The 54,438-nt window shown below is 65.1% G+C and carries 62 protein-coding genes (1 of these 62 only partly in view); 49 read left to right on the plus strand and 13 right to left on the minus strand.

Annotated features, from left to right (window positions below):
- The 29 genes from MRBLST15_RS18850 to MRBLST15_RS18990 form a co-directional block, all read left to right on the plus strand.
- The coding region (locus MRBLST15_RS18850) for an EF-Tu/IF-2/RF-3 family GTPase (RefSeq protein WP_367787355.1) at positions 1–497 on the plus strand (497 nt) is incomplete at its 5' end.
- Between the two features lie 333 nt (positions 498–830).
- Positions 831–1,142, plus strand: coding sequence for a 30S ribosomal protein S10 (gene rpsJ / locus MRBLST15_RS18855; RefSeq protein WP_010341589.1), 312 nt, complete (start codon positions 831–833; stop codon positions 1,140–1,142).
- A gap of 11 nt (positions 1,143–1,153) precedes the next feature.
- A complete protein-coding gene (rplC, locus tag MRBLST15_RS18860) occupies positions 1,154–1,804 on the plus strand; it encodes a 50S ribosomal protein L3 (RefSeq protein ID WP_049470484.1) in 651 nt (216 codons plus the stop codon).
- Between the two features lie 12 nt (positions 1,805–1,816).
- Positions 1,817–2,422 carry a 50S ribosomal protein L4 gene (rplD, locus tag MRBLST15_RS18865; RefSeq protein ID WP_099819138.1) on the plus strand — a complete coding sequence of 202 codons (606 nt, stop codon included), beginning with the start codon at positions 1,817–1,819 and terminating at the stop codon, positions 2,420–2,422.
- Entirely contained in the window at positions 2,419–2,718 is a 300-nt protein-coding gene (rplW, locus tag MRBLST15_RS18870; RefSeq protein WP_025879303.1) for a 50S ribosomal protein L23, read from the plus strand. Before rplD ends, rplW begins: the two co-directional genes overlap by 4 nt.
- A gap of 10 nt (positions 2,719–2,728) precedes the next feature.
- The gene (rplB, locus tag MRBLST15_RS18875; protein ID WP_025879304.1) at positions 2,729–3,556 is read left to right on the plus strand and encodes a 50S ribosomal protein L2; all 828 of its coding nucleotides are present in this window, start codon (positions 2,729–2,731) and stop codon (positions 3,554–3,556) included.
- Between the two features lie 6 nt (positions 3,557–3,562).
- Complete coding sequence (gene rpsS / locus MRBLST15_RS18880) at positions 3,563–3,832, plus strand: 30S ribosomal protein S19 (RefSeq protein WP_004145340.1); 270 nt, start codon at positions 3,563–3,565, stop codon at positions 3,830–3,832.
- Positions 3,833–3,844: 12 nt separating this feature from the next.
- Positions 3,845–4,180, plus strand: a complete 336-nt coding sequence (rplV, locus tag MRBLST15_RS18885) for a 50S ribosomal protein L22 (RefSeq protein ID WP_004145348.1) — start codon at positions 3,845–3,847, stop codon at positions 4,178–4,180.
- A gap of 18 nt (positions 4,181–4,198) precedes the next feature.
- On the plus strand, positions 4,199–4,933 hold the full coding sequence (gene rpsC / locus MRBLST15_RS18890; protein ID WP_005415414.1) for a 30S ribosomal protein S3: 735 nt from the start codon (positions 4,199–4,201) through the stop codon (positions 4,931–4,933).
- Between the two features lie 5 nt (positions 4,934–4,938).
- Positions 4,939–5,352, plus strand: a complete 414-nt coding sequence (gene rplP, locus MRBLST15_RS18895) for a 50S ribosomal protein L16 (protein WP_025879305.1) — start codon at positions 4,939–4,941, stop codon at positions 5,350–5,352.
- A complete protein-coding gene (gene rpmC, locus MRBLST15_RS18900) occupies positions 5,352–5,537 on the plus strand; it encodes a 50S ribosomal protein L29 (RefSeq protein ID WP_025879306.1) in 186 nt (61 codons plus the stop codon). Before rplP ends, rpmC begins: the two co-directional genes overlap by 1 nt.
- Positions 5,538–5,548: 11 nt before the next feature.
- Positions 5,549–5,818, plus strand: coding sequence for a 30S ribosomal protein S17 (gene rpsQ / locus MRBLST15_RS18905; protein ID WP_004145355.1), 270 nt, complete (start codon positions 5,549–5,551; stop codon positions 5,816–5,818).
- A 12-nt stretch (positions 5,819–5,830) separates the two neighbouring features.
- Complete coding sequence (gene rplN / locus MRBLST15_RS18910) at positions 5,831–6,199, plus strand: 50S ribosomal protein L14 (protein ID WP_025879307.1); 369 nt, start codon at positions 5,831–5,833, stop codon at positions 6,197–6,199.
- Positions 6,200–6,215: 16 nt separating this feature from the next.
- Positions 6,216–6,533 (plus strand): 50S ribosomal protein L24, encoded by a 318-nt coding sequence (gene rplX, locus MRBLST15_RS18915; RefSeq protein WP_025879308.1) that lies wholly within the window; start codon positions 6,216–6,218, stop codon positions 6,531–6,533.
- Between the two features lie 11 nt (positions 6,534–6,544).
- The gene (gene rplE, locus MRBLST15_RS18920) at positions 6,545–7,087 is read left to right on the plus strand and encodes a 50S ribosomal protein L5 (RefSeq protein ID WP_025879309.1); all 543 of its coding nucleotides are present in this window, start codon (positions 6,545–6,547) and stop codon (positions 7,085–7,087) included.
- 18 nt (positions 7,088–7,105) lie between these two features.
- Positions 7,106–7,411 carry a 30S ribosomal protein S14 gene (gene rpsN, locus MRBLST15_RS18925; protein WP_265951233.1) on the plus strand — a complete coding sequence of 102 codons (306 nt, stop codon included), beginning with the start codon at positions 7,106–7,108 and terminating at the stop codon, positions 7,409–7,411.
- A gap of 232 nt (positions 7,412–7,643) precedes the next feature.
- Complete coding sequence (gene rpsH / locus MRBLST15_RS18930) at positions 7,644–8,042, plus strand: 30S ribosomal protein S8 (protein WP_025879311.1); 399 nt, start codon at positions 7,644–7,646, stop codon at positions 8,040–8,042.
- A 17-nt stretch (positions 8,043–8,059) separates the two neighbouring features.
- Entirely contained in the window at positions 8,060–8,584 is a 525-nt protein-coding gene (gene rplF / locus MRBLST15_RS18935) for a 50S ribosomal protein L6 (protein ID WP_265951232.1), read from the plus strand.
- Positions 8,585–8,616: 32 nt separating this feature from the next.
- Positions 8,617–8,970 (plus strand): 50S ribosomal protein L18, encoded by a 354-nt coding sequence (gene rplR, locus MRBLST15_RS18940; protein ID WP_025879313.1) that lies wholly within the window; start codon positions 8,617–8,619, stop codon positions 8,968–8,970.
- Positions 8,971–9,131: 161 nt separating this feature from the next.
- A complete protein-coding gene (gene rpsE / locus MRBLST15_RS18945; RefSeq protein WP_025879314.1) occupies positions 9,132–9,674 on the plus strand; it encodes a 30S ribosomal protein S5 in 543 nt (180 codons plus the stop codon).
- Positions 9,667–9,858 carry a 50S ribosomal protein L30 gene (gene rpmD / locus MRBLST15_RS18950; protein WP_038690275.1) on the plus strand — a complete coding sequence of 64 codons (192 nt, stop codon included), beginning with the start codon at positions 9,667–9,669 and terminating at the stop codon, positions 9,856–9,858. Before rpsE ends, rpmD begins: the two co-directional genes overlap by 8 nt.
- Before the next feature lie 4 nt (positions 9,859–9,862).
- Complete coding sequence (rplO, locus tag MRBLST15_RS18955; protein WP_089239007.1) at positions 9,863–10,306, plus strand: 50S ribosomal protein L15; 444 nt, start codon at positions 9,863–9,865, stop codon at positions 10,304–10,306.
- A gap of 7 nt (positions 10,307–10,313) precedes the next feature.
- Positions 10,314–11,681: a preprotein translocase subunit SecY gene (gene secY / locus MRBLST15_RS18960; protein ID WP_025879317.1), complete on the plus strand. Its 1,368-nt coding sequence runs from the start codon at positions 10,314–10,316 to the stop codon at positions 11,679–11,681.
- 346 nt (positions 11,682–12,027) lie between these two features.
- Complete coding sequence (gene rpsM / locus MRBLST15_RS18965) at positions 12,028–12,384, plus strand: 30S ribosomal protein S13 (protein ID WP_025879318.1); 357 nt, start codon at positions 12,028–12,030, stop codon at positions 12,382–12,384.
- Between the two features lie 11 nt (positions 12,385–12,395).
- Positions 12,396–12,785: a 30S ribosomal protein S11 gene (gene rpsK, locus MRBLST15_RS18970; protein WP_004145443.1), complete on the plus strand. Its 390-nt coding sequence runs from the start codon at positions 12,396–12,398 to the stop codon at positions 12,783–12,785.
- A gap of 15 nt (positions 12,786–12,800) precedes the next feature.
- Positions 12,801–13,430 carry a 30S ribosomal protein S4 gene (gene rpsD, locus MRBLST15_RS18975; protein ID WP_025879319.1) on the plus strand — a complete coding sequence of 210 codons (630 nt, stop codon included), beginning with the start codon at positions 12,801–12,803 and terminating at the stop codon, positions 13,428–13,430.
- Positions 13,431–13,485: 55 nt separating this feature from the next.
- Positions 13,486–14,484 carry a DNA-directed RNA polymerase subunit alpha gene (locus MRBLST15_RS18980; protein WP_025879320.1) on the plus strand — a complete coding sequence of 333 codons (999 nt, stop codon included), beginning with the start codon at positions 13,486–13,488 and terminating at the stop codon, positions 14,482–14,484.
- Between the two features lie 197 nt (positions 14,485–14,681).
- Positions 14,682–15,065, plus strand: coding sequence for a 50S ribosomal protein L17 (gene rplQ / locus MRBLST15_RS18985; protein WP_025879321.1), 384 nt, complete (start codon positions 14,682–14,684; stop codon positions 15,063–15,065).
- Between the two features lie 192 nt (positions 15,066–15,257).
- On the plus strand, positions 15,258–15,764 hold the full coding sequence (locus MRBLST15_RS18990) for a disulfide bond formation protein B (RefSeq protein ID WP_089239011.1): 507 nt from the start codon (positions 15,258–15,260) through the stop codon (positions 15,762–15,764).
- A gap of 121 nt (positions 15,765–15,885) precedes the next feature.
- On the opposite strand, the gene MRBLST15_RS18995 is transcribed toward MRBLST15_RS18990, so the two are convergent.
- Entirely contained in the window at positions 15,886–18,012 is a 2,127-nt protein-coding gene (locus MRBLST15_RS18995) for a TonB-dependent receptor (protein ID WP_367787369.1), read from the minus strand.
- Positions 18,013–18,235: 223 nt separating this feature from the next.
- Here MRBLST15_RS18995 and MRBLST15_RS19000 point away from each other — a divergent pair, with 223 nt between their 5' ends.
- Entirely contained in the window at positions 18,236–19,627 is a 1,392-nt protein-coding gene (locus MRBLST15_RS19000; RefSeq protein ID WP_367787371.1) for a class II 3-deoxy-7-phosphoheptulonate synthase, read from the plus strand.
- A 569-nt stretch (positions 19,628–20,196) separates the two neighbouring features.
- Entirely contained in the window at positions 20,197–21,339 is a 1,143-nt protein-coding gene (locus MRBLST15_RS19005; protein ID WP_367787373.1) for a mechanosensitive ion channel family protein, read from the plus strand.
- A gap of 72 nt (positions 21,340–21,411) precedes the next feature.
- On the opposite strand, the gene MRBLST15_RS19010 is transcribed toward MRBLST15_RS19005, so the two are convergent.
- Genes MRBLST15_RS19010 through typA form a run of 3 tightly spaced genes read right to left on the minus strand, consistent with a single transcriptional unit; the run spans position 21,412 to position 25,402 of the window.
- Positions 21,412–23,034 (minus strand): amidase, encoded by a 1,623-nt coding sequence (locus MRBLST15_RS19010; protein ID WP_367787375.1) that lies wholly within the window; start codon positions 23,032–23,034, stop codon positions 21,412–21,414.
- Between the two features lie 41 nt (positions 23,035–23,075).
- The gene (locus tag MRBLST15_RS19015) at positions 23,076–23,543 is read right to left on the minus strand and encodes a DUF2127 domain-containing protein (protein ID WP_025879438.1); all 468 of its coding nucleotides are present in this window, start codon (positions 23,541–23,543) and stop codon (positions 23,076–23,078) included.
- A gap of 11 nt (positions 23,544–23,554) precedes the next feature.
- The gene (typA, locus tag MRBLST15_RS19020) at positions 23,555–25,402 is read right to left on the minus strand and encodes a translational GTPase TypA (protein ID WP_025879437.1); all 1,848 of its coding nucleotides are present in this window, start codon (positions 25,400–25,402) and stop codon (positions 23,555–23,557) included.
- Positions 25,403–25,641: 239 nt separating this feature from the next.
- Between typA and MRBLST15_RS19025 the strand changes: the two genes are divergently transcribed.
- The 6 genes from MRBLST15_RS19025 (at position 25,642) to MRBLST15_RS19050 (ending at position 32,266) form a co-directional block, all read left to right on the plus strand.
- Positions 25,642–26,133: a peptidylprolyl isomerase gene (locus MRBLST15_RS19025; RefSeq protein WP_025879436.1), complete on the plus strand. Its 492-nt coding sequence runs from the start codon at positions 25,642–25,644 to the stop codon at positions 26,131–26,133.
- 123 nt (positions 26,134–26,256) lie between these two features.
- Complete coding sequence (locus tag MRBLST15_RS19030) at positions 26,257–27,243, plus strand: malate dehydrogenase (protein WP_025879435.1); 987 nt, start codon at positions 26,257–26,259, stop codon at positions 27,241–27,243.
- A 120-nt stretch (positions 27,244–27,363) separates the two neighbouring features.
- Positions 27,364–27,978: an RluA family pseudouridine synthase gene (locus MRBLST15_RS19035; protein ID WP_367787378.1), complete on the plus strand. Its 615-nt coding sequence runs from the start codon at positions 27,364–27,366 to the stop codon at positions 27,976–27,978.
- A gap of 621 nt (positions 27,979–28,599) precedes the next feature.
- Positions 28,600–30,480: a propionate--CoA ligase gene (prpE, locus tag MRBLST15_RS19040; RefSeq protein WP_265954638.1), complete on the plus strand. Its 1,881-nt coding sequence runs from the start codon at positions 28,600–28,602 to the stop codon at positions 30,478–30,480.
- Positions 30,481–30,672: 192 nt separating this feature from the next.
- A complete protein-coding gene (locus tag MRBLST15_RS19045; RefSeq protein ID WP_367787380.1) occupies positions 30,673–31,176 on the plus strand; it encodes a hypothetical protein in 504 nt (167 codons plus the stop codon).
- Between the two features lie 46 nt (positions 31,177–31,222).
- Entirely contained in the window at positions 31,223–32,266 is a 1,044-nt protein-coding gene (locus MRBLST15_RS19050; protein ID WP_367787382.1) for a suppressor of fused domain protein, read from the plus strand.
- 65 nt (positions 32,267–32,331) lie between these two features.
- Here the strand turns inward: MRBLST15_RS19050 and MRBLST15_RS19055 are convergent, their stop codons facing one another.
- The 5 genes from MRBLST15_RS19055 to MRBLST15_RS19075 form a co-directional block, all read right to left on the minus strand.
- The gene (locus MRBLST15_RS19055) at positions 32,332–32,943 is read right to left on the minus strand and encodes a glutathione S-transferase N-terminal domain-containing protein (RefSeq protein ID WP_265954643.1); all 612 of its coding nucleotides are present in this window, start codon (positions 32,941–32,943) and stop codon (positions 32,332–32,334) included.
- Positions 32,944–33,029: 86 nt separating this feature from the next.
- On the minus strand, positions 33,030–33,488 hold the full coding sequence (locus tag MRBLST15_RS19060) for a cell wall hydrolase (protein WP_025878087.1): 459 nt from the start codon (positions 33,486–33,488) through the stop codon (positions 33,030–33,032).
- Between the two features lie 299 nt (positions 33,489–33,787).
- Positions 33,788–35,818 carry an FAD-dependent oxidoreductase gene (locus MRBLST15_RS19065; protein WP_265955228.1) on the minus strand — a complete coding sequence of 677 codons (2,031 nt, stop codon included), beginning with the start codon at positions 35,816–35,818 and terminating at the stop codon, positions 33,788–33,790.
- Between the two features lie 100 nt (positions 35,819–35,918).
- Complete coding sequence (locus tag MRBLST15_RS19070; protein WP_367787385.1) at positions 35,919–36,560, minus strand: YczE/YyaS/YitT family protein; 642 nt, start codon at positions 36,558–36,560, stop codon at positions 35,919–35,921.
- 139 nt (positions 36,561–36,699) lie between these two features.
- Positions 36,700–37,719 carry a zinc-binding alcohol dehydrogenase family protein gene (locus MRBLST15_RS19075; protein WP_367787387.1) on the minus strand — a complete coding sequence of 340 codons (1,020 nt, stop codon included), beginning with the start codon at positions 37,717–37,719 and terminating at the stop codon, positions 36,700–36,702.
- Positions 37,720–38,078: 359 nt separating this feature from the next.
- Between MRBLST15_RS19075 and MRBLST15_RS19080 the strand changes: the two genes are divergently transcribed.
- The 4 genes from MRBLST15_RS19080 (at position 38,079) to MRBLST15_RS19095 (ending at position 41,145) form a co-directional block, all read left to right on the plus strand.
- Positions 38,079–39,170 carry an OmpA family protein gene (locus MRBLST15_RS19080; protein ID WP_265955223.1) on the plus strand — a complete coding sequence of 364 codons (1,092 nt, stop codon included), beginning with the start codon at positions 38,079–38,081 and terminating at the stop codon, positions 39,168–39,170.
- Positions 39,171–39,387: 217 nt separating this feature from the next.
- On the plus strand, positions 39,388–39,894 hold the full coding sequence (locus MRBLST15_RS19085; protein WP_049467667.1) for a hypothetical protein: 507 nt from the start codon (positions 39,388–39,390) through the stop codon (positions 39,892–39,894).
- A 20-nt stretch (positions 39,895–39,914) separates the two neighbouring features.
- Positions 39,915–40,724, plus strand: a complete 810-nt coding sequence (locus MRBLST15_RS19090; protein ID WP_367787390.1) for a pseudouridine synthase — start codon at positions 39,915–39,917, stop codon at positions 40,722–40,724.
- 85 nt (positions 40,725–40,809) lie between these two features.
- Positions 40,810–41,145: a hypothetical protein gene (locus MRBLST15_RS19095; RefSeq protein ID WP_367787392.1), complete on the plus strand. Its 336-nt coding sequence runs from the start codon at positions 40,810–40,812 to the stop codon at positions 41,143–41,145.
- A 119-nt stretch (positions 41,146–41,264) separates the two neighbouring features.
- On the opposite strand, the gene kbl is transcribed toward MRBLST15_RS19095, so the two are convergent.
- A complete protein-coding gene (kbl, locus tag MRBLST15_RS19100; protein ID WP_367787394.1) occupies positions 41,265–42,470 on the minus strand; it encodes a glycine C-acetyltransferase in 1,206 nt (401 codons plus the stop codon).
- Between the two features lie 210 nt (positions 42,471–42,680).
- On the opposite strand from kbl, the gene MRBLST15_RS19105 reads away from it, so the two are divergent.
- Positions 42,681–43,373, plus strand: a complete 693-nt coding sequence (locus MRBLST15_RS19105) for a TorF family putative porin (protein WP_265955215.1) — start codon at positions 42,681–42,683, stop codon at positions 43,371–43,373.
- A 197-nt stretch (positions 43,374–43,570) separates the two neighbouring features.
- Here the strand turns inward: MRBLST15_RS19105 and tdh are convergent, their stop codons facing one another.
- The gene (tdh, locus tag MRBLST15_RS19110; RefSeq protein WP_032952044.1) at positions 43,571–44,593 is read right to left on the minus strand and encodes an L-threonine 3-dehydrogenase; all 1,023 of its coding nucleotides are present in this window, start codon (positions 44,591–44,593) and stop codon (positions 43,571–43,573) included.
- 292 nt (positions 44,594–44,885) lie between these two features.
- Between tdh and MRBLST15_RS19115 the strand changes: the two genes are divergently transcribed.
- Positions 44,886–47,048, plus strand: a complete 2,163-nt coding sequence (locus tag MRBLST15_RS19115) for a S46 family peptidase (protein WP_367787397.1) — start codon at positions 44,886–44,888, stop codon at positions 47,046–47,048.
- Positions 47,049–47,182: 134 nt separating this feature from the next.
- Here MRBLST15_RS19115 and MRBLST15_RS19120 read toward each other — a convergent pair whose 3' ends face one another.
- Positions 47,183–47,806: a hypothetical protein gene (locus MRBLST15_RS19120; RefSeq protein WP_367787399.1), complete on the minus strand. Its 624-nt coding sequence runs from the start codon at positions 47,804–47,806 to the stop codon at positions 47,183–47,185.
- 226 nt (positions 47,807–48,032) lie between these two features.
- Between MRBLST15_RS19120 and MRBLST15_RS19125 the strand changes: the two genes are divergently transcribed.
- From MRBLST15_RS19125 to MRBLST15_RS19150, 6 genes are all read left to right on the plus strand, one after another.
- Positions 48,033–48,677 carry a histidine phosphatase family protein gene (locus tag MRBLST15_RS19125; RefSeq protein WP_265953454.1) on the plus strand — a complete coding sequence of 215 codons (645 nt, stop codon included), beginning with the start codon at positions 48,033–48,035 and terminating at the stop codon, positions 48,675–48,677.
- Between the two features lie 42 nt (positions 48,678–48,719).
- Positions 48,720–49,991 carry a bifunctional tetrahydrofolate synthase/dihydrofolate synthase gene (gene folC / locus MRBLST15_RS19130; protein WP_367787401.1) on the plus strand — a complete coding sequence of 424 codons (1,272 nt, stop codon included), beginning with the start codon at positions 48,720–48,722 and terminating at the stop codon, positions 49,989–49,991.
- An 81-nt stretch (positions 49,992–50,072) separates the two neighbouring features.
- A complete protein-coding gene (locus tag MRBLST15_RS19135) occupies positions 50,073–51,110 on the plus strand; it encodes an SPOR domain-containing protein (protein WP_265953456.1) in 1,038 nt (345 codons plus the stop codon).
- Positions 51,111–51,156: 46 nt separating this feature from the next.
- Positions 51,157–51,936 carry a CvpA family protein gene (locus MRBLST15_RS19140; protein WP_265953457.1) on the plus strand — a complete coding sequence of 260 codons (780 nt, stop codon included), beginning with the start codon at positions 51,157–51,159 and terminating at the stop codon, positions 51,934–51,936.
- Positions 51,937–51,966: 30 nt separating this feature from the next.
- Positions 51,967–53,433, plus strand: coding sequence for an amidophosphoribosyltransferase (gene purF / locus MRBLST15_RS19145; RefSeq protein ID WP_025878104.1), 1,467 nt, complete (start codon positions 51,967–51,969; stop codon positions 53,431–53,433).
- A gap of 10 nt (positions 53,434–53,443) precedes the next feature.
- Positions 53,444–54,268, plus strand: coding sequence for a ferritin-like domain-containing protein (locus MRBLST15_RS19150; protein WP_312705682.1), 825 nt, complete (start codon positions 53,444–53,446; stop codon positions 54,266–54,268).
- A gap of 69 nt (positions 54,269–54,337) precedes the next feature.
- Here the strand turns inward: MRBLST15_RS19150 and MRBLST15_RS19155 are convergent, their stop codons facing one another.
- Positions 54,338–54,438 carry the 3' end of a DUF2235 domain-containing protein gene (locus MRBLST15_RS19155; RefSeq protein WP_414716164.1) on the minus strand. The gene runs 1,372 nt beyond the window's last position, so the window shows 101 of its 1,473 coding nt (coding positions 1,373–1,473); the start codon falls outside the window, past its right edge — the gene reads right to left on this strand; its stop codon occupies positions 54,338–54,340.

Raw genomic sequence — 54,438 nt, forward strand, 5'->3', positions numbered from 1 at the left:
GTCGTATCGAGCGCGGCGTGATCAAGGTCGGCGAAGAAATCGAAATCGTCGGCATCCGCCCGGTGCAGAAGACCACCGTGACCGGCGTGGAAATGTTCCGCAAGCTGCTGGACCAGGGTCAGGCAGGCGACAACGCCGGTCTGCTGCTGCGCGGCACCAAGCGTGACGACGTCGAGCGTGGCCAGGTTCTGGCCAAGCCGGGTTCGATCAAGCCGCACACCAAGTTCGACGCCGAAGTCTACGTGCTGTCGAAGGACGAGGGCGGCCGTCACACCCCGTTCTTCAAGGGCTACCGTCCGCAGTTCTACTTCCGTACCACCGACATCACCGGTGCGGTCGAGCTGCCGGAAGGCGTCGAGATGGTGATGCCGGGCGACAACATCAAGATGGTTGTCACCCTGATCAACCCGGTCGCCATGGACGCCGGCCTGCGCTTCGCAATCCGCGAAGGTGGCCGTACCGTCGGTGCTGGCGTGGTTGCCACCATCCTCGAGTAATCTGTTAGACTCTGCGCCCCGATGTTGCCTGGGTAGGGCATCGGGGCGTATCAAACGGGAAAGTAGGCACAGGATGTGCCTTGTGTTCCCCGGACCAGGAAGGGTCAATGCCATTCAGGCGGCGTCAACAGGAGACTGTTGACAGCTGCCTTGCGTGCCATTATGCTTCTCCGTCTGGGCAGGCCGGTTTCACGGGTCTGCCTATGCATTTGGGGTCTACGGATTGACCTTGTCGGCCTGCGGGAATGCGGGCCGTCTGTATTCAGGGATTTCATGGGGCAAAGCAACCCAGAGGCTTTGTCTGTCGCTCTTTTATCGAAGGAACCTACCGCCATGGCGGACCAAAAGATCCGGATCCGGCTGAAAGCGTTCGATCATCGTCTGATCGACCGTTCGGCCAGCGAGATCGTTGAGACGGCGAAGCGGACCGGCGCGCAAGTGCGTGGCCCGATCCCGCTGCCGACCAAGATCGAGCGTTACACCATCCTCGTCTCCCCGCACGTCGACAAGGACGCGCGTGACCAGTACGAGACCCGCACGCACAAGCGCGTGCTCGATATCGTTGACCCGAATGACAAGACCGTGGACGCGCTGATGAAGCTCGAACTGGCTGCCGGCGTCGACGTTCAGATCAAGCTGACCTGAGGACTACGACCATGACGAAGAAATATTCGTTGGGCTTCGTGGGCCGCAAGGCTGGCATGAGCCGCGTGTTCACCGAAGATGGCCGTTCCATCCCGGTGACCCTGATCGAAGCAACCCCCAACCGCATCGCGCAGATCAAGACCGTCGAAGCTGACGGCTACAGCGCCGTGCAGGTGACCGTCGGTGCGCGTCGCGCTGCCCTGGTCAACAAGCCGGAAGCCGGCCACTTCGCCAAGGCGAAGGTGGAAGCGGGCCGTGGCCTGTGGGAATTCCGCGTTGAAGACGCCCAGCTCGGCGATTTCGCCGTCGGTGGCGAAGTCAAGGCGGACATCTTTGAAGTCGGCCAGATCGTCGACGTCCAGGGTGTCACCAAGGGTAAGGGCTTCCAGGGCACCATCAAGCGCTACAACTTCCGCATGGGTGACGCTACCCACGGCAACTCGCTGTCGCATCGCGCGCCGGGTTCGCTGGGTCAGCGCCAGACGCCCGGCCGCGTGTTCCCGGGCAAGAAGATGTCCGGTCACATGGGCTCGGTGCAGCAGAGCACCCAGAACCTGGAAGTTGTCAAGGTCGACGTCGAACGCGGTCTGATCGCGGTTCGCGGCGCCGTTCCGGGCGCGGCGGGTGGCGACGTGATCGTCCGTCCGGCGAGCAAGGCATAAGGAGAGATGACGATGGAACTCGTTATCACGGGTAGCAATAACAAGGTCTCGGTCTCCGACGCCGTGTTCGGTCGCGATTTCAGCGAAGATCTGGTTCACCAGGTTGTCGTTGCTTACCGCAACGCCGGTCGCGCCGGCACCAAGGCGCAGAAGACTCGCTCCGAAGTGGCTGGTACCACCAAGAAGTCGAAGAAGCAGAAGGGCGGCGGCGCGCGTCATGGCGCACTGACGGCTCCGATCTTCGTCGGCGGCGGTGTCACCTTCGCGGCAAAGCCGCGCAGCTTCGAGCAGAAGGTCAATCGTAAGCAGTACCGTGCCGCCATGTGCGCGATCCTGTCCGAGCTGAACCGTCAGGGCCGTCTGACCATCGTGGAGTCCTTCGATGTCGAAGCGACCAACACGAAGGGTCTGATCGCCAAGCTGGCCGGCCTGGAAGTGGGCAAGCGCCCGCTGATCGTCACTGAAGAAGCCTCCGAGCACCTGTACCTGTCGGCTCGCAACATTCCCTACGTGGAAGTGCGTGACGTCCAGGGCCTGGATCCGGTGTCGCTGGTCGGTGCCGACACGGTCGTCATCACCGCTGACGCGGTCAAGAAGGTCGAGGAGTGGCTGGCATGAACAGCAACGAAAAAATCTTCAGCGTGCTGCTCGCCCCGCGTGTCTCCGAAAAGACCGCGCGCCTGCAGGAACTCTCCAATCAGTACGTCTTCGAAATTTCGAACGAAGCCACCAAGGCCGATGTAAAGGCCGCGGTTGAGCAGCTGTTCGACGTCAAGGTCGAAGCAGTCAACGTGGTCAACGTCAAGGGCAAGAACAAGTCCTTCCGTAACCGTGCTGGCCGCCGCGGCGATTGGCGCAAGGCGTACGTTCGCCTGGCCGACGGCCAGTCGATCGATGTAACGGCCAAGGCCTGAGGTACATCCCATGCCATTGATGAAATTCAAGCCCACTTCTCCCGGCCGCCGTTCGGCCGTGCGCGTGGTTACTCCCGACCTGCACAAGGGCGCTCCGCATGCCCCGCTGGTCGAGTCGCAGAGCCGTTCGGGTGGTCGCAACCACCACGGCCGCATCACCGTGCGTCACGTCGGTGGTGGCCACAAGCAGCACTACCGCCTGATTGACTTCAAGCGCAACAAGCTGGGCATCCCGGCGCGCGTGGAACGCATCGAATACGATCCGAACCGCACCGCGCACATCGCCCTGCTGTGCTATGTCGACGGCGAGCGCCGCTACATCATCGCCCCGAAGGGTCTGAAGGCTGGTGATCAGGTGATCGCTGGTTCGGATGCTCCGATCAAGGCGGGCAACACCCTGCCGCTGCGCAACATCCCGGTCGGTACCACCATCCACTGCATCGAGCTGAAGCCGGGCAAGGGCGCTCAGATCGCTCGTGCTGCAGGTGCTGCCGTGCAGCTGGTTGCTCGTGAAGGCATCTACGCCACCCTGCGCCTGCGCTCGGGTGAAATGCGCAAGGTTCCGGTCGAGTGCTGCGCGACCATCGGCGAAGTCGGCAACGACGAGCACAGCCTGGAAAAGCTGGGCAAGGCCGGTGCCAAGCGCTGGCGCGGCGTCCGCCCGACCGTTCGTGGTGCTGCCATGAACCCGGTTGACCACCCGCACGGTGGTGGTGAGGCGAAGGCCGGCCAGGGTAACCCGCATCCGGTCACCCCGTGGGGTGTTCCGACCAAGGGTTACAAGACGCGCCATAACAAGCGCACTCAGCAGTTCATCGTCCGCGATCGTAGGGGCTAATCGACCATGGCACGTTCACTCAAGAAGGGCCCGTTTGTCGATCACCACCTGGTTGCTAAGGTGGCTGCCGCTGCGGGTAGCAAGCGTCCGATCAAGACCTGGTCGCGTCGTTCGATGATCCTGCCTGACATGGTAGGCGTCACCATTGCCGTGCATAACGGCAAGAACCACATCCCGGTTCTCGTCAACGAGAACATGGTCGGCCACAAGCTCGGCGAATTTGCCATCACCCGGACCTTCAAGGGTCACGGTGGTGACAAGAAGTCGGGCAAGTAAGGAGAGATGACAATGGAAGCGAAAGCCATCCTGCGCACCGCGCGCATCTCCCCGCAGAAGGCACGTCTGGTCGCTGACCAGGTGCGCGGTCTGCCGGCCGAGCGTGCCGTCAACCTGCTGAAGTTCTCGGACAAGAAGGCTGCCCACCTGATCAAGAAGGTGGTGGAGTCGGCTATTGCAAATGCCGAGAACAACCAGGGCGCCGACGTCGACGAGCTGAAGGTTCAGACCATCATGGTAGATGAAGGTCCGACCCTGAAGCGTTTCATGGCGCGGGCGAAAGGCCGCGGTACCCGCATCCTCAAGCGCACCAGCCACATCACTGTGGTTGTGGGCGCCGCCAAGTAAGCGGATAAGGAAAAGACCATGGGTCATAAAGTTCATCCGATTGGTATCCGCCTCGGCATTTCCAAGGACTGGAACTCCAAGTGGTACGCCAACAAGGCCGAGTTCGCTGGTTACCTGGCAGCCGACCTGAAAGTGCGCGACATGCTGCGCAAGAAGCTGGCTCAGGCCGGCATCAGCAAGATCCTGATCGAGCGTCCGGCCAAGACCGCTCGCGTGACGATCCACACCGCCCGTCCGGGCGTGGTGATCGGCAAGCGCGGTGAGGACATCGAGAAGCTGCGCAAGGAAGTGAGCGAGATGATGGGCGTCCCGGCGCACATCAACGTCACCGAAGTGCGCAAGCCCGAGCTGGACGCACAGCTGGTTGCCGAATCGATCGCGCAGCAGCTGGAGCGTCGCATCATGTTCCGCCGTGCAATGAAGCGCTCGGTCGGCAACGCGATGCGCCTGGGTGCCCTGGGCATCAAGGTCAACGTCGGTGGCCGCCTCAACGGTGCAGAAATCGCCCGTTCGGAGTGGTACCGCGAAGGCCGCGTGCCGCTGCACACGCTGCGTGCCGACATCGACTATGGCTTCGCTGAAGCCAAGACGACCTACGGCATCATCGGCATCAAGGTCTGGATCTACAAGGGCGAGGTCTTCGATTTCTCCCAGGTTGGCCAGGAAAAGCAGGACGACACCCCGTCGCGCAACGATCGTCATGATCGCGGCGACCGCGGTGACCGTCAGCGCCCGGCTCGTGAAGCGAGGTAACGACAATGTTGCAACCCAAGCGAACCAAGTACCGCAAGGTGCACAAGGGCCGTAACGAAGGCCTCAGCTGGAGCGCAAACGCTGTCAGCTTTGGCGAGTACGGCCTGAAGGCAACCGCCCACGGTCAGCTGACCGCGCGTCAGATCGAAGCGGCTCGCCGTTCGATCAGCCGCTACGTGAAGCGCGGCGGCAAGATGTGGATCCGAGTGTTCCCCGACAAGCCCATCACCAAGAAGCCCATCGAAGTTCGAATGGGTTCGGGTAAGGGCAACGTGGAATACTGGGTGGCCCAGATCCAGCCCGGCCGCATGATCTATGAAATCGAGGGTGTTACCGAGGAAGTGGCACGCGAGGCGTTCCGCCTGGCCGCTGCCAAGCTCTCGGTCACCACCACTTTCGTGACCCGGACGGTGCGCTGATGGATATCAAAACTCTCCGTGAAAAGTCGGCTGACGACCTCAAGGCCCACCTGATCGACCTGCGTAAGGAACAGTTCTCTGTCCGTATGCAGCAGGTCACCGGCCAGCTGCCGAAGACACACGACATCCGCCGGGTGCGTCGCGAAATTGCTCGCGTCAAGACCCTGCTCGGCAGCACGAAGTAAGGATGGCCGCTATGAGCGACAATACTGAAAACAAAGCGCTGCGCACGGTCGAAGGCCGTGTCGTCAGCAACAAGATGGACAAGACGGTTACCGTCCTGGTCGAGCGTCAGGTCAAGCACGCACTGTACGGCAAGTACATCAAGCGCTCGACGAAACTGCACGCCCACGATGCCGACAACGCCTGCAAGGAAGGCGATGTCGTCCGCGTGACCGAGATTGCTCCGATGTCCAAGACCAAGAACTGGCGCGTGGTGGAAGTCATCACGCGTGCGGCTGAATAAGGAGTCTGAATCATGATCCAGATGCAGAGCTACCTTGACGTCGCCGACAATTCTGGTGCCAAGCGAGTGATGTGCTTCAAGGTGCTGGGTGGTTCCAAGCGCCGTTACGCCGGCATCGGCGACATCATCAAGGTCACCGTGAAGGATGCGATTCCGCGCGGCAAGGTCAAGAAGGGTGAAGTGTATGACGCCGTCGTGGTGCGTACCCGCAAGGGTGTGCGTCGCGCCGACGGCTCGCTGATCCGCTTCGACGGCAACGCTGCCGTTCTGCTTAACAACAAGCAGGAGCCGATCGGGACCCGTATCTTCGGGCCGGTGACTCGTGAACTTCGTTCGGAGAAGTTCATGAAGATCGTCTCGCTCGCTCCCGAAGTGCTGTGAGCGACAGGAGATAATCATGGCTAACCGTATCAAGAAGGGCGACCAGGTTGTCGTCAACGCCGGCAAGGACAAGGGTAAGCAGGGCGAAGTCGTCCGCGTCGATGGCGACCGTCTGGTCGTCGCCAACGTGAACATCGTCAAGCGCCACACCAAGCCGAACCCGCAGGCAGGTGTTGCCGGCGGCGTGGTCGAGCGTGAAGCGTCGATCCATATCTCCAACGTGAATGTGCTGAACCCGGCTTCGGGCAAGGGCGAGCGCGTTGGCTTCAAGGTGCTGGAGGATGGACGCAAACTGCGTGTGTTCCGCTCCAGCGGTGAGGCGCTCGACGCCTGAGGAATGAGAAGATGACTTCCCGTCTCGAAAAGTTTTACAAGGAAGAAGTGGTGCCGGCGCTGATGAAGCAGTTCGGTTACACCAATTCCATGCAGGTGCCGAAGCTGGTCAAAGTCACCCTGAACATGGGTGTCGGCGAAGCGGCCACCAACAAGAAGATCCTGGAAAACGCCGTTGGCGACATGACCAAGATCTCGGGCCAGAAGCCGATCGTCACCAAGTCGCGTATCTCGGTGGCATCGTTCAAGATCCGTGATGGTTGGCCGATCGGCTGCAAGACCACGCTGCGTCGCCACAAGATGTACGAGTTCCTGGACCGCCTGATCAACATCTCGCTGCCGCGCGTGCGCGACTTCCGTGGTGTTTCCGGTCGCTCCTTCGACGGTCGCGGCAACTTCAACATGGGTGTGAAGGAACAGATCATCTTCCCGGAAATCGACTTCGACGCTGTCGACGCGATCCGTGGTATGGATATCGCCATCACCACCACTGCGAAGACCGACGCGGAAGCGAAGGCGCTGCTGGCAGCGTTCAAGTTCCCGTTCCGTAACTGATTCGTCGAGGAAACCGAAATGGCAAAGACCTCCATGGTCAACCGCGACATCAAGCGGAAGAAGCTGGCTGAAAAGTTCGCTGACAAGCGTGCTGCTCTGAAGAAGATCGTGTCCTCCCCGGACGCGAGCTACGAAGAGAAGATCGAGGCCGCCACCAAGTTGTCGAAGCTGCCGCGCGATTCGTCGCCGAGCCGCCACCGCAACCGTTGCGAACTGTCTGGCCGCCCGCGTGGCGTGTACAGCAAGTTCGGCCTGGGTCGCAACAAGCTGCGCGAAGCCACCATGCGTGGCGACGTTCCGGGCCTGCGCAAGGCCAGCTGGTAATACCAGCCGGTCCTGCCAGTGAGGGCTCCCCCGGGGGCCCTCACAGCCGGGGAGGGGGAGTGTTCAGCTTTCCCTCTGCAAAAAACCGAAGAGCCCGACGCAAGTCGGGCTCTTTTGGCGTATACTCCCGCGTCTTGCTCTGCGCAGCGCGTAGGGGGAGGGGGCCTGGCCCGTTTCCAGGAGACAACAGATTTTCGCGAAAGCGGATATCGGTGCACTCAAAGGTACTCATATGAGCATGACTGATCCCATCGCCGACCTGCTGGTCCGCATCAAGAATGCGGCAGCGGTTGGCAAGCAGACGGTGAAAGCCCCGTCGTCCAAGATCAAGGTTGCGATCGCCCAGGTCCTGAAGGACGAGGGTTACATCGCCGATCTGCGCGTGACCGCGCTCGAGAACAACAAGTCCGAGCTGGAAATCGTGCTGAAGTATTTCGAAGGCAAGCCGGTCATCGCGACCCTGAAGCGCTTCTCGCGTTCGGGCCTGCGCCAGTACCGCGGCAAGAGCGAACTGCCGAAGGTCATGAACGGCCTGGGCATTTCCATCATTTCCACTTCCAAGGGCATCATGACTGATGCGCAGGCGCGCCAGTTGGGCGTCGGCGGCGAAGTCCTGTGCTTCGTGGCCTAAGGCGAAAGGAGTAGACCATGTCCCGTGTAGCCAAGAAGCCGATCGACCTGGGTAAGGTTGAACTGAACGTCCAGAACGACAACGTCACCGCCAAGGGCCCGAAGGGCACCCTGTCGCTGGCCAAGCCGGCTGGTATCAACATCAATGTCGAAAACGGCGTTGCCACCCTGAGCACCGACAACGTGGAGCTGATCCCGCTGACCGGCACCGTCCGCGCCATCCTGTCCAACATGGTCAAGGGTGTTTCCGAAGGCTTCGAGCGCAAGCTTGAGCTGGTCGGCGTGGGTTACCGTGCTGCGATGCAGGGCAAGGACCTCAGCCTGTCGCTGGGTTACTCGCACCCGATCGTGTTCGTGGCGCCGGAAGGCATCACCATCACCACCCCGACCCAGACTGAAATCCTGGTGCAGGGCGCTGACAAGCAGGCCGTCGGTGAAGCTGCCGCCAAGATCCGTGCGTTCCGCAAGCCGGAGCCGTACAAGGGCAAGGGCGTGAAGTACTCCGACGAAGTCATCATTCGCAAGGAAGCCAAGAAGGCCTAATTAGGACCTTCCGCTTTCCAGGGAAAAAGATCATGAACAAGAACATCGCCCGCCTGCGTCGCGCCAAGTCGACCCGTGCCCACATCCGTGTGCTCGGTGTTGCCCGCCTGTCGGTGCTGCGCACCGGCCAGCACCTGTACGCGCAGGTCTTCACCGCTGACGGCTCGAAGGTGCTGGCTGCCGCCAACACCACCCAGGCCGACATCAAGGAAGGCCTGAAGAACGGCAAGAACGCTGATGCCGCCGCCAAGGTTGGCCGCATCGTCGCTGAGCGCGCCAAGGCCGCCGGCGTCGAGAAGGTTGCCTTCGATCGTTCGGGTTACCGTTACCACGGCCGCATCAAGGCCCTGGCTGACGCTGCCCGCGAAGCCGGCCTGCAGTTCTAAGGGATCAGGGCAGGGGGCTTCGGTCCCCATGCCCGCCTGCTCGCCAGCCTGAGTGAGGCTGGGCGGCGCCGCTCTTCTGCAGCGGCCCACCGCAACAACGCACCACTCCACAACCATAAGCGGCCTCGAGCCGTACATACCCCAACAACCAAGGAATAAACATGGCAGAAGAACGTCAGCAGCGGGGTCGCGATCGCGACCGTAACCGCGAAGAGAAAGTCGACGACGGCATGATCGAAAAGCTGGTCGCGGTCAACCGCGTCAGCAAGACCGTCAAGGGCGGCCGCCAGTTCACCTTCACCGCCCTGACTGTTGTCGGCGACGGCGAAGGCAAGGTCGGTTTCGGTTATGGCAAGGCACGCGAAGTGCCGGTCGCCATCCAGAAGTCGATGGAGCAGGCCCGCAAGAACCAGGTCACCGTCGATCTGAACAACGGCACCCTGTGGCACACCATCAAGGATGGTCACGGCGCAGCTCGCGTGTTCATGCAGCCGGCTTCCGAAGGTACCGGCGTCATTGCTGGTGGTGCCATGCGCGCCGTCCTGGAAGCGGTGGGCGTGAAGAACGTGCTGGCCAAGGCCACCGGTTCGCGCAACCCGATCAACCTGGTGCGTGCCACCGTGAAGGGCCTGACTGCAGCGCAGTCGCCGGCTCGTATCGCGGCCAAGCGCGGCAAGAAGGTGGAGGATCTCAACCATGGCTAATGACACCACCAAGACCGTCAAGGTCCGTCTGGTTCGCGGCCTGCGTGGTGCCCAGGCGCGTCATCGCCTGTCGGTGCGTGCGCTGGGTCTGGGCAAGCTGAACGATGTGCGTGAACTGAAGGACAGCCCGCAGGTTCGCGGCCTGATCAACAAGGTCCACTACCTCGTCAAGGTTGAGGAATAATCCAATGACCATGCATCTGAATGAATTGAGCCCGGCACCGGGCGCCCGCAAGGAACGTACCCGCGTCGGTCGCGGTATCGGTTCCGGCCTGGGCAAGACCTGCGGCCGCGGCCACAAGGGTTCGTTCGCCCGTAAGGGTGGCGGCAAGATCAAGGCTGGCTTCGAAGGCGGCCAGACCCCCATGCAGCGTCGTCTGCCGAAGATCGGCTTCCGTTCGCCGATCGCCAAGGACACCGCTGAAGTGCTGCTGTACCAGCTGGACAAGCTGCCGGCCGGCGAGATCGACTTCGCTGCCCTGCGTGCTGCCAAGCTGGTCCCGAGCACTGCCAAGAAGGCCAAGGTCGTCGTCAAGGGCGAAGTGACCAAGGCATTCACCCTGAAGGGTGTTGCTGCCACGGCTGGTGCCAAGGCTGCGATCGAAGCTGCCGGCGGCAGCGTAACGGAGTAAGAGAATCATGGCGCAAGCTGGCATCGGTAACCTCGCGGGCGGAATGGGCAAGTTCACTGAACTTCGCCAACGTTTGCTGTTCGTCGTCGGGGCTTTGATCGTCTATCGCATCGGCTGCTACGTGCCGGTGCCGGGCGTCAATCCCGATGCCATGCTTGCCATGATGCAACAGCAGGGCGGCGGCATCGTGGACATGTTCAACATGTTCTCGGGCGGCGCCCTGCACCGCTTCAGCATTTTCGCGCTGAACGTGATGCCGTACATCTCGGCATCGATCGTGATGCAGCTGGCTGTGCACATCTTCCCCGCCTTGAAGGCGATGCAGAAGGAAGGTGAGTCCGGCCGCCGCAAGATCACCCAGTATTCGCGCATCGGCGCCGTGCTGCTCGCCGTGGTGCAGGGCGGTTCGATCGCGCTGGCGCTGCAGGGCCAGGTGTCGCCGACCGGCGCGCCGGTCGTGTACATGCCGGGCATGGGCTTCGTGCTCACTGCCGTGGTCGCACTGACCGCCGGCACCATGTTCCTGATGTGGGTTGGTGAGCAGGTGACCGAGCGCGGCATCGGCAACGGCGTCTCGCTGATCATCTTCGCCGGTATCGTGGCGGGCCTGCCGGGTGCGGTCATCCACACCTTCGACGCCTACCGCGACGGCAACATCCAGTTCATCCAGCTGCTGCTGATCGCCATCGTCGTGCTCGCCTTCACCTTCTTCGTGGTGTTCGTCGAGCGCGGCCAGCGCCGGATCACGGTGAACTACGCGCGCCGCCAGGGCGGTCGCAACGCGTACATGAACCAGACCTCGTTCCTGCCGCTGAAGCTCAACATGGCCGGCGTCATCCCGGCGATCTTCGCCTCGAGCCTGCTGGCCTTCCCGGCCACCCTGGCCATGTGGTCCGGCCAGGCTGCCAACCAGAGCACCTTTGGCCAGACCCTGCAGAAAGTCGCCAATGCCCTGGGTCCGGGTGAGCCGCTGCACATGATCGTGTTCGCTGCGCTGATCACCGGTTTCGCGTTCTTCTATACCGCGCTGGTGTTCAACTCGCAGGAAACCGCCGACAACCTGAAGAAGTCGGGCGCGCTGATTCCGGGCATCCGTCCGGGCAAGGCCACCGCCGACTACATCGACGGCGTGCTGACCCGACTGACTGCTGCCGGTTCGGCGTACCTGGTGATCGTCTGCCTGCTGCCGGAACTGATGCGCACGCAGTTGAACGCTTCGTTCTACTTCGGCGGTACTTCGCTGCTGATCGTGGTGGTGGTGGTGATGGACTTCATCGCCCAGGTGCAGGCGCACCTGATGTCCCACCAGTACGAGAGCCTGCTGAAGAAGGCCAACCTGAAGGGCGGCAACCGCGGCGGTTTTGCTCGCGGCTGATTAGCCTGTTATACTTTCGTCTTCCTGACGTGATGGTCCTCCGCTTCGCGGACTCTGGCCACACAAACGAAGGGCGGCCCCCGCAGCGGTTCCGGGTGGGGGTGTGATGAGGTGGTCCCGCGCTGGAGTAGCGCGGGCGGCCCGGGAGGAAACTCCAGGTCCAACCCCATCCGGCGCCGGAGCCTGGGCACACTCCCCGGGCCGGGTTCATGAAACCTCTGGTTTCACGGGCTTCCAAGTAAACCGGAACCTTGTTAGTATCACTGGTTCACTTTTTTGATCCATCCTGCCGGATCGGCGTGCCTTGAGCGCGCTGTCGGCCATCACTCAGCTGGAGAACCGCGTCATGGCGCGTATTGCAGGCGTCAACCTGCCAGCCCAGAAGCATGTCTGGGTCGGGTTGCAAAGCATTTACGGCATCGGCCGTACCCGTTCGAAGAAGGTCTGCGAAGTCGCAGGCGTCACTTCGACCACCAAGATCCGCGATCTGTCGGAGCCGGAAATCGAGCGCCTGCGCGCCGAAGTCGGCAAGTACATCGTGGAAGGCGATCTGCGCCGTGAAATCGGTATCGCGATCAAGCGCCTGATGGACCTGGGCTGCTACCGCGGCCTGCGTCACCGTCGCGGTCTGCCGCTGCGTGGCCAGCGCACCCGTACCAACGCCCGCACCCGCAAGGGCCCGCGCAAGGCGATCAGGAAGTAAGGGACATATAAATGGCTAAGCCTGCTGCTAAGACCAAGAAGAAGATCAAGCGCGTCGTCACCGACGGCGTTGCCCACGTCCACGCTTCGTTCAACAACACCATCGTGACCATCACCGACCGTCAGGGCAACGCTCTGTCGTGGGCGACCTCCGGTGGCGCTGGCTTCCGCGGTTCGCGCAAGTCGACCCCGTTCGCAGCCCAGGTGGCTGCCGAAAAGGCCGGTCGTGCTGCGCTGGACTACGGCGTGAAGTCGCTGGAAGTCCGCATCAAGGGTCCGGGTCCGGGCCGTGAGTCGGCCGTGCGTTCGTTGAACAACGTCGGCTACAAGATCACCAACATCATCGACGTGACGCCTATCCCGCACAACGGGTGCCGTCCGCCGAAGAAGCGTCGCGTCTAAAGGGAGCGATAAGAAATGGCTCGTTATATCGGTCCTACCTGTAAGCTCGCCCGTCGCGAAGGCGCCGACCTGTCCCTGAAGAGCCCGGCGCGTGCGCTGGACTCCAAGTGCAAGTTGGAGCAGAAGCCCGGCCAGCATGGCGCCACTGCCCGTAAGGGCAAGCTGTCCGACTACGCTACCCAGCTGCGTGAAAAGCAGAAGGTCAAGCGTATCTACGGTCTGCTGGAGCGTCAGTTCCGCAACTACTACAAGAAGGCCTCGACCAAGAAGGGCAACACCGGCGAGAACCTCCTGCAGCTGCTGGAAACCCGCCTGGACAACGTTGTCTACCGCATGGGCTTCGCCGTGACCCGTCCGGCTGCCCGTCAGCTGGTGTCGCACCGCGGCGTCACCGTGAATGGCAAGTCGGTCAACCTGGCCTCGTACCAGGTCAAGGCTGGCGACGCCATCGCTCTGTCTGAAAAGGCTGCCAAGCAGCTGCGCGTCCAGGAAGCCCTGACCGTCGCCGCCCAGCATGACCTCAGCCCGTCGTGGGTTGAAGTGGATTCCGGCAAGTTCTCCGGCATCTTCAAGGCTGTTCCGGATCGTTCGGATCTGCCTGCGGACATCAACGAAGCGCTGATCGTCGAGCTGTATTCGAAGTAATTCACATTGGAGAGCCCCCGGCGACGGCCGGGGGTTCACTAGGAGAACCCGCAACATGACGGTTACCGCCAACCAGGTTCTGCGTCCTCGCGGTCCGCAGATCGAACGCATTACCGACACCCGTGCAAAGGTCGTTATCGAACCTTTGGAGCGGGGTTACGGGCATACGCTGGGTAATGCCCTGCGTCGCGTGCTGCTGTCGTCCATCCCGGGCTTCGCCATCACGGAAGTCGAAATCGACGGCGTGTTGCACGAGTACACCACGGTCGAAGGTCTGCAGGAGGACGTGCTGGAAGTCCTGCTGAACCTGAAGGACGTGGCCATCCGTATGCACTCCGGCGACAACGCGACTCTGTCCCTGTCCAAGCAGGGTCCGGGCGTTGTCACCGCTGCCGACATCAAGGTCGACCACAATGTGGAGATCTTGAACGGCGACCACGTGATCTGCCACCTGACCAAGGACACGGCAGTGAACATGCGTCTGAAGATCGAGCGTGGTTTCGGCTATCAGCCGGCTGCTGCGCGTCGTCGTCCGGACGAAGAAACCCGTGCCATCGGCCGCCTGGTCCTGGATGCCTCGTTCTCGCCGGTCCGCCGCGTCGCCTATGCCGTGGAAGCGGCTCGTGTCGAACAGCGTACCGATCTGGACAAGCTGGTCATCGATATCGAGACCAACGGCACCATCGACGCCGAAGAAGCAGTGCGTACCGCTGCCGACATCCTCAGCGATCAGCTGTCGGTGTTCGGTGACTTCACCCACCGCGACCGCGGTGCGGCGAAGCCGGCCAACAACGGCGTGGATCCGGTGCTGCTGCGCCCGATCGACGATCTGGAGCTGACCGTGCGTTCGGCCAACTGCCTGAAGGCCGAGAGCATCTACTACATCGGCGATCTGATCCAGAAGACCGAAGTCGAGCTGCTGAAGACCCCGAACCTGGGTAAGAAGTCGCTCACCGAGATCAAGGAAGTGCTGGCCCAGCGTGGCCTGTCGCTCGGCATGAAGCTGGAGAACTGGCCGCCGGCCGGCGTCGCCAGCCACGGCATGCTGGGCTGATATAGCCTTTCTGCAAGACCGCATGGCCCCGTCGGCAACGACGGGGCCATTGCACCAAGGCAATACCGCCACGACGAACGAAGGTTCGCGGGCAGGTCGTCCAGGACGGATGGCCAGGACCAACCGCAGTCCGAGCAGCAGCGCCAGGAAGGCGACAACGATCCGCAAAGCCACATCATTAACCAAGGAATATCACCATGCGTCACCAGAAATCCGGCCGTAAGTTCAGCCGTACCAGCGCCCACCGCGAAGCGATGTTCAAGAACATGGCTGCCTCGCTGTTCAAGCACGAGCTGATCAAGACCACCCTGCCGAAGGCCAAGGAACTGCGCCGCGTCGCCGAGCCGCTGATCACCCTGGCCAAGGTCGACTCCGTCGCCAACCGTCGTCTGGCCTTCGCCCGCCTGCGCGACAACGAAGCCGTCGGCAACCTGTTCACCATCCTGGGCCCGCGCTACGCGAACCGTCCGGGCGGCTACCTGCGCCTGCTGAAGTGCGGCTTCCGCGCCGGCGACAACGCGCCGATGGCCTACGTCGAACTGGTTGACCGTCCGGTCGTGGCTGAAGCCGTCGAAGAGTAATCGACGCGCTACACCCGTCATACGGTGAAGAACCCGGCCTTGTGCCGGGTTTTTCCGTTTTTGCGGGGTCAGAGCCCTTTGCATCCGCAAACGAATCCGACCCGCAGCGTTCCGACGGGCGCGACGTTGTGGCGGTTCGAACGGCGCGTACTCTCGGTTACGCTTGCGGTCCGTACTACACGAGCGTTGCCGATGAATCCTCTGCGCTGGCCTTTCCGTGCCCAGTTCCTGCTGGGCTTCCTGATCTGCGCGGGCCTGCTGGGCTACGCCATCTTCCTGCAGTTGAAGATGGGCCTGGAGCCGTGTCCGCTGTGCATTTTCCAGCGCCTGGCATTTGTCGCCCTGGGCCTGCTGTTCCTGATCGGTGCCCTGCATGGGCCATCCAACCGTCCGGGGCGCGCGACCTACGGCATCCTCGCGTTCATCGCCGCTGCCGTAGGCGTGGGCATTGCCGCACGTCACGTCTACGTGCAGATGCTGCCGCCGGAAATGGGGGCGACCTGTGGCCCGCCGCTGGCCTTCCTGCGCGAAACCATGGGGCCGCTGGAAGTGTTCCGCACCGTGCTGACCGGCACCGGCAACTGCGGCAACATCGACTGGACCTTCCTCGGCCTGACCATGCCGATGTGGTCGGGCGTGTGGTTCGTGCTGCTGGCGCTGTGGGCGCTGGTTGTGTCGCTGCGCAAGGTCAAGCGCTGATCCAGTCTGGAGCCACGCATGGCGTGGCTCTACTGCATATCGGCAGCCACGCATGGCGTGGCTCTACTGCGCGCTCCGGGGTCAGAGCCCTTCCCTGCGGAAAGGGATCCGACCCCTTCGCTCAGAAATCCTGCTGCAGGCTCAGATAGGCGCCGCGACGCGGCCCCCATTGCGGCGCGAACACGCCGATCCCGCCGCCATCGCGCAGCTGGTAGCTGCGGTCCAGCGTGTTGAGCACGGCCAGCTGCACATGCAGCGGATGGCCGCTGTCGGCGTTGAAGTCATGCGCGGCGCTGAGATTGACCTGCAGGTACGACGGCAGCTCGCCGCCATTGGGCACGCCCTCGATGTCCGAACGCAGGCCGCTGCCGTACACGTAGTTCGCACCCACCCGGTTGTGGCCAGCGAAGGCGTAGCTGACGCCGCCGGAAGACGTCAGCTTCTGGTCGTGGTCCAGATGGATCCAGTTCTGCTGCACGTAGGCCAATGCATCCGGATCGAGGTTGTACTGGCTGGTGATGACCTGGGTGCCCATCGCCTTGTTGTAGGCCGCGTTGAAGTACGCGCTGATCGGCCCGTTGCTGTAGTCGGCGCTGAACTCCAGGCCGTGGATGTGGCCGCGCCGATAGTTGAAGGTGGAATAGATGTAGGCGGCGCCGAACTGGCCTTCGTCCTGCAAGCGCGAGACGCGGCGGTCGTAGGCATCCAGGCCGAGGGTGAGGTGGTCGCCGATCTGCTGTGACACGCCGATGTCGTAGTAGTCACTGCGCTCGGACAACGGCGTGTTGCTGCCACCGGTGGGTTGCTGGTTGCTGGTGCCGTCGAACAGGGCCAGATCGCTGCCGGCAACCAGTTCGCTGGCGGGCGGGGTGAAGTAGCGCGAGTAGCCGGCATGCACCGTGGTGCTGTCGCTGGCATTCCAGACCACGCCCAGGCGCGGGCTGAGCTGGCCCTCGGTGTGGCCGAACGCCTTGAAGCGGTCGCCGCGCAGGCCGTAGTTGACGGTCCAGTCATCGCCTATCCGCCACTCATCCTGCACGTACAGTGCCGCGGTGCTGGCGTGGAAGGCGTTGCGGTCCGGGATCAGCTGCGGCGTGGTGCTTGTCTGCCGGCCATCGGCATCGACCGGGAAGACCCAGCTGCTGTTGTTGGCGGCGGCGTGTTCGTAGTTGCCATTCAGGCCATAACGCAGGGTGTGGTTGTCGCCCAGCGGCGTGGAGAAATCGGCCTGCAGGGTGTTGGCGCGGTTGCTGCGTTGGACCTGCGAGGCGACGCCGCTGAACACCAGGTCGCCGACGATGTCCGGGTTGAAGGCCACATCGCTGTAGCGCTGGCCGGCCGACAGCTGGTACGCGGTCTGGCCCAGCGTGCCCTGCAGCACCAGCATGCCGAAGCGGGTGGTCTCGCGCTGGGTTTCGTCCAGCTGGCTGGAATCGAAGGTGGTGGTGTCCAGGTAACCGAACTGCGGGGTCTGGCCCGGGTTGACCGGAATCTGGAAGCGGTTGTTGGCGAAGCCGGCGAACACGCTCAGGCGGGTGTTGTCGTTGACCAGATAGGTCAGGTCGGCAAAGGCCTTCCCTTGGTGGGTATCGTCATGCAGCGGCTTGCGTGAGTTGGTGGGGTTCTCCAGCCCGACTTCGTTCTGATCGTAGTTGCCGGTCAGGAACCAGCTCCAGCGGCCCTGGTTGCCCCACCAGGAGGCATTCGGGTTGACCTTGCCGAACGAGCCGGCGGTGATGCCGGCGCTGCCGCCGTTGCCCAGTTCGGCGCCACTGCGGGTCGTGATATCGACCACCGCGGCGGTGCGTTCACCGAACTGGGCCGGCAGGGCGCCATCCATCAGGCGGATGCTCTTGATGGTGCGGGCATCCAGGGTCTGGCCGAAGCCGGAGATCGATTCGGGCAGCAGTACGCCGTTGATGCGGTACTGCAGGTTGGCGTGGTCGCCGCGCACGTGCACGCCGCCGTAGGAGTCCTGGACCACGCCCGGGGCCTGCAGCAGCACTTGGCTGAGCGGGGCGGAGGCGCCCAGGGGCTGCTTCTGGATATCCTCGGCGGAGATCTGGTACTGGCTGCTGCCGATGTCCGGGGATAGGGCGTTGCGGGCCTGGTCGAGCTGGGCACTGACGGTGACCACGTCGAGGTTCTTGACCGCAGCCGCGCTGGAATCAGTGTCGGCGGCAAGCACGGGTTGGCTGGCCAGGATCAGGGCGAAGGTGATGGCGGTGGTGAGCAGGGAGGGCTTCATGGGAAGTGGGCAGGGAAGAGGGAAGGGGCCGGTCCATGAGGGAGTGTTACTCCGTAACAACTTCGTGCCGATCATGCGCCTGTCCCGCGGCGGCGACCATGCCGTTTCTGGCCGATCAGGCAGCCCCTTTCCGCACCGTTCAGGCAGACGCGGCGGAGCCCAGCCCTTTGCGCCAGCGGCTGGCTCTGCGACCATGACCGCCCCCCACCCCCGGATGTCCGTGATGAGCCTGTCCGCCGTTCCGCCCGCCCCCGATCCTGCCGCCATCGCTGTTGGCGCTGCCTGGTCACCGGAGAGCTGGCGGGGCAAGACCGCGCTGCAGATGCCGACCTATCCCGATCCGGTGGCACTGGATGCCGCCCTCCACGAGTTGAAGCGGCTGCCGCCGCTGGTGACCTCGTGGGAGATCCTGGCGTTGAAGCAGCAGCTGGCCGACGCCCAGGAAGGCAAGCGCTTCCTGCTGCAGGGCGGCGACTGCGCGGAGAATTTCAGCGACTGCGAATCGGGCACGATTTCCAACCGGCTGAAGGTGCTGCTGCAGATGAGCCTGGTGCTGGTCCACGGCCTGCGTCAGCCCGTGATCCGCGTCGGCCGTTTTGCCGGGCAGTACGCCAAGCCGCGCTCGGCCGATACCGAGACCCGCGATGGCGTGACCCTGCCCAGCTACCGTGGCGATGTCATCAATGCGCCGGCCTTCACCGAGGCGGCGCGGCTGCCCGATCCGAAGCGGATGCTGCAGGCCCACGCACATTCGGCAATGACGATGAACTTCGTGCGGGCGCTGATCGATGGCGGCTTTGCCGACCTGCACCATCCCGAATACTGGAACCTGGAATGGGTAAGCCATTCACCGTTGGCCGCCGACTACCAGAAGATGGTCGCCTCGATTGGCGATGCCGTGCACTTCATGGAGACCCTGGCCGGGGCCCGCGTGCACAACCTCAACCGCATCGATTTCTACACCTCGCATGAAGCGCTGCTGTTGCCCTACGAACAGGCGCTGACCCGACAGGTGCCGCGCCAGCAGGGCTGGTTGAACCTGAGCACGCACTATCCGTGGATCGGCATGCGTACCGCCGCGCTGGATGGCGCACATGTGGAGTACCTGCGTGGCGTGCGCAATCCGATTGCGATCAAGGTCGGCCCGTCGGTGACGCCGGACCAGCTTCTGCGCCTGATCGATGTGCTCAATCCAGATGACGAGCCGGGCCGCCTGAGCTTCATCCATCGCATGGGTGCGGCGCAGATCGCGCAGAAGCTGCCGCCGTTGCTGGATGCGGTCAAGCGCGATGGTCGTCGCGTGCTGTGGGTGTGCGATGCGATGCACGGCAACACCGAAAGCACCGCCAACGGCTTCAAGACGCGGCGTTTCGACAACGTGCGTGGTGAGGTCGAGATGTCGTTCGACCTGCACGCGGCTGCCGGCACGCGTCTGGGGGGCGTGCATCTGGAGCTGACCGGTGAGGATGTGACCGAATGCACCGGCGGTGCGCGTGAGTTGACCGAACGTGACCTGGAACGTGCGTATCGTTCGACTGTCGACCCGCGTCTGAACTACGAACAGTCGCTGGAGATTGCGATGGCGATCGTGCGCAAGCAGGAGCAGGTGCGGTAAGGGGTGTTTTGGCAGGGCTGCGCCCTGCACCCGCAGAGGCCACTGCCAGAGCAACAGCAACAGCGACAGCGGCATTCCGTGGTTGGCGGGGCGGTGTCGGATTGCGGGGACGCCGCAAGTACGTCCCTGTAGGCTTGGCCGCGGCATCCATGCCGCGGACACCTCGCAATCCGACACCGCCCCACCTTCGACAGATCTCCGCGGCTGTTGGTAGGTGTCGACCTTGGTCGACACATCTGTCAGATTTTGAAATCCATCTGGGGTCAGATCCGTTCCGACAGATCGCGGAAAACTGTCGAAGGCGGGGAGGGGGCAGATGGCGGGGGCGTGAGCGCCATGGATGGCGCGACCGAGCTTACATGGACGTACTTGCAGCGTCCCCCGCCATCTGCCCCCTCCCTGCTATCCCACGGAATGCCGGCTTTTGCCGTTGCCGTTGCTCCGGCCTCTACAGGTGCAGGGCGCAGCCCTGCCGAACCACACCCTACGCAATGCTTACGAACGTCTGACACCATGCTCATGGCGCATGCGCGACGCTGACCGCTGGACCTGAGCAGCGAGGTATATGCGTGGCGTGGCAACACCTGCAACAGTATCTGTGGCCGATCGGCACGGCGCTGGTGGTCGGTGGCCTGGGGGCCTGGGCCGTACTGGCGCTGTACCGCCGCCTGCGCGGGCGTGATCGGCGCCGCGCGCGCATCGGCCGGGTGATTGGTCCGCCGCTGGCGCTGGCGTTGCCCTTGCTGCTGCTGGTGCCGGGGGTGCAGGCCACGCCATTGCCGGAACACACGCTCGATCAACTGCTGCGCGTGCTGCACATCGGCTTGACCGCGTGCTTCATCTGGCTGCTGGTACGCGGCGTTGCTGCGGGCGAACGCGCAATCCTGCGCAGCCATCCCATTGATGTCTCGGACAACCTCGAAGCGCGCCGCATCCAGACCCAGACGCGGGTGCTCAGCCGCGTGCTGATGGGCGGCATCATCGTGCTCGGTGCTTCGTTGGTACTGCTGACGTTCCCGATGGTGCAGAAGATCGGCACCGCGCTGCTGGCCTCGGCAGGCCTGATCGGCCTGGTGGCGGGCATCGCCGCCAAACCGGTGTTCGGCAATCTCATCGCCGGCCTGCAGATCGCGGTGACCCAGCCGATCCGGCTCGATGACGTGGTGATCGTCGAGGGCGAATGGGGGCGCATCGAAGAGATCGGCAGCAGCTATGTGGTAGTGCGGATCTGGGATGAGCGACGGATGGTGGTGCCGCTGACATGGTTCATCGAGCATCCCTTCCAGAACTGGACGCGACGCAGTGCCGACCTGCTGGGTACGGCCTTCCTGTGGCTGGACTACCGCGCGCCGATCGCGGCGATACGCGCCGAGCTGGAACGCATCTGCCAGGGCCAGCCGCTGTGGGATGGACGGGTGTGCGTGACCCAGGTGACCGAGACCAGCGAGCGTGCGATCCAGGTGCGGCTGCTGGTCAGTGCGCGCAGTTCCGGTGATGCGTTCGACCTGCGCTGCCTGGTGCGCGAACGCATGCTGGATTTCCTCGCACGCGAGCATCCGCAATCGCTGCCGCAGGTACGCGCGCGGCTGCAGCGGGACGATGAGCTGGACATGCCGCGGATGCGTCGTGCAGGCAGCGCCGATGTGCGTTCACCCGGTGCCGAGGATGGTGAAGCGGCCGTCGTGCCGGTGGAGCCGGGCCCAGAACGGTAGCGCCGGGCCATGCCCGGCTGCTTTCGATTTTCCGGTGAAGCCGAGCGTGGGCTCGGCTCTACAGAAACACGATCACGGATCGCCGGATTCGATCAATGCATCGGTATCGAAGCGCGGCGGACGCCTGGCGCGTGTGCGCTGCTCATACGCGTAGGCCATCTCGATCAGCTTCGGTTCGCTCCAGGCCGTGCCCATGAACAGCAGCCCCGCCGGCAGGCCATCGATCTGGCCCATCGGCACGCTCAGGCTGGGGTAGCCGGCGACGGCGGCGACACTGTAGCTCTCGCCGGGGAAGTCATCGCCGGTGCTGCGCAGGGGCCAGGCAACGCCGGTCGTCGGTGCGACCAGCGCGTCGAGCTTCTGCGATGCCAATACGGCGTCGATGCCTTCCGGGCCCGCCAGTCGCCGCGCATCGCTGCGCGCGCGGATGTAGACGGGATCGGCCAGGCCAGGGGTCGCCTGGGCCTCCTGCAGCAGCTCCTGGCCGAACAGGCCCAGTTCCTGGCCTTTGTGTGCCTCGTTGAAGGCGATCAGCCCGGCCAGGCTGCGCAGTGGCGCCTGGTAGGTGTTGAGGTAACGCTCCAGGCCCGCCTTGAATTCGTACAGCAGGACGATGCGCTCGGCATCGGCCCAGGCGCCCTGGTTGGGCAGTTCCACCGGCACCACCACGGCGCCGGCGCGGCGCAGCTCGGCGACCGCCTGCTCAACCAGCGGTGGCATCCCGCGATACGTCAGCAATGGTGTCTGCAGCAGGCCGATGCGCTTGCCGCGCAGGCCCTGCGGATCCAGTCGTGCGGTGTAGTCGTAGACCGCGCGGCCGGGCATGGTCGCAGTGGCGGGATCGGCATCATCGCGTCCGGCGATGGCGGTCAGCACGGCGGCGGCGTCGGCGACGCTGCGGGTCATCGGGCCGGCGGTGTCCTGGCTGAAGGAGATCGGGATGATGCCTTCGCGGCTGACCAGGCCGACGGTCGGCTTCAGGCCGACCACACCGTTGATCGCCGCCGGGCAGACGATGCTGCCATCGGTCTCGGTGCCGATCGCCACACTGGCCAGGTTGGCGGCCACGGCCACCGCGCTGCCGCTGCTGGAGCCGCAGGGCGAATGACTGAGGCGGTAGGGATTGCGGGTCTGGCCGCCGCGCGCGCTCCAGCCGGAGATGGAGTCGTTGCCCCGGAAGTTGGCCCACTCGCTGAGGTTGGTCTTGCCCAGCACCACCGCGCCCGCTTCGCGCAGGCGGCGGACCAGGTAGGCATCGTCGGGGCGGAAGCCCTGCAGGGCGAGCGAACCGGCACTGGTGGCCATCGGCGCGGCGTTGATGTTGTCCTTCAGCAGGATCGGGATGCCATGCAGCGGTCCACGCAGGCGGCCGGCACGGCGCTCCTGGTCGCGCTGTGCGGCTTCCTTGAGGGCATCGGGGTTGAGTTCGATCACCGCGCGCAGGCGTGGCCCGGTGCGGTCCAGCGTGGCGATGCGCTTGAGGTAGGCGCCGGTCAGGGTGACGCTGTCGAGCTCACCAGCGACCATCCGCGCCTGCAGGTCGGAGACTTCGGTCTCTGCGTAGGGGAAGGGCATGGTGCTGTTGCCGGGTTCACCGGCATGCGCCGTGGACGCGGCCGGGCTGCAGCCAGCGGCGAGCCCCGCAGGCAACGCGGCGATCAGGAAGGACAGGAGGGGCGGCAAGGACGGGCGCATGGGGCAGCTTCGACGGCTCCGATCCCCAGTGTAGCGGCTGCTCAGCGGCGGCGCTTGCGCAGGTCGCGCGCCAGCACGTAGACGACGATCAGGTTGATCGCCAGCACCGTCCACGAGGCCCAGCCGGGATGGCGGACGATCGCGTAGATATCGAAGGGCAGGTAGATGGAGGCGGTCAGGCAGCCCAGCCAGGAGGCCCATGCCTTGGCTTTCCACAGACCCCAGGCTTCGACCAGGTGCAGCAGGCCGTAGCCGATCATCGCCGCCGCAGCCAAGTGCACCGCGTCGGGACTGATTGCATTCAACAGCGAGGGCAGGGTGCCGTGATCCGGGTCCAGGCTGAAACGCCGGATCAGGGCATTGACGCCGTCGCGAAGCGGCTGCGGACCGAGGATTTCCAGTCCGGTAGCCGCCAACAACGCCAGCATCGCCTTGCTCGCTTCGAGCAAGGCGATGACATGAAGGCCCGGATGCCGATGCGGATCCGGGTTGTAGCCGTTCTGGCTCACGGTTCGCTGGATCAGCCGCCGCGCGAGTTCTTCTTGCGGTCGCTTTCGGTCAGGAACTTCTTGCGCAGACGGATCTCCTTCGGGGTGATCTCGACCAGCTCGTCGTCTTCGATGAAGTCCAGGGCCTGTTCCAGCGAGTACTTGATCGCCGGGGTCAGCTGGATCGCATCGTCCTTGCCCGAAGCGCGCATGTTGGTCAGCGGCTTGGTCTTGATCGCGTTGACGGTCAGGTCGTTGTCCTTGGAGTGGATGCCGACCAGCTGACCTTCATACACGTTGTCGCCTTCAGCAGCGAACAGCTTGCCGCGTTCCTGCAGCGGGCCCAGCGAGTACGCCGGGGTGGTGCCCGGGGCATTGGCGATCATCACACCGTTGATGCGCTTGGCGATGGCGCCCTGTTCCTTCGGGCCGTAATGGTCGAACACGTGGAACAGCAGGCCCGAACCCTGGGTGAGGGTCTTGAACTCGTTCTGGAAACCGATCAGGCCACGGGCCGGGATCTGGTATTCCAGGCGCACACGGCCCTTGCCGTCCGATTCCATGTTCTTCAGCTGGCCCTTGCGGGTGCCCAGCTTTTCCATCACGCCGCCCTGGTGGACTTCTTCGATATCCACCACCAGCTGCTCGATCGGCTCCATGGCCTGGCCGTCGATCTGCTTGATGATCACTTCCGGGCGCGACACGGCCAGCTCGTAGCCTTCGCGACGCATGTTCTCGATCAGCACCGACAGGTGCAGTTCGCCACGGCCGGAGACCAGGAACTTGTCGGCGTCTTCCAGCTGTTCGACCTTCAGGGCCACGTTGTGGACCTGCTCGCGGTCCAGACGGTCCTTGATCTGGCGGCTGGTCAGGAACTTGCCACCGGACAGGTCCTTGTTGCCGGCGAACGGCGAGTTGTTGACCTGGAAGGTCATCGAGATGGTCGGCTCGTCGACGGTCAGTGCCGGCAGCGCTTCCGGGGTTTCCGGGTGGCACAGGGTGTCGGAGATGGTCAGTTCCGGAATACCGGAAATGGCGACGATGTCACCGGCTTCAGCAGTGTCCTGCTCGATGCGCTCCAGGCCCAGGAAGCCCAGCACCTGCGCGACCTTGCCGTTGCGCTTCTTGCCTTCACGGTCGATCACCGCAACCTGCATGTTCTTCTTCAGGGTGCCGCGCTGGATGCGGCCGATGCCGATCACGCCCACGAAGTTGTTGTAGTCCAGCTGGCTGATGCGCATCTGGAACGGACCTTCCGGATCCACTTCCGGCTTCGGTGCGTGCTGCATGATCGCTTCGTAAAGCGGGGTCATGTCGCCGTCGCGCACGGTGTCTTCCAGGCCGGCGTAGCCGTTCAGGGCCGAGGCGTAGACGATCGGGAAGTCGAGCTGCTCATTGGTGGCGCCGAGCTTGTCGAACAGGTCGAAGACCTGGTCGATCACCCACTCCGGACGCGAGCCCGGACGGTCGACCTTGTTGACCACGACGATCGGCTTGAAGCCCATCGCGAAGGCCTTCTGGGTGACGAAGCGGGTCTGCGGCATCGGACCGTCCATCGCGTCGACCAGGATCAGCACGGTGTCGACCATCGACAGCACGCGCTCGACCTCGCCGCCGAAGTCGGCGTGTCCGGGGGTGTCGACGATGTTGATCCGGTTCTTGATACCGGTCTTCTTGTCTTCCCAGGTGATGGCGGTGTTCTTGGCCAGGATGGTGATGCCGCGTTCCTTTTCCTGGTCGTTGCTGTCCATCACGCGCTCGGCGAGGACGGTACGCTCGGACAGGGTGCCGGACTGCTTCAGCAGCTGGTCGACCAGGGTGGTCTTGCCATGGTCGACGTGGGCGACGATGGCGATGTTGCGAAGATTTTCGATGGACATACGAAAGGGGGCCAGTCGGCGCCGGATTTGGAAAAAGAAGTCCAACATTATACGTCGAACTTGACGATTGGCGAAAACCTGGATTTCAGACCTGCCGAGGTCCCCATTCAGCCTGGCTCGCGGCGCTGCCCGTCCGCGGGCTGAAGACCCCGCCTGCGCCGATGGTCGAAGCCGCCCATGCCACGGGGGAGGTGTATCCTTATGGGGCTGATTACACACCCCGCATCCCAAGGATCTGCATGTCCCTCATCGCCACTTTCGACACCACCCAGGGCCCGATCAAGGTCGAGCTGTTCGCCGACAAGGCGCCGCTGACGGTCGCCAACTTCGTGAACCTGGTCAAGCGCGGCTTCTATGATGGCCTGATCTTCCACCGCGTGATCCCCGATTTCATGATCCAGGGCGGCTGCCCGCAGGGTCGTGGCACCGGCGGCCCGGGCTACAAGTTCGAAGACGAGAAGAATGGTGTGAAGCACCAGATCGGCTCGCTGTCGATGGCCAACGCCGGCCCGAACACCAATGGCAGCCAGTTCTTCATCACCCACATCAAGACCGATTGGCTGGATGGCAAGCACACCGTATTCGGCCAGGTCCTGGAAGGCCAGGCGATCGTTGATTCGGTCAAGCAGGGCGACGTGATCCATTCGATCACCCTGGAAGGCGACACCGACGCCGTGCTCGCCGCCCAGGCTGAGCGCGTGGGTGAGTGGAACAAGATCCTCGCCGCCTGATCCGCCCCCGACGGCCCCCTGCAGAGGGGGCCGTTTCCATGTTGCGGCCGCCCCGCCAGGCCATCCCCGCCCGCGCGGCCATCTTCTACAACGCTACTTAGCTTCTTAGCAGAGGAAATCCCCATGAAAGCACCTGTTCGTGTTGCCGTGACCGGCGCCGCCGGCCAGATCGGCTACGCCCTGCTGTTCCGTATCGCCTCCGGTGAAATGCTGGGCAAGGACCAGCCGGTCATCCTGCAGCTGCTGGAGCTGCCGGTCGACAAGGCCCAGGCCGCCCTGAAGGGCGTGATGATGGAACTGGAAGACTGCGCGTTCCCGCTGCTGGCCGGCATGGTCGGCACCGACGACGCTGAAGTCGCCTTCAAGGACGCCGACATCGCCCTGCTGGTCGGCGCGCGTCCGCGCGGCCCGGGCATGGAGCGCAAGGATCTGCTGCTGGAAAACGCGAAGATCTTCACCGCCCAGGGCGCTGCACTGAACAAGGTCGCCAAGCGTGACGTGAAGGTGCTGGTGGTCGGCAACCCGGCCAACACCAACGCCTACATCGCGATGAAGTCGGCGCCGGACCTGAACCCGCGCAACTTCACCGCCATGCTGCGCCTGGACCACAACCGCGCGCTGAGCCAGCTGTCGACCAAGCTCGGCAAGCCGGTCGCCGGCATGGAGAAGCTGGTGGTGTGGGGCAACCACAGCCCGACCATGTACCCGGACTACCGTTTCGCCACCGCCGATGGTGCGTCGATCGCCGATGCGATCAATGACCAGGAGTGGAACGCCAACACCTTCATCCCGACCGTCGGCAAGCGCGGCGCGGCGATCATCGAAGCCCGTGGCTCGTCCTCGGCGGCCTCGGCGGCCAACGCAGCGATCGACCACGTGCGTGACTGGGTGCTGGGCAGCAACGGCAAGTGGGTCACCATGGGCGTGCCGTCCGACGGTTCCTACGGCATTCCGGAAGGCGTGATCTTCGGCTTCGCGGTCACCACCGAGAACGGCGAGTACACCCTGGTCAAGGATCTCCCGGTCGACGACTTCAGCCAGAAGTACATCGACAAGACCCTGGCCGAGCTGGAAGAAGAGCGCGCCGGCGTCGCCCACCTGCTGGGCTGATGCGGTCTGTGCCGGCAGCTTGCCGGCACGTTTTGCATCGTAGGTGCCGGCCGTTGGCCGGTACGCAGGAAACGGGGAGGCTTCGGCTTCCCCGTTTTCGTTTGAGGGGCAAGGAAACCGATGATCCATCTGCACTACATCGACGAGGCGCTGCTGGTGGCCGAGAAGCCTGCCGGACTGCTGTCAGTGCCCGGCCGCTCGGCGGAGAACCAGGACTGCGTGGTCGCGCGGCTGCAGGCGGTGTATGCCGATGCGCTGACCGTGCATCGCCTGGACCAGGTCACCTCCGGCCTGCTGCTGCACGCGCGGGGCAAGGACATGCAGGTGGCGCTGTCGATGCAGTTCGAGAAGCGCAAGGTGGGCAAGCGCTATGAAGCCATCGTGCAGGGGCTGCTTGAAGGTGATGCGGGTGAAGTGGATCTGCCGCTGATTGTCGACTGGCCGAACCGCCCGAAGCAGATGGTCGACCACGAACGCGGCAAGCCGGCACTGACCCGATGGCGCGTGCTGTCGCGTGACATCGCGGCGCAACGCACGCGCGTTGAACTGGAGCCGATCACCGGCCGCAGCCACCAGTTGCGCCTGCACATGGCCAGCCTCGGTCATCCCATCGTCGGCGACGTGCTGTACGGCGCGGACGCCGCGCAGCGCGTGCACCTGCATGCGCGCAAGCTGCAGTTCACCCACCCTCTGACGGGCGAGGCGCTCGCGTTCGAGTCTGCGACTCCGTTCTAGAGAGCAGGTGTATCGGCAGGGCTGCGCCCTGCACCTGCCGAAGCAACAGCAACAGCAACAGCGGCATTTCGTGGGTTGGCGGGGCGGTGTCGGATTGCGGGGACGCCGCAAGTACGTCCCTGTAGGCTTGGCAGCCGCATCCATGCGGCTGACACCCCGCAATCCGACACCGCCCCACCTTTGACAGATTCCCGGTGTCTGATGGATCCACCTCATGCGTGGATGAATCTCCATCGAAATCGAATATTTCGATAAGTGATCGAAAAGCATCCACGCATGGCGTGGATCTACGTGTCGACCAAGGTCGACAGCTACCAACAGCAGCCCAACAGCAGCGGGGAATTGTCGGAGGCGGGGTGGGTCCGGTTGCGGGGGCGTGAGCGCCATGGATGGCGCGACCGAGCCTACAGGGACGTATTCACGGCGTCCCCCGCAACCGGACCCGCCCCGCCATCCTTCAGTAGCCCAGCTTTTGACGTTGACGTTGATGTTGACGTTGATTCTGCGGGTGCAGGGCTGCAAGCCCTGCAGAACAAACCCCACCCCCTACCAAGGTAGGGCGGCCCGCGCGCCAGCGCCGGACTATGCTCGAACCATGACTTTGTCTGGGAGGGCTGCGTCATGAACTACGAGGAAACCTACCGCCGCTCGATCGACGAGCCGGAGGCATTCTGGGGCGAGGAAGCCAAGCGCATCCATTGGCACAAGCCACCGCAACAGGTGCTCGACTACAGCAACCCGCCGTTCCGGCGCTGGTTCGTCGGTGGCGAAACCAATCTCTGCTACAACGCCGTCGACCGGCATCTGGCCGACCGCCCGGATCAGCTCGCACTGGTCGCCATCTCCACCGAAACCAACAGCACCCGCGAAGTCACCTATCGCCAGCTGTATCGCGAAGTGAACGACTTCGCCGCCGTGCTGAAACACCTTGGTGTCGGCCACGGTGATCGCGTGGTGATCTACATGCCGAACATGGCCGAGGCGGTATTCGCCATGCTTGCCTGTGCACGTATCGGTGCGGTGCACTCGGTGGTGTTCGGTGGTTTCGCCGCACATAACCTCGCGCTGCGCATCGACGATGCCAAGCCGAAGCTGCTGATCGCTGCCGACGCCGGCATGCGTGGTGGCAAGCTCATTCCGTACAAGGCGATGGTCGATGCCGCCTGCGCCGAAGCCAGCAATCCGCCGCCGCACGTGCTGATCGTTTCGCGCGGGCTGGACCCGGCCGAGCCACGCATCGAAGGGCGTGATGTCGAGTACGCCAGCCTGCGTGCGCAGATCGGGCAGACCGATGTGCCGGTGCAATGGCTGGAATCGAGCGAACCCAGCTACCTGCTGTACACCTCCGGCACCACCGGCAAGCCGAAGGGCGTGCAGCGCGATGTCGGTGGCTATGCGGTGGCGATGGCGCAGTCGATGCAGACCGTGTTCGACTGCAAGCCGGGGCAGGTGATGTTCTCCACCTCCGACGTCGGCTGGGCCGTGGGCCATTCCTACAACGTGTATGGCCCGCTGATCGGCGGCTGCACCTCGCTGCTGTACGAAGGGCTGCCGACCAACCCCGATCCGGGCATCTGGTGGGCGCTGTGCGAGCAGTACAACGTACGCACGATGTTCTCTTCGCCGACCGCCATCCGCGTGCTGAAGAAGCACGACGCCGATTTCATCCACCGGCACGACCTGGATGCGCTGAAGTATCTGTTCCTGGCCGGCGAGCCGCTGGACGAACCGACCGCACACTGGATCAGCGACGCGCTGGGCAAGCCGATCATCGACAACTACTGGCAGACCGAAACCGGCTGGCCGGCATTGACCCTGCTGCCAGGCCTGGACATGAAACCGGTGCGTTTCGGCTCACCGGGTTTCCCCAATCTCGGCTACCGGATGAAGGTGATCGACGAGAACACCGGTGAAGAAGTGGCTGCCGGGCAGAAGGGCGTGCTGGTGATGACGCCGCCGTTGCCGCCGGGCTGCATGAGCACGGTCTGGAATGACGACAGCCGCTTTCTGCAGAGTTACTTCAGCCACTTCAATGAACTGCTGTACAGCTCGCTGGACTGGGCCATCCGCGATGACGATGGCTATACCTTCATCCTGGGCCGCACCGACGATGTGATCAACGTGGCCGGCCACCGCCTGGGCACGCGTGAGATCGAAGAGGCGATCTCCAGTCATCCGCGCGTGGCCGAGGCCGCAGTGATCGGGGTGAAGGACGAGTTGAAGGGGCAGGTGCCGCTGGTGTTCGTGACGCTCAAGCAGGGTCTTGATGGCGAAGACCCGGCTGCGGTGGTGGCCGAGATGATGGCCACGGTGACCGCGTCGCTGGGGGCGGTGGCGCGGCCGGCGCATGTGCACGTGGTCAACGCCCTGCCCAAGACCCGCTCGGGCAAGCTGCTGCGGCGTTCGCTGCAGGCATTGGCCGAGCAGCGCGATCCCGGTGATCTGTCGACGCTGGACGACCCGGGCGCGCTGGAAGAGATCCGCCGCGCGCTGGGGCGTTGACCCGGTCCTGCAGAGCCGAGCCCATGCTCGGCTGCCCGGGTCAGGTGCACGCAGCCGAGCATGGGCTCGGCTCTACAGAGATCCAGCGGTGCTGCAGCGCAGCTTCCTCGCCGCCACCGGTGCGCTAAGCTCGCCCCGGGGAGCGTGCCCGCAAGGGCACGCATGCGTATCGCATCGACGGAAGGGGGAGCTATGGCACTGCTGCATGCCAAGACGGCCGCTGGCCGCCAGGAGATCGAAGACCGCGCCCGACGCCTGCCGGCGGCGCTGCGCTCGATCCTGTTGATGGTTGACGGTCAGCGCGATGACAGCGAACTGCGCGGCTTGTTCGAAGGGCTGCGCGCACCGCAGGATGCGCTGGAGCAGTTGGCCGCACTCGGCCTGATCCAAGTGGTCGGCGGCAGGGCCGAACCTGCCCCGCAGCGCGGACTCTGCAGCGGCCGCGAGCAGGATCCGGCGCTGTACCAGCAGCTGTACGACGCGATGAGCGACGCCGTGCGCCGTCATCTCGGCCTGAAAGGCTACTTCATGCAATTGAAGATCGAGCGCTGCACCGACGCACTCGCCCTGGAACGGCTGTGCCCGGAAATGATCGCCGCGATCGGCAAGGCGCGCAGCCCGGCGCTGGCCCAGCGCTGGTGGCAGGAGATCCAGCTGTCGCTGGCGCCGGTCACCGCCGAGGTCGTGCCCGGCTGACACGCGGGGTAAAGTGGTCCGCTCTTTTTCCGCCCAGGAGCCCCGCATGCAGGACGACACCGACACCCCCGGTTGGGATGCGATCAATGCCGCGCTGGCGCCGCTGTACGCCGGCCAGGAGCCGCGTCACTTCGGTACCGCGTTGCCGTACACGCTGGGTGGCCAGGATCCGCTCGACGGCATCAGCGTGTACTGGGTGGAAGCGCCGGTTCCGCATTGGCACTACGTCACCTACGGTCTGTCCGAACTGTATAAAAAAGAGAGCAGCGATGCGGCCACCAGTGGCTACGGCTTCGAACTGACGTTCCGCCTGGCTGCGGACAAGGGTGAACATGCCGACAGCACGCCGCCGGCGTGGCCGATGAACCTGCTGCAGAATCTGGCGCGCTATGTGTTCAGCAGCGGCAATGTGTTCGAGGATGGGCACCACCTCAACGCCAACGGCCCGATCGCGCTGGAGACCGACACCCGTCTCTGCCACCTGGCGTTCGTCGCTGATCCGCAGTTGCCCGCGCGCGATACCGCCAATGGGCAGTTGCAGTTCCTGCAGGTGGTGGGGCTGACCGATGAGGAAATGGACGCGATCAAGCGCTGGTCCACGCGCGGTGTGCTGCAGGTGCTTGAGGTAGCGATGCCGCTGTGGATCACCGACCTGCATCGCGGCAACCTGCTGGACGATCCGGCGCTGGCCGCGCAGGTGCAGGCCGGTAGCGAGCGTGAGGGGTCCAGTACCGGCATGCTGTTCATCGAGACGCTGGATTGGCGGCAGGCGGCCGGCATCACCACGCTGGTGCTGGGGGCAGGGCAGGTCGGCAGCGTGGGTGAGCTGCTGCCACTGCGCCTGCGCCACGGCAAGGCACTGACGCTGGTCAGCCGCGAACGGCAATGGGAGTTCGTGCCTGCCACCGATGGCGCCGCCACGATTGAGGGCGACAACGTGCGCTGGGTGCTGGACGACGCGGCGTTGCAGGCCTGGCAGTACGTGCGGCCGGAACGCGGAACCTACACGGTGTCGAGCACGTTGCAGGTTGAAGTGGTGCCGACGTTCCTGCGCGATGCGAAGGGCGAAGTGATCCGCGAAATCGGCTGACCGCGCCGATGGTACCTATGGAGTCGGAGCCGTTAGCGCTGCGAACGGATCCGACCCCGGTTACATCAGACCAGGCCTTCGGCCTTCAGTGCTGCCTGCACGCCCGGATCGGCGTCCATGCGCGCCTTGTAGGCGGCCAGGTTGTCCAGGCCCGACAGGTCGACCTTGGTGCCGGCGGCCCAGCGCAGGGTGATGTAGAAGTAGGGATCGGCGAAGCTGCGGAAACCGGCCAGCCACGGCTTGTCGGCCAGCTGCTTGTCGGCGGTCTCGAACAGTGCGCGCAGGCGCTTGTGTGCAGCGGCGCGGATCGCGTCGTACTGCCCTTCGTCGGCGATGAACTTGCCCGGCGAGAACAGCGGCGAGAACGCCGGGTGCACGTCGGAGTTGACGAAGGCCAGCCAGCGGGTGGCTTCAGCGCGCTGGCGCGGGCTGCCATCGCCGCTGAGACCTGCCTGCGGGTAGCTGTCGGCGATGTAGCCCATGATCGCCGCGTTCTGCAGCAGCACGAAGTCGCCATCGACGACCGCCGGTACGGCGCCGGCCGGATTGATCTTGAGGAATTCCGGACCCTTCAGGGTGTCCTTGTTCAGCAGTTCGACCTCGAACGGCTGGCCGGTCCACTGCAGGGCGATGTGGTCGGCGGTGGAACAGGCACCGGGCTTGCTGTACAGCTTCATGGGAACTCCAGGCGGGGTGTGGCGGGAATCCACCACTATCCCAGAGCCCACCGGCGTGCGGCAACGCCGCCGCCAGCAACGGATCGTTACGACTGCCGGGGCTTGAGGTTCTGCACTTTGTAGAAGGTGTGATCGCCGATGGTGGCCACCTGGTACGCATTGCGCCAGTTCGGGCTGGCAATCGCCAGCGCAGCGAAGTGGCTGGCGCCGGGTACGATCTCGCGGCGCTCACCGGCCGGCAGCGCCCAGTTGCGCTCGGCGTCGAAGGCCACGTCCATCGCTTCACTCCAGGCCGCATCGTTGCCCAGCTGAGTGCCGGGGGAGACGATGGTGGGGGCGAACTGCTTGCGTGCGGTCACCACCTGGCACATCGAGTCGCCCCAGAGGCCGCTGTCGAGGCGGCGCAGGGCGACCTCGGCGACGGCCTGTTGGCCACGCAGGGTCTGGTCGCGGGCTTCCAGGTAAACGGTGGTGCTCAAACACAATGAATCAGCGGCCGGCTGCGGCAACAACTGCGACAGCCAGAGAATCCAGGCCAGTTTCATATAACTCCTTGCTCCGTGTGGGACGCACCTGGCGGTTCCGGCAGCGCAGGCTGCTGGAGGCGGGGTACGACTTGGCGTCATGGGGAGGCGGCCATCGGGGCTGCCCCGTGGGCGGCCCCAAGAACACGATCGTGGATCGATCGGCGGGGTCCGCACCGGCTCACCGGAAACTGGCTGGTGAGCGGAAAGATGGCGCAAGGTAGGGGGGCATTGCCGAACGCATCCTGAATCGTCCGGCTTGACATTCAGCTTGGGGGCCGGTGACGGAAATCACATTCCGGCCCCCATTCAGGTCTTGATCAGAGCGCGGCGGCGACGCGACTGCCCTGGTCAATGGCGCGTTTGGCATCCAATTCGGCGGCCACATCGGCACCGCCGATCAGCTGTGCGGCGATGCCGGCTGCCTGCAGTTCGGCCTGCAGCGCGCGCTGCGGTTCCTGCCCGGCACAGATCACCACGTGGTCGACCGGCAGCAGCTGTTCGCTGCCGTCCACGCGGATGCGAAGGCCCGCATCGTCCACGCCCAGGTATTCGACACCGCCGAGCATGCGCACGCCTTTGGCCTTCAGCGTGGCGCGGTGGATCCAGCCGGTGGTCTTGCCCAGGCGTGCCCCGGGCTTGCCGGCGCTGCGCTGCAGCAGCCACAGCCTGCGCGGCGATGCTTCCACGGCGGGTCGGGCGAGTGCGCCGCGGGCCTCGAAGGTGGCATCCACGCCCCATTCGGCCATCCAGCGTTGCGGGTCCAGCGACGGCGAAGGGCCGTCGTGGGCAAGGAACTCGCCGACATCGAAGCCGATGCCGCCGGCGCCGATGATGGCGGCGCTGGCACCGACCTCGACCCGGCCCAGCAGCACATCCAGGTAGTTCACCACCTTGGCGTGGTCGGCACCGGGGAAATCGACCTTGCGCGGCACGATGCCGGTGGCCAGCACGACCTCATCGAAACCGGCCAGGCTGGCGGCGTCGGCACGGGTGCCCAGGCGCAGCTGCACGCCGGTCTCGGCCAGTTTGTGGCGGAAGTAGCGCAGGGTCTCGTGGAATTCCTCCTTGCCAGGAATGCGCTTGGCCACGTTGAACTGGCCACCGATCTCCTCGCTGGCATCGAACAGGGTGACCTGGTGGCCGCGTTCGGCAGCGACCGTGGCGCAGGCCAGGCCGGCCGGGCCCGCGCCGACCACGGCTACCCGCTTCGGTGCGGTGGTCGGGGTATAGACCAGCTCGGTCTCGTGGGCGGCACGTGGGTTGACCAGGCAACTGGCCAGCTTGTTCTCGAACACGTGGTCCAGGCAGGCCTGGTTGCAGGCGATGCACGTGTTGATGGCCTCGGCACGGCCGGCGCGGGCCTTGTTCGGCCACTGCGGATCGGCCAGCAGCGGGCGTGCCAGCGACACCATGTCGGCCCCGCCATCGGCGAGGATGCGCTCGGCCACCTCGGGCATGTTGATGCGGTTGGTCGCCACCAGCGGCAACGTCACGTGCGGCTTGAGCTTGGCGGTGACTGCGGCGAACGCGCCACGCGGTACCGACGTGGCAATGGTCGGAATGCGCGCTTCATGCCAGCCGATGCCGGAATTGAGGATCGTCGCACCGGCGGCCTCGATGGCCTGGGCCTGCTGCACGATCTCTTCCCAGTTGCTTCCGTCTTCAACCAGGTCGACCAGCGACAGGCGGTAGATGATGATGAAATCCGGACCGCAGGCTTCGCGGATGCGACGCACGATCTCCACCGCGAAGCGCATGCGCTGTGCGGCATCACCACCCCAGCGGTCGCTGCGCTTGTTGGTGCGCGGTGCGATGAACTCGTTGATGAGGTAGCCCTCCGAGCCCATCACTTCCACGCCGTCGTAGCCGGCCTCGCGGGCCAGCTTCGCGCTGCGTGCGTAGTCGGCGATGTGCCGCTCGACGCCACTGGCCGACAAGGCGCGCGGGGTGAACGGATTGATCGGCGCCTTCAGCTTCGACGGCGCCACCGACAGCGGGTGATAGGCATAGCGCCCGGCATGCAGCAGCTGCAGGCAGATCTTCGCGCCGTGCTGGTGCGCGGCGGCGGTCAGCTGCCGATGCGGGCGCACTTCCCAGGGCCAGGACAGCTTGCCGCCGAACGGCTTGAGCCAGCCCACCACGTTTGGCGCGAAGCCGCCGGTGACGATCAGGCCGACACCGCCTTCGGCGCGCTCTGCGAAGTAGGCGGCCAGGCGCGGGAAGTCGCGTGCGCGGTCTTCCAGGCCGGTGTGCATCGAGCCCATCAGCACCCGGTTGCGCAGCTGGGTGAAGCCCAGGTCCAGCGGGGCGAACAGGTGGGGGTAGGCGCTTTCGTTGGCTGGCGACATGTCGATACGCTTGCGTACGGAAGCGCGAAGGGTGCCGCGAAACGGCGCCGGGGGCAAGGGCTGGCAGATGGGTAGCGCCGGTCCATGCCCGGCGACGCGACTACCCGTGGCCGCGCTGCGCGCTCGCCGGGCGTGGCCCGGCGCTACCGACCGCCGGCCGGCCGATCCCGAACCAGCCGAGGGTGATCCCGCACAGCGGCCCGATCAGCAGTGCGAAGGCGAGCGTGCCGACGCCGACGTTGCCACCCAGCCACCAGCCCAGCAGCAGCACGCTGCCTTCAATCAGGCTCCGCACCTTCCAGATCGGCCAGCCAGTGCGCGCGTGCAGCCCGGTCATCAGGCCATCGCGCGGGCCAGGGCCCAGCTTCGCGCCGATGTACAGGCCGGTGGCCAGCGCCACCAGCAGCATGCCGGCGCAGAACATCGCCACCTGCCAGCCGAGGCCGACGGCCGGGGGCAGCAGCCACAGCCCGAACTGGGCCGAGGGGCCGATCAGCATCACGTTGAGCACGGTGCCGACGCCGGGCTTCTGTCGCAGCGGCCACCACAGCAGCAGTACCAGCGCGCCGATCACGTTGGTGGCCAGGCCGAACGACAACGGGGTCTGTGCCGCAATGCCCTGCGACAGCACATCCCACGGCGCGACACCGATCGCGGCGCGGATCATCAGCGAGGCCCCGAAGCCGTAGAGGAACAGGCCGACAATCAGTTGCAGCAGGCGCAGGGGCAGGGCGGTAGGCATGACAGGCTCGGGGCAGGGGGATCTGTTTCCACCCTATCCCCGAAATGGGCTGTTCAATAGATACAGATGTCGACCAATCCACTGGCACAGGCTGCGCCGCGCACAGCGTTGAGCCGCGCTGGCCGCGCGTAGTGGTGAATCAGTCGTCCCAGCCGGCCAGCGCCAGCTTGCCGATGGTGCGGCCGCTGGCCAGGCGCTGGTGGGCGGCTTCCAGGTTGGCTGCATTGATCGGCCCCAGCACTTCGCTCAGCGTGCCGCGCAACTGGCCTGCATCGATCATGCTGGCGGCGCGGTTGAGGATGCGGTGCTGCTCGATGCGGTCGGCGGTGGCAAAGCGCGCACGGGCGAACATGAATTCCCAATGGATGCCGATGCACTTGGCTTTGTAGGGATCGCCGATGCGCAGCGGGCCGCGCGGTTCGACGATCAGGCCGACATGTCCCTGTGGTGCCAGCAGCTCGCCCAGTTCGTCCCAGTAGTGATCGGTATCGGCCAGGTTCAGTGCCACCTGCACGTGGTCGATGCCGAGCGCCTGCAGCTGCGGCAGCAGGGGCTGCCGATGGTCGATGACATGCTGGGCGCCCATCCGCCGGCACCAGTCGATCGAGGCTTCACGCGAGGCGGTGGCGATGACCTCGAATCCCGCGTGATGGGCCAGCTGGATCGCCATCGAGCCGACGCCGCCGGCACCGCCGATCACCAGCAGGCGCTGGCCGGCGTGGCGGCGGTCATCAAGCTGCAGGGGCATGCGCTGGAACAGTAGTTCCCAGGCGGTCAGAGTGGTCAGCGGCAGCGCGGCTGCTTCGGCGAAGTCGAGGGTGGTCGGTTTGCGCGCCACCAGTCGCTCATCCACCAGCTGATACTGCGCATTGCAGCCAGGGCGGGTGACATCTCCGGCGTAGTAGACCTCGTCACCGGAGGCGAACAGGCTGGCCTCCTCGCCCATGGCTTCGACCACGCCAGCGGCGTCCCAGCCGAGAATGCGCGGAGTGTCCAGCGACGCGGCTGACGTACCTGCACGCAGCTTGCCATCCACGGGATTGACGGAAAGTGCTTCGACGCGGATCAAAAGATCACGGCCCCGCGGCGGGTGCGGGGGTGGCAGCACCAGATCGCGCAGGGCAGGGGCGGATTCACGGCACAGGGCGACGGCTTTCATTGCGGCTCCAGCTCGGTTCCTGTCTGCATCATAAGGTTCCTCACCTCGATGGGCGCGCGCTGAACCGCTTTCCGATAAAGCAGAGCCAAAACTGTCGCATCTGGCCCTTAAACCCTTCCAAACCCTTGTGGTATGTGGGTCTTGCGGATTTTCATCATCCTGTATAGGGTTTCAACGTCGGGCCGGTAGCCGGTCGTGCACGACGCTTCACATGTTACGGGACTGTTAACATGACCTTCACCCGCCTGAGCATAATGTTCGCGGCGGTGGCGTGCTGAATCGGCTGTCTGAACATCGACGCAGTAGTGCTGGCCCATGCCTCTACCGGTTTCATACCCCCGAAATAGGAGCTGTACTCAATGAACAAGAAGATCCTTACTGCCGCGCTGCTGGGCGGTCTGGCTTTCGCCCAGGCTGCGTCGGCGCAGGAGTTCGATGACCGCTGGTACCTGACCGGTTCGGCCGGCTTCAACTTCCAGGATAACGACCGTCTGACCAACGACGCTCCGTTCGTGACCCTGGGTCTGGGCAAGTTCATCAGCCCGAACTGGTCGCTGGATGGTGAGCTGAACTATCAGAACCCGAACTTCGACGCCAACCAGGATCAGAACTGGTCGCAGTACGGCGTGTCGTTCGATCTGCGTCGCCACTTCATCAAGGAAGGCCGCGGCTGGAACCCCTACATCGTGGGCGGCCTGGGCTACCAGAAGTCGGAAGAAGAGTACCCGGCTCTGGACAACAACGGTCCGCGTGAGCGCAAGGACGGCAACCTGGCTGCCAAGCTGGGCGTCGGCCTGCAGACCACCTTCGACAAGCGCGTTGCTGTCCGCGCCGAAGTGGCCTACCGCGCTGACTTCGACGACCAGAGCATCGCCGCGCGCGACGAAAGCTGGTTCGGCGACGTGCTGGCTTCGGTCGGCGTCGTGATCCCGCTGGGCCCGGCCCCGGTGGCTGCTGCTCCGGCTCCGGCTCCGGTTGCCCCGAGCTGCGCCGACCTGGATGACGACGGTGACGGCGTCAACAACTGCGACGACAAGTGCCCGAACTCGCAGCCGGGTCAGACCATCGGTCCGGACGGTTGCCCGGTGCCGGTCTCGATCGACCTGAAGGGCGTGAACTTCGACTTCGACAAGTCGAACCTGCGTCCGGACGCTGTGGCCATCCTGAGCGAAGCCACCGAGATCCTGAAGCGTTACCCGGATCTGCGCGTTGAAGTCGCCGGTCACACCGACTCGAAGGGTACCGACGCTTACAACCAGAAGCTGTCGGAGCGTCGCGCCACCGCGGTGTACAACTACCTGACCAAGAACGGCGTCGACGCTGGCCGTCTGGCCGGTCCGATCGGCTACGGCGAGAGCCGTCCGATTGCGCCGAACACCAACCCGGATGGTTCGGACAATCCGGAAGGTCGCGCCAAGAACCGTCGTACCGAGCTGAACGTCCAGAACTAAGTTCTGACGCTCTGCCAGTAAGACACAGCAGGACCCGGCTTCGGCCGGGTCTTGTTGTTTGTGCGGTCCGGAATGATGAATCAGCACTTCAGTAGCGACCGTTCGTCGGCGATTTGCCCATGAAACCAATGAGTTGCCGTATTCATTGAAAGTGGCGCTTGAAAGATGACGCCGCATTGCTAAACTCGCCGCGTCACTTCCTTCCGTGGATGCCCTCATGCTGCGCTCTGCATCGGCTGCCGTTCTGGCGCTGGCCCTGGTTCCTGCTGCTCACGCTGCGGTCGATTGCTCGGTCAACACCAGCGCATCGCCGCTGCCGTTGCCGGCCACGGCTGTCGCCCCGGTGGCCGACGAGCTGTACATCCGCAGCAGCCAGCTGGGCATGGCCAGCGGCGTGCTGGGCAGCAGCTACGATCCCTCGCAGTCGCTGGACCAGGTGCTGCAGCGGTTGCGCATCGATGGCTGCCAGAACATCGCCAAGGCGATTCCGAGCGCGCCGGCGGTGAAGCCGAATGATCCGGCGGCCTACAAGCCGCAGACCGAATTCGACAACACGCCGTGGCGCTTCGACATGAGCCAGAACGGCAAGCGCATGACCGCCGAAGAGTTCGATGCCTGGATGAAGGCGCGCGGCGTACGCGTGGTCAAGGCACGTCCGGTTCCGGCGGCCACCCCGGCCGCAGCCGAAGTACCGGCTGAGACCAAGCCGGTCGACAAGAAGTAAGCGTGGCGGGGAGCAGAGGCTTGCGCACGCGCCGCCCACCTGCTGCCCCCGCTGCCCGCTCCCACGCTGCGCGTGGGCGTGCGAATCCCGCTGCGGTTTCCGCTGGCGTGCGCCATGGCTTGGCGCGCGTGCTGTCCAAGGCTGGCGTGTGCTCGCGCAGCGAGGCCGCGCGCTGGATCGCCGATGGCCGTGTTCGTGTCGCCGGGCGTATCGTGCGTGATCCGGAATTCCCGATTGCCAGCCCGGCGCCGCCGATCGAGGTCGACGGCCAGCCGATGGGCGCACCACAACGCCTGTACCTGATGCTCAACAAACCGCGCGGGGTGGTCACTACCGTGCAGGACGAGCGTGGCCGCGACACCGTGTACCGCTGTTTCGATGGTGCCGGCCTGCCGTGGATCGCGCCGGTTGGTCGGTTGGACAAGGCCAGTGAAGGCCTGTTGTTGTTCAGCAACGATCCGCAGTGGGCCGCGCGCCTGACCGATCCGGAGACCGGCCCGCGGAAGACCTACCACGTGCAGGTCGATCGCCTGCCCGATGACGACACCCTGGCCGCGCTGCGCGCCGGTGTCGAAGACGAGGGGGAGTTCCTCCTCGCCCTTGCCGTGCGCGTGCTGCGCAGCGGCGACAAGACCGCCTGGCTGGAGGTGGTCCTCGACGAGGGCCGCAACCGCCATATCCGTCGCCTGCTGGCGGCCTTCGACCTGCAGGTGCTGCGCCTGGTCCGGGTTGCGATCGGAGAGCTCACGCTCGGCGATCTCGGCAAGGGCCAGTGGCGGGCGCTGGAGGTCAGCGACCAGCAGCGGCTGGGGGCCGCTGCACCGGGCTGAGTGATGCCCACGGCCGGCGGTTGCCGGCCACCGTTCCAGGCGTAGGGGGCGCCTGGTTGTCGAATGTCCAGAACGGAGCCTGCCCATGTATCACCCGACCCTCAAACAAACCCTGCGTTGCGCCAGCCTGTTGTTGCCGATCGTTGTGTTGACAGCCTGCGGCGGCCACAAGAAGACGGCCAAGGCCGACCGCCCGGCCGAGACCCCGGTGGTTGAAGTGAAGACCCCGGAACTGGATGGCCGCGGCAGCTATCGCTTCATGATGAGCAACGGCGACCAGAAGATGACCGCCGACCAGTTCGATGCCTGGATGAAAGCCAATGGCATCCGCGTGGCCAAGGGCAATGGGCAGGATGCTGCCGCCAAACCGGTGGTGGTCGCCAGCAAGGACGAGCCCAAGGACAAGAAGAAAAAGAAATGACGCGCGTCGCGCGTCATCTCGGTAGCGCCGGGCCGTGCCCGGCGAGCGCATGGCGCGGCTATCGGGAAACCGCCGGGCATGGCCCGGCGCTACCCGTGGGGATCCGACCCCGGCGCTGATCAGCCCTTGATCACGCCCAGCTCGACGCCGATGCGGGTGAATGCATCGATCGCGCGGTCCAGATGCTTGCGGCTGTGCGCGGCGCTGATCTGGGTGCGGATGCGCGCCTGGCCCTTGGGCACCACCGGGAAGAAGAAGCCGATCGCGTAGATGCCTTCTTCCAGCAGGCGCTCGGCGAACTTCTGTGCCAGCGGTGCGTCGTACAGCATCACCGGGCTGATCGGGTGCACGCCGGGCTTCACGTCGAAGCCGGCAGCGGTCATCTTCTCGCGGAAGTAGGTGGTGTTCTCGGCCAGGGTGCTGCGCAGGTCATCGGCCGCGGACAGCATCTCGAAGGCCTTGATGCCGGCGGCGACCACGTGCGGCGGCAGCGAGTTGGAGAACAGGTACGGACGCGAACGCTGGCGCAGCAGCTCGATCACTTCGGCGCTGGCACAGGTGAAACCACCCAGTGCGCCGCCCATGGCCTTGCCCAGGGTGCCGGTGATGATGTCGATCTTCTCCAGCACGCCCTTGACCTCGGCCGAGCCGCGGCCCGTCGCGCCGAGGAAGCCGGTGGCATGGCATTCGTCGATGTGCACCAGCGCGTTGTACTTCTTCGCCAGTGCGGTGATTTCGTCCAGCGGCGCGATGAAGCCGTCCATCGAGAACACGCCGTCGGTGGTGATCAGCTTGGTCTTGCAGCCGGCAGCATCGGCAGCCTGCAGCTGCGCCTCCAGGTCGGCCATGTCGCAGTTGGCGTAGCGGAAGCGCTTGGCCTTGCACAGGCGCACACCGTCGATGATCGAAGCATGGTTCAGTGCGTCGGAGATGATCGCGTCGTTCTCGCCGAGCAGCGGCTCGAACAGGCCGCCGTTGGCGTCGAAGCAGGCCGCGTACAGGATGGTGTCCTGCTTGCCGAAGAAATCGGCGATCTGCTTTTCCAGTTGCTTGTGCAGGTCCTGGGTGCCGCAGATGAAGCGCACCGATGCCATGCCGAAACCATGGCTGTCCAGCGCGTCCTTCGCGGCCTGGATCAGGTCCGGATGGTCGGCCAGGCCAAGGTAGTTGTTGGCGCAGAAATTCAGCACCGTGCGGCCGTCTTCGAGGGTGATCTCGGCGGACTGCGGGCTGGTGATGATCCGCTCGGACTTGAACAGGCCCTGGGCGCGGATGGCGTCCAGTTCCTCAGCATAGTGGCGGGTCAGGGCGGAGGAGTCGGTCATGGCGTGGGCGTGGCTCAGCACGGGAAACCACTGATTCTACCGGGCATCGACGGCTGCGGACCGGGCCGGTTGGGGCACCGCCATGGCGGGCACATGTTGCATCGCAATAGCAAACGGGTTAAAAATTCGTGAACCGGGCCTGTCTGGCTCCGGTCGTTGCGCCCGCTGCAGATCCCGCCTTCCACGCCACCGCCCCCACCGGAGACGCCCATGAAGCACGCCCGTGCCTGCCTCGCCATTGCCGCCGCCCTGACCCTCGCGCCGTTCGCCGCCAGCGCCCAGGACAACGAATCTCCGTACAGCTGGAACGTCACCGCCGTCTCGGACTACCTGTTCCGTGGTGTGTCGCAGACCGATGAGGATCCGACCCTGCAGGCCGGCTTCACCTACACCAGCCCGGTCGGCCTGTACGCCGGCGTCTGGGGCTCGGGCGTGGACTTCGGTCCGGGCGATCCGAAGACCGAGGTCGATTACCTGATCGGCTACGGCGTGGACGTGACCGAGCGCGTCAACTTCGACGTGCTGTTGAACCGTTACACCTACCTCAAGTCCAGCCACCAGAACTACAACGAGCTGATCACCACCACCACGCTGGACGACACCTACAAGCTGACGGTGGCCTACAGCAACGATGTGTGGAACAGCAGCACCGATGGCTGGTACTTCGGCCTGGGTGGCAGCTGGGGCCTGCCGAAGGAATTCACGCTCAACGCCAACGTCGGCCGCAGCACCTTCGAGGACGGTATCGCCAAGGACTACACCGACTGGAACGTCGGCGTCGCCCGCCAGTTCGGCCTGTTCAACGTCGGCCTGGGGTACTACGGCACCGACGGCAATGGCCGCGACAACTCCGGCAAGCTGGCGCACAGCCGGGTGATGCTGAGCGTCGCCGTCGGAAAGTAACGCCGCAGGCGTTACCGGTAGTGCCGGCCGCTGGCCGGCAACACCAAAGAAAAAGGCGCCCAATGGGCGCCTTTTTCAATTCCTGCCGCGTTCCTGACCCCGGCTGGGTGAGAGCCCCCTTGTTGTTCAAGGGGGCGCGCCGCAGGCGCGGGGATAAGGAAACCTGCGCGGATTCAACGTGGCGAAGCCACGATGAATCAATTCCAGCTGAGCACGACCTTGCCTGCCTTGCCTTCTTCCATCAGGTCGAAGCCCTTCTGGAAGTCGTCGATCGGCAGCTGGTGGGTCATCACCTTGCCGAGCGGGAAGCCGGACAGCACCAGCTGGGTCATCTTGTACCAGGTCTCGTACATCTTGCGGCCGTAGATGCCCTGCACGGTCAGGCCCTTGAAGATGATCTTGTCCCAGTCGCAGCCGGCGCCCTTGGGCATGATGCCGAGCATGGCGATCTTGCCGCCGTGGTACATGCAGTCGAGCATGTCGTTGAACGCGCGCGGGTTGCCGCTCATTTCCAGGCCCACGTCGAAGCCCTCCATGTGCAGTTCCTTCATCACGTCCTTCAGCGACGTGTTGGCAACGTTGACCACGCGGGTCGCGCCCATGTCGGCGGCCAGTTTCAGGCGGAAATCATTGACGTCGGTCACCACCACGTTGCGCGCACCGATGTGCTTGCAGATGCCGGCGGCGATGATGCCGATCGGGCCGGCACCGGTGATCAGCACGTCTTCGCCGATGACGTTGAATTCCAGCGCGCAGTGCGCGGCATTGCCGTACGGGTCGAAGAAGGCGGCCAGTTCGGACGGGATCTGGTCGGGGATCGGCCACAGGTTGCTGGCCGGCATCACCATGTACTCGGCGAACGCGCCATTGACGTTGACGCCGATGCCGACGGTGTTCGGGCACAGGTGCGGACGACCGCCGCGGCAGTTGCGGCAGTGGCCGCAGACGATGTGGCCTTCGGCCGAGACGCGCTGGCCGATCTCGTAGCCGGTCACGCCCGGGCCGATCTCGGCGATGCGGCCGACGAACTCATGGCCGATGGTCAGGCCCGGCTTGATCGTGCGCTGGCTCCATTCGTCCCACAGGTAGATGTGCAGGTCGGTGCCGCAGATCGCGGTCTTTTCCAGCTTGATCAGGACCTGGTTGGGGCCCGGGGTCGGCACCGGAACCTCTTCCATCCAGATGCCCTTGGCCGCTTCGCGCTTGACCAGGGCCTTCATCGTTTGCTGCGCCATCGGGGTGGAACTCATCAGGGGGAAAGCGCGGATTATAGGGCGCCACGCGGATTTCCCATGTTGCGCTGCGGGTGCATTGGTGGAACGAAAGCTGCGCGCAGGCGGGCGTTTCGAACGTTGCCGCTTCGCTCGCCGGGCCATGCCCGGCGGATGCGTGGGTGCCAACCAAGGTTGGCTGCTACCGGGGCATCGGGGCGTCCGGCCCATGACTTCCGGGGTTCGGGGCGGGGCAGGGGGGCGGGCTACAATCGAGGGTTCCACTACCAGGGGCCGCTCCATGCGCTCGAACCTGCTTGCATTCTCCGTCGTCGCCAGCCTTGGGCTGGTCCAGGTCGCCCATGCCGCTGAAGGCATGTGGGTGCCGCAGCAGCTGCCGGAAATCGCCGGCCCGCTGCAGAAGGCCGGCCTCAAGCTGTCCCCGGAACAGCTGGCCAACCTGACCGGCGACCCGATGGGCGCGGTGGTCGCGCTGGGCGGCTGCACCGCCAGCTTCGTCTCCCCGCAGGGCCTGGTGGTCACCAACCACCACTGTGCCTACGGTGCGATCCAGCTGAATTCGACCGCGCAGAAGAACCTGATCAAGGACGGCTTCAACGCGCCCAAGCTCAGCGACGAACTGAGCGCCGGCCCGAACGCCCGCGTTTTCGTGCTCGACCAGATCACCGACGTCACCACCAAGGCCAAGGCCGCCATCGCCGGCGCCGGCAAGGACCCGCTGGCCCGCAGCCGAGCGCTGGATGCCTTCGACAAGGCCCAGGTCGCCGCCTGTGAAGCCGATGCCGGCTTCCGCTGCCGCCTGTACTCGTTCTCCGGCGGCAACACCTACCGCCTGTTCCGCAACCTGGAAATCAAGGACGTGCGCCTGGTCTATGCACCTCCGGGCAGCGTCGGCAAGTTCGGCGGCGACGTCGACAACTGGATGTGGCCGCGCCACACCGGTGATTTCTCGTTCTACCGTGCCTACGTCGGCAAGGACGGCAAGCCGGCGGCGTTCTCGGCCGACAACGTGCCGTACCAGCCCAAGCACTTCCTGAAGTTCGCCGATACGCCGCTGGGCGCCGACGACTTCGTGATGGTGGCCGGCTACCCGGGCCGCACCAACCGTTATGCGCTGGCCGGTGAGTTCAACGAGACCGCCAGCTTTACCTACCCGACCATCGCCAAGCACTACAACGCGGTGCTGAAGATGATCGCCGACGCCGGCAAGGCCGACGCCGACGTCAAGGTGAAGTACGCCGCCACCGCCGCCAGCATGAACAACGTGGCCAAGAACTACCTGGGCCAGCTGGAAGGCTTCAAGCGCATCGACGCCGCTGGCCAGAAGCAGGCCGAAGAAGCCGCCGTGCTGGCGTGGCTGAAGAAGCAGGGCGCTGCCGGCAAGCCGGCGCTGGCCGCACACGCGCAGCTGCTGCAGCACCTGGACACCAGCAAGTCGACACGCGAGCGCGACCTGTTCGTTGGCCAGTTCAACAACACCTCGGCCGTCGGCGCGGCGATCACCCTGTACCGCCTGTCGATCGAGCGCAGCAAGCCCGACGCCGAGCGCGAAGCGGGTTACCAGGACCGCGACCTGACCACCATCGAGGGCAGCCTGAAGCAGATGGATCGCCGCTACGTGGCGAAGATGGACCAGCAGCTGCAGGCCTACTGGCTCGACCAGTACGTGGCCCTGCCGGCCGCGCAGCGCGACAACGAAGTGCTGAACAAGTGGCTCGCCGGCAGCGATGCCACTGCCGTGAAGTCGCTGGTGACCAAGCTGAGCGGCACCGAGCTGGGCAGCCTGGACAACCGCCTGAAGTGGTTCAAGGCCGACCGCGCTGCGTTTGAAGCCAGCAATGATCCGGCCATCCAGTACGCGGTGGCCGTCATGCCGGCGCTGCTGAAGCAGGAAGAGCAGAAGAAGATCCGCGAAGGCGAATCGCTGACTGCCCGTCCGCTGTACCTGCAGGCCGTGGCCGACTACAAGAAGAGCCAGGGCGAGTTCGTCTACCCGGACGCCAACCTGTCGCTGCGCATCACCTTCGGCAACGTCATGGGCTATGGCAAGGACGGCGTGAAGTACACCCCGTTCACCACCCTGGAAGGTGTTGCGGCGAAGGAAACCGGTGAAGATCCGTTCGACTCGCCGAAGGCGCTGTTGGATGCGGTCAAGGCCAAGCGCTATGGCGGCCTGGAAGACAAGCGGATTGGCTCGGTGCCAGTGAACTTCCTGTCCAACCTGGATATCACCGGCGGCAACTCCGGTTCGCCGGTGCTTGATGCCAACGGCAAGCTGGTCGGCCTGGCCTTCGACGGCAACTGGGAATCGGTCAGCTCCAACTGGGTGTTCGGCCCTGTGATGACCCGCATGATCGCCGTCGACAGCCGCTACATGCAGTGGATCATGCAGGAAGTGGCGCCGGCGCCGCAGCTGCTGAAGGAACTGAACCTGGCGAAATAAGCCGGTTGCGGTAGTGCCGGCCGCTGGCCGGCAACGCCTGCAGACACTGCCGGGCGGTGCATCCACGCATGGCGTGGATCTACTGCAATCCTGAAACCCCGCGACGTCTGTCGCGGGGTTTTTTGTCAGCAGCCCTAAGCGGTTTCCCAGGGAACCGGGCGCCCCATTCCCGACACATCGCTGCCCGCTCCGAGCACCCGACAGTGATTCCAGTAGTCATCTTCCGAGCCCTCAAGGCCGTCGAGATGCAGGCGGACGGATGGGAGAGGCCAGCTGTGTTCCATTGCAGCCAGCGCGATCAGCTGTTCGCAAACGTCTTCGTCCGGTGCATCCAATCCGGACAACAAGCGCTCGAACGCTTCATAGAACTCTTCCTCGGGATCGTTCAGGGCGGCAATTTCGTCCATTTCGATTGAAATGAACTCATACGGTGCGTCTTCAATCACCCGCTCGAGCATGTTCACGTACGGAGCAAGATCACCGATACCCTTGAATGCCTGGACGACGCCTGTGCGGCGGCGCCGAAGGGTTTCGAGCACTTTCTGTTTGGGTGCCGAAGGTGCCTGTCCGATCATAACTTCGCCATCGACTTCGAAATCAGCCCGCTGGAAATCCTCGGGTGTGAAAAGCGCCGGCCACAGCAGCGGTATGCAGTAGACATCGTTTGCCAGTGTCTGCACGTCGGAATCGTAGTCGACAGCGAAGCTGGGATAGATGCCCGGCAGGGGGCTGCAGCACAGATAGGAGCGATTGGACATTGATCGGCCCGCAAAGGCTCCAAGCGTGGACGTCGGGTGCCAGCAATACCATCAGATTAGTTGCATATTGCAAAGTGAACGTGGCTGTCCGCTTCGACGTCGTTGGTTGCACTGCATCCCTAGCTGCCCGGCCGGGTCCGCCGAACAGGTATCATCCCGGTTCCGCGTACTTCACAGGATGTGAACGAAACGCGGAAACCTCCTCCCCCAAGGACCCCTTGTTCGCATGCGCATCCTGCTTGCCCGTCACGGCGAAACGCCGTGGAACGCCGAAGGCCGCTACCAGGGCCAGATCGACATCCCGCTTTCGCCCATCGGTGAGGCCCAGGCCCAGGCGCTTGGCGCCCGCTTGGCGTCGGTGGACATCACCCGTGCGGTGGCCTCGCCGCTGTCGCGCGCCCAGCGCACCGCGCAGCTGGCCCTTGGCGCTGAGCGCGCCGACATGCTGCTGACCGAGCCGGAACTGCAGGAGATCGCCCACGGTGAGTGGGAAGGTCTGCTGGCCAGCGAAATCAACGAAAAAGATCCGTCGCGCCTGCAGGCCTGGCGCAATGAGCCGGACACCGTGCTGATGCCGGGCGGCGAGTCGCTGCGCCTGGTGCTGGAGCGCAGCTGGCGCGGCTTGGCCCGTGCCGTTGAAGGCCTTGGCGAACACGACACGCTGCTGGTGGTCGCCCACGACGCGGTCAACCGGGTGATCCTGTGCAAGGTGCTGGGCCTGCCGCTGTCGCGGCTGTGGACCTTCCGCCAGGCACCGACAACCCTCAACCTGCTTGAAGGCCCCGATCTGGACAGCCTGGAAGTGGTGCGCCTGAACGACTGCGCCCACCACACGCCGTTCTTCGGTGAAGCCAAGCACCGCGCACTCTGAATTTCCTGTCCTGAACCACCTGTACCTGTTGGAAGCCTTGCCGTGAAGAACACCCCGACCACTCTGGCCGAATGGCTGGATTACATTGAACGCCAGCACCCGGCCACCATCGACATGGGACTGGAGCGCGTGCGCACCGTGGCCACCGCGATGGGCCTGGGCACGCCGGCCAAGCACACCATCGTGGTCGGTGGTACCAACGGCAAGGGCTCCACCGTTGCCTTCATCGAAGCCATCGCGCGCGCTGCGGGCTGGAAGGTCGGTGCGTACACCTCACCGCACCTGCTGCGCTACAACGAGCGCGTGCGCATCGATGGCCAGGATGCCGATGACGCCGCACTGGTCGCTGCGTTCAACGTAGTCGAGGCCGCGCGCGGTGATGTGACGCTGACCTATTTCGAATACGGAACGCTGGCTGCGCTGCAGTTGTTCGCCGATGCCGATCTCGATCTGGCCGTGCTGGAAGTCGGTCTTGGCGGCCGTTTGGATGCGGTCAACATCGTCGACGCCGACGTGTCGGTGATCACCACCGTGGACATCGATCACGCCGAATGGCTGGGCGAGGACCGCGAGGCCATCGGTGCCGAGAAGGCCGGCATCATCCGCGGCTGGAAGCCGGTGATCCTGGGCGAGACCGATCCGCCGTCGAGCGTGCTGGCGCGCGCCTACCTGGTGGGTGCCAACGCGATCCGCGGTGGCAGCGACTATTTCTACGAACCGATCGACGCGCAGCGTTGGCGCTGGCGCGATGTCGGCACCCGCCTGGAGCTGCCGACCCCGGCGCTGGCCGGGCCGATCCAGCTGGCCAACGCCGGTGCGGCGATCGCGGCGCTGCGTGCACTGGACAAGACGGTGCCGCGCGCGGCATGGGCCGCAGGCGTGGCAGCGGCGCGCATCGCCGGGCGGCTGCAGGCGTTCGAGCGCGACGGCGTGCAGGTCCGCGTCGATGTCGGCCACAACCCGCAGGCGGCCGGCCAGCTGGCGCGTGCGCTGAAGGCAGAGGCCACCCCCGGGCGCACCCTGGCGGTGTACGCCGCGCTGCAGGACAAGGATGCCGTGGGCGTGGTGCAGGCCCTGCAGGACGTGGTGGGTGACTGGACCTTGGCCGGCCTGGATGGCCCGCGTGGGCAGAGCGCGGCGCAACTGCAGGCGCGCCTGGCCGATACCGCCGCGGCCACTGCGGCGCTGGCCGACACGGTCGAGCAGGCGCTGGCGCAGGTGCTGGCCCGTGCCGAACGTGGCGACCGGGTACTGGTGTTCGGTTCCTTCCATACCGCCGCCGCTGCGCTGCAATGGCTGCAGGCCCACGCCTGACTGCCGTTCAGCCATTACCGACGCCGTCCGGTCGCGCACCCGTATAATCGACCGCAACGTCCAGCCTGCCGCCTGCCCTACGTGGATACGCCCCTGAAACAGCGTCTGATTGGTGCCATCGTCCTGGTGGCCTTGGCCGTCATCTTCCTGCCGATGCTCGTCAAGGGCCCGGCCCCGGACAGCGGCGTGGCCAATGTGCCGATTGCCGCGCCCGATGCGCCGGCCGATGGCCAGTTCGAAACCCGTGAACTGCCGTTGGTCGCACCTGCCGGTGGTGCCACCGGCCTGCAGAGCGGCCAGGCCCGTCCGGTCGAGGAGGCCGCCGCACCGGCTGCACCGCCGACCGTGGACACTTCACCGGCAGTCGCCGCCGGCAACTACGCGGTGACCTTCGGCGCCTACGGCAGCCAGGCCGATGCCGATGCGGTGGTCGCCTACCTGAAGCGCTCGCAGCTGCCGGGCTTCATCGAGACCGCATCGATCAACGGTCGCCCGGCCTGGCGCGTGCGCGTTGGACCGTATGCCGATCGTGCGCAGGCCGAAGCGGGCCGGCTGCAGGCGGTGAAGGTCCGTGCCGACGTGAAGGCAGAAGTCATCACCCTCGACGCGAAGCCGTCGACCAGCGCACCGGTGGCCAGCACGCCGGCGCCCGCGCCGAGCGCCAGTACCCCTGTCGCGGCGTCTACGCCGTCGGCGACCGGCAACCCGGTGCGCAGTGAAAGCCTGCCGCCGAGCACGCCGACCGCAGCAACAGCGCCGGTCACCAAGCCGGAACCGGCCAAGCCGGTGGTCAAGCCGGAACCGAAGCCCGAGCCCAAGCCGGAAGCGACCGCCAGCAAGCCGACTACTCCGCCGACTACGCCGGCCGCGCCGGCTGCCAGCGGAGTAGGTTTTGCAGTGCAGCTCGGTGCATTCGGCCAAGCCAACGACGCCAACGCCTTGCGCGACAAGGTCCGCGCGGCAGGCTTCAGCGCCTTCGTCGAGCAGGTGCGCACCGAAAAGGGCAGCCTGCACCGGGTCCGCGTCGGGCCGGTGGCCAACCGCGCAGATGCAGAACAATTGAAGGCGCAGGTCGCCGCCAAGGTCGGCGTGGCCGGCATGGTGCGCCCGCACCCATGACCTGTACGCAGCCCCGTTGCCAGCGCCGCCGAAGGAGCGGGGCGCCATGATCGACGTGGTGCTGCTGATCGTGATCGCCGCCTCCACCCTGCTCGGGTTGCTGCGCGGCTTCGTTGGCATCGTCATCGGCACCGTTTCGTGGCTGGTGGCCGCCTGGGCGGCCTTCGCCTTCGGCAACGACGCTGCACGCTGGTGGGCAGCACCGGCCGCGCCCGGCGGCGAGCATTTCATCGGCGGCTACCTCAGCGTGGGCATCGGCGTGATGATCGTCGTCGCCGTGATCGGCATGGTCATCAAGGCCATCGTCCACCGCAACATGCTGGGCAGCCTGGACCGCCTGCTGGGCGGCGTCCTCGGCGCTGTTCGTGGGGGCCTCATCGCGGCCGTGCTGCTGCTGCTGGCCGGCTTCACCCCGCTCACCGCTGAACCCTCCTGGCGTGGCTCGGCGCTGCGGCCGGTACTGAACCCGGCCGTGGCCTGGATGAACAGCAAGCTGCCGCATTGGCAGGTGCCGGGGGCCGACCTGCTGCCCAAGGCCTTGCCGATGGACGCGCTGTCCCCATCTGCGTTGATGGAGCTGGGCAAGAGCGCCGGCGCCGGAGTGGGCAAGCCGGGGGCGACAGGCGATAATGGCGTACTCGGTCAGATAGTGGCGGGCAGCGGATGGCTGCGGCCTGCGAAGGCGGAACAGGGCGAGGCACATGATCCGGCCGAAGTGCGCCCGGACGCCCCAGCACTACCGGGCAGCATCGAGCCGGACGACCCGGCCAATGTCGACCGCAGACGCGGCGACAACTCTGGCCAGGTACGGCCACCTTCCTTGTAACTGGGCACAGCCCAGCGGAGACCTCGCATCATGTGTGGCATCGTCGGAATCGTCGGCAACCAGAACGTCGCCGGGCAGTTGTATGACGGCTTGACCGTCCTCCAGCATCGCGGCCAGGACGCGGCGGGCATCGCCACCGTCAACGGCAGCCGCCTGCGGGTGCAGAAGGCCACCGGCCTGGTCCGCGATGTCTTCGATGCACGCACCATGTCCACCCTGGAAGGCAGCGTCGGTATCGCCCATGTGCGTTACCCGACCGCCGGTTCGGAAGGCATGGACGAGGCGCAGCCGTTCTACGTCAATTCGCCGTACGGCATCGCGCTGGCCCACAACGGCAACCTGATCAACACCGAGGACCTGCGCCAGCAGGTGTTCGAGCAGGACCGCCGCAACGTCAATACTGATTCGGACAGCGAAGTGCTGTTGAACGTGTTCGCCTACGAACTGGAGCAGCAGCGCCAGCTCAGCCCGGAAGCGGCCATCCGTGCGGTGGCCGGCGTGCACCGTCGCTGCAAGGGCGGCTATGCGGTGGTCAGCGTGGTGCTCGGCCTGGGCCTGGTCGCTTTCCGCGATCCGCACGGCATCCGCCCGCTGGTGCTGGGCAAGCGCAGCCACGCCGAGGGCGACGAGTACATCGTGGCCTCCGAGTCGGCCGCGCTGGACGTGCTGGGCTTCCAGCGCGTGCGTGACGTGCAGCCGGGCGAAGCGCTGGTGATCACCGCGCGCGGCGAACTGTTCTCGGAAATCTGTGCCGAGCCGGCCGAACACACCCCGTGCATCTTCGAGTACGTGTACTTCGCACGCCCCGATTCGATGATCGACAACGTGTCGGTGCACAAGGCGCGCATGCGCATGGGCATCAAGCTGGGCGAGAAGATCCTGCGCCTGCGCCCGGACCACGACATCGACACCATCATCCCGATCCCGGACACCTCGCGCGATGCTGCGCTGGAGATCTCCAACGTGCTCGGGGTGAAGTACCGCGAAGGCTTCATCAAGAACCGTTACATCGGCCGCACGTTCATCATGCCGGGCCAGGGCGAACGGGTGAAGTCGGTGCGCCGCAAGCTCAACCCGATCCACCTGGAATTCCGCAACCGCGTGGTGCTGCTGGTGGACGACTCGATCGTGCGCGGCACCACCAGCCAGCAGATCGTGCAGATGGCGCGTGACGCCGGCGCACGCAAGGTCTACCTGGCCAGCGCCGCGCCGCCGGTGCGTTACCCCAACATCTACGGCATCGACATGCCGGCCGCTGAAGAACTGGTCGCACACAACCGCAGCATCGAGGAAATCGAAGCGCACCTGGGCTGCGACTGGCTGATCTACCAGGACATCGAAGACATGGAAGCGGCGGTGAGCGAAGGCAATCCGGCGCTGCGCAACTTCGATTCGTCGTGCTTCAACGGGCATTACCCGACGGGCATCGAGCCGGGTTACTTCGAGCGCATACAGCAGCTGCGTTCGGACGACGCCAAGCACAAGCGCCGCGCCTGAGGTCCAGGTGGTGATCGATGTGCCTGACGTCGGCGGCAATCTGCTGCGCGCCGCGCAGCAGTGCCTGGCCGAAGCCGATCCTCTGCGCAAGGTCGCTCTGACCCAGGCCTACGCCGCCGCATTCCGCGCCGGCCGGTTGCACGTACCGGCCGAGGCGCCGATGGCCGATCCGATCCGCATGCCGGGTCGGCCGCCGCAGCTGCTGATGGTGCATCCACGAGAAGTACCCCGACGCGGCCTGGGCGGGGTCGAGGGGCGCGCGGCGTTCATCCATGCCATTGCCCATATCGAGCTCAATGCGATCGACCTGGCCTGGGACGCGGTGTACCGCTTCCGCGGTCTGCCGGCGGCGTTCCATGCCGACTGGGTGAGCTGCGCCGACGACGAATCGCGCCACTTCATGCTGCTGCGCGAGCGCCTGCTGGCACACAGCCATGAGTACGCCGATTTTCCTGCGCACAACGGCCTGTGGGAAATGTGCGAGAAGACCGCGCACGATGGCCTCGCGCGCATGGCGCTGGTGCCGCGCGTGCTGGAAGCGCGTGGGCTGGACGTGACCCCGGGCATGATCGACAAGCTGCGCAACGTCGGCGACGGTGAAACCGCCGATGTGCTGGAAGTGATCCTGCGCGAGGAGGTTGCACACGTTGCGGCCGGATCGCGCTGGTTCCGTTGGTACTGCGAGCGTGCTGGCGTCGAACCGCGCGCGCGGTTCAAGCAACTGCTGGTCGAATATGCCGGTGGCTACCTGCACGGGCCGTTCAACATGGAAGCGCGCCTGCTGGCGGGGTTCGATGCGGATGAGCTCGCCAATCTGATCGAACAGGCGGGTTGACCGGCGTCGGCCGATCCACATCCACGCCATGCGCGCTTGCAGTAGATCCACGCCATGCGTGGACGCCGTTCACCCGTTCGGCAACACCACGCGCCTGCCATCCACCGTCGGCCGGTTGATGTAGAACAACCCCGGCCCAGGCCGATACGGCAGCTCGCTGACACCAGCAT

This window comes from Stenotrophomonas sp. LST15-1-1.1, from assembly GCF_040815575.1.
Classification (GTDB): domain Bacteria; phylum Pseudomonadota; class Gammaproteobacteria; order Xanthomonadales; family Xanthomonadaceae; genus Stenotrophomonas; species Stenotrophomonas lactitubi_B.

Excerpts from the sequence above, each read along its gene's own strand:
- rpsJ (WP_010341589.1), top strand. The coding sequence starts at position 831 with ATGGCGGACCAAAAGATCCGGATCCGGCTGAAAGCGTTCGATCATCGT.
- rplC (WP_049470484.1), top strand. The coding sequence starts at position 1,154 with ATGACGAAGAAATATTCGTTGGGCTTCGTGGGCCGCAAGGCTGGCATG.
- rplD (WP_099819138.1), top strand. The coding sequence starts at position 1,817 with ATGGAACTCGTTATCACGGGTAGCAATAACAAGGTCTCGGTCTCCGAC.
- rplW (WP_025879303.1), top strand. The coding sequence starts at position 2,419 with ATGAACAGCAACGAAAAAATCTTCAGCGTGCTGCTCGCCCCGCGTGTC.
- rplB (WP_025879304.1), top strand. The coding sequence starts at position 2,729 with ATGCCATTGATGAAATTCAAGCCCACTTCTCCCGGCCGCCGTTCGGCC.
- rpsS (WP_004145340.1), top strand. The coding sequence starts at position 3,563 with ATGGCACGTTCACTCAAGAAGGGCCCGTTTGTCGATCACCACCTGGTT.
- rplV (WP_004145348.1), top strand. The coding sequence starts at position 3,845 with ATGGAAGCGAAAGCCATCCTGCGCACCGCGCGCATCTCCCCGCAGAAG.
- rpsC (WP_005415414.1), top strand. The coding sequence starts at position 4,199 with ATGGGTCATAAAGTTCATCCGATTGGTATCCGCCTCGGCATTTCCAAG.
- rplP (WP_025879305.1), top strand. The coding sequence starts at position 4,939 with ATGTTGCAACCCAAGCGAACCAAGTACCGCAAGGTGCACAAGGGCCGT.
- rpmC (WP_025879306.1), top strand. The coding sequence starts at position 5,352 with ATGGATATCAAAACTCTCCGTGAAAAGTCGGCTGACGACCTCAAGGCC.
- rpsQ (WP_004145355.1), top strand. The coding sequence starts at position 5,549 with ATGAGCGACAATACTGAAAACAAAGCGCTGCGCACGGTCGAAGGCCGT.
- rplN (WP_025879307.1), top strand. The coding sequence starts at position 5,831 with ATGATCCAGATGCAGAGCTACCTTGACGTCGCCGACAATTCTGGTGCC.
- rplX (WP_025879308.1), top strand. The coding sequence starts at position 6,216 with ATGGCTAACCGTATCAAGAAGGGCGACCAGGTTGTCGTCAACGCCGGC.
- rplE (WP_025879309.1), top strand. The coding sequence starts at position 6,545 with ATGACTTCCCGTCTCGAAAAGTTTTACAAGGAAGAAGTGGTGCCGGCG.
- rpsN (WP_265951233.1), top strand. The coding sequence starts at position 7,106 with ATGGCAAAGACCTCCATGGTCAACCGCGACATCAAGCGGAAGAAGCTG.
- rpsH (WP_025879311.1), top strand. The coding sequence starts at position 7,644 with ATGAGCATGACTGATCCCATCGCCGACCTGCTGGTCCGCATCAAGAAT.
- rplF (WP_265951232.1), top strand. The coding sequence starts at position 8,060 with ATGTCCCGTGTAGCCAAGAAGCCGATCGACCTGGGTAAGGTTGAACTG.
- rplR (WP_025879313.1), top strand. The coding sequence starts at position 8,617 with ATGAACAAGAACATCGCCCGCCTGCGTCGCGCCAAGTCGACCCGTGCC.
- rpsE (WP_025879314.1), top strand. The coding sequence starts at position 9,132 with ATGGCAGAAGAACGTCAGCAGCGGGGTCGCGATCGCGACCGTAACCGC.
- rpmD (WP_038690275.1), top strand. The coding sequence starts at position 9,667 with ATGGCTAATGACACCACCAAGACCGTCAAGGTCCGTCTGGTTCGCGGC.
- rplO (WP_089239007.1), top strand. The coding sequence starts at position 9,863 with ATGACCATGCATCTGAATGAATTGAGCCCGGCACCGGGCGCCCGCAAG.
- secY (WP_025879317.1), top strand. The coding sequence starts at position 10,314 with ATGGCGCAAGCTGGCATCGGTAACCTCGCGGGCGGAATGGGCAAGTTC.
- rpsM (WP_025879318.1), top strand. The coding sequence starts at position 12,028 with ATGGCGCGTATTGCAGGCGTCAACCTGCCAGCCCAGAAGCATGTCTGG.
- rpsK (WP_004145443.1), top strand. The coding sequence starts at position 12,396 with ATGGCTAAGCCTGCTGCTAAGACCAAGAAGAAGATCAAGCGCGTCGTC.
- rpsD (WP_025879319.1), top strand. The coding sequence starts at position 12,801 with ATGGCTCGTTATATCGGTCCTACCTGTAAGCTCGCCCGTCGCGAAGGC.
- MRBLST15_RS18980 (WP_025879320.1), top strand. The coding sequence starts at position 13,486 with ATGACGGTTACCGCCAACCAGGTTCTGCGTCCTCGCGGTCCGCAGATC.
- rplQ (WP_025879321.1), top strand. The coding sequence starts at position 14,682 with ATGCGTCACCAGAAATCCGGCCGTAAGTTCAGCCGTACCAGCGCCCAC.
- MRBLST15_RS18990 (WP_089239011.1), top strand. The coding sequence starts at position 15,258 with ATGAATCCTCTGCGCTGGCCTTTCCGTGCCCAGTTCCTGCTGGGCTTC.
- MRBLST15_RS18995 (WP_367787369.1), bottom strand. The coding sequence starts at position 18,012 with ATGAAGCCCTCCCTGCTCACCACCGCCATCACCTTCGCCCTGATCCTG.
- MRBLST15_RS19000 (WP_367787371.1), top strand. The coding sequence starts at position 18,236 with ATGAGCCTGTCCGCCGTTCCGCCCGCCCCCGATCCTGCCGCCATCGCT.
- MRBLST15_RS19010 (WP_367787375.1), bottom strand. The coding sequence starts at position 23,034 with ATGCGCCCGTCCTTGCCGCCCCTCCTGTCCTTCCTGATCGCCGCGTTG.
- typA (WP_025879437.1), bottom strand. The coding sequence starts at position 25,402 with ATGTCCATCGAAAATCTTCGCAACATCGCCATCGTCGCCCACGTCGAC.
- MRBLST15_RS19025 (WP_025879436.1), top strand. The coding sequence starts at position 25,642 with ATGTCCCTCATCGCCACTTTCGACACCACCCAGGGCCCGATCAAGGTC.
- MRBLST15_RS19030 (WP_025879435.1), top strand. The coding sequence starts at position 26,257 with ATGAAAGCACCTGTTCGTGTTGCCGTGACCGGCGCCGCCGGCCAGATC.
- MRBLST15_RS19035 (WP_367787378.1), top strand. The coding sequence starts at position 27,364 with ATGATCCATCTGCACTACATCGACGAGGCGCTGCTGGTGGCCGAGAAG.
- prpE (WP_265954638.1), top strand. The coding sequence starts at position 28,600 with ATGAACTACGAGGAAACCTACCGCCGCTCGATCGACGAGCCGGAGGCA.
- MRBLST15_RS19045 (WP_367787380.1), top strand. The coding sequence starts at position 30,673 with ATGGCACTGCTGCATGCCAAGACGGCCGCTGGCCGCCAGGAGATCGAA.
- MRBLST15_RS19050 (WP_367787382.1), top strand. The coding sequence starts at position 31,223 with ATGCAGGACGACACCGACACCCCCGGTTGGGATGCGATCAATGCCGCG.
- MRBLST15_RS19055 (WP_265954643.1), bottom strand. The coding sequence starts at position 32,943 with ATGAAGCTGTACAGCAAGCCCGGTGCCTGTTCCACCGCCGACCACATC.
- MRBLST15_RS19060 (WP_025878087.1), bottom strand. The coding sequence starts at position 33,488 with ATGAAACTGGCCTGGATTCTCTGGCTGTCGCAGTTGTTGCCGCAGCCG.
- MRBLST15_RS19065 (WP_265955228.1), bottom strand. The coding sequence starts at position 35,818 with ATGTCGCCAGCCAACGAAAGCGCCTACCCCCACCTGTTCGCCCCGCTG.
- MRBLST15_RS19070 (WP_367787385.1), bottom strand. The coding sequence starts at position 36,560 with ATGCCTACCGCCCTGCCCCTGCGCCTGCTGCAACTGATTGTCGGCCTG.
- MRBLST15_RS19075 (WP_367787387.1), bottom strand. The coding sequence starts at position 37,719 with ATGAAAGCCGTCGCCCTGTGCCGTGAATCCGCCCCTGCCCTGCGCGAT.
- MRBLST15_RS19080 (WP_265955223.1), top strand. The coding sequence starts at position 38,079 with ATGAACAAGAAGATCCTTACTGCCGCGCTGCTGGGCGGTCTGGCTTTC.
- MRBLST15_RS19085 (WP_049467667.1), top strand. The coding sequence starts at position 39,388 with ATGCTGCGCTCTGCATCGGCTGCCGTTCTGGCGCTGGCCCTGGTTCCT.
- MRBLST15_RS19095 (WP_367787392.1), top strand. The coding sequence starts at position 40,810 with ATGTATCACCCGACCCTCAAACAAACCCTGCGTTGCGCCAGCCTGTTG.
- kbl (WP_367787394.1), bottom strand. The coding sequence starts at position 42,470 with ATGACCGACTCCTCCGCCCTGACCCGCCACTATGCTGAGGAACTGGAC.
- MRBLST15_RS19105 (WP_265955215.1), top strand. The coding sequence starts at position 42,681 with ATGAAGCACGCCCGTGCCTGCCTCGCCATTGCCGCCGCCCTGACCCTC.
- tdh (WP_032952044.1), bottom strand. The coding sequence starts at position 44,593 with ATGAAGGCCCTGGTCAAGCGCGAAGCGGCCAAGGGCATCTGGATGGAA.
- MRBLST15_RS19115 (WP_367787397.1), top strand. The coding sequence starts at position 44,886 with ATGCGCTCGAACCTGCTTGCATTCTCCGTCGTCGCCAGCCTTGGGCTG.
- MRBLST15_RS19120 (WP_367787399.1), bottom strand. The coding sequence starts at position 47,806 with ATGTCCAATCGCTCCTATCTGTGCTGCAGCCCCCTGCCGGGCATCTAT.
- MRBLST15_RS19125 (WP_265953454.1), top strand. The coding sequence starts at position 48,033 with ATGCGCATCCTGCTTGCCCGTCACGGCGAAACGCCGTGGAACGCCGAA.
- MRBLST15_RS19140 (WP_265953457.1), top strand. The coding sequence starts at position 51,157 with ATGATCGACGTGGTGCTGCTGATCGTGATCGCCGCCTCCACCCTGCTC.
- purF (WP_025878104.1), top strand. The coding sequence starts at position 51,967 with ATGTGTGGCATCGTCGGAATCGTCGGCAACCAGAACGTCGCCGGGCAG.